The following is a 57,671-nucleotide window of genomic DNA, read 5'->3' on the forward strand; positions in this document are numbered from 1 at the left end:
GCACCATTTACAATCTGGGTTCCACTTGGAGAGAAATGACCAACCAGAATACCTGCAATGATGGCAACAATCACTTGAAAATACAGTGATTTATAGATGGGTTTTTTAGCCATAGCGTTACTTCTAAACATATTTCTAGAACTAGAAACATCCAATATTAGTCTATTCCTAAGAATACACAGCCCTTAAAATTCCTTTTATAATCACTACAAAAGGCTATAGGTATAACTTTATACCTTCTCATTAAACTAAATAATAATATCCGCGATTCCATCGCAGTTAGACTATTGAAAATGAATATTTTCAATATGATAGAAAAAACAACTCATAAGAAAAACTTAACAGTCATCCTTATTCGGTTGAATTCTACCGAATTTTTGAACAGTAAATCTACATATATTTTTAAATTTGATTAAATTGCACTCATTTTTTATTAGACATTAGTCGCATATCCAAACCATCATTTTCCTTCCTTTTACATCAAAATCTTTCTATTATCCATTTAAACATTCTCCCTCGAAACACGAAATTACACAGTGATCTAAGCAAATGACAACCAAAAGAAATTTATACAAAGATTTTGAGCATCCTTTTGCCCAATTTGTCCGTATTGTTGGTAAAGGAAAGAATGGTGCAAGATCACTCACTTATGATGAAGCCTATCAAGCATTCAAAATGATTTTGAACGATGAAGTCCTTGATGTGCAATTGGGGGCTTTTTTGATGCTGTTACGTGTGAAAGAAGAGTCTGTAGACGAATTGGCAGGTTTTGTACAAGCAACGCGTGACACATTAAATTTTAAAGCTCTTGATGTCGATCTGGATTGGTCTTCGTATGCAGGTAAACGTAAGCATTATCCTTGGTTCTTATTAGCTGCATTAACTTTGGCACATCATGGCTATAAAATTGTCATGCATGGTGCATCTGGGCACACCTTAAATCGCGTGTATACCGAACAAGTACTTGAATATTTAGGTTTTCCCATCTGTCAAAATCAAGATGAGGTTGAGCAGCAACTACAACAACATAATTTTGCCTATTTACCTTTAGAGGTTATTTCGCCCATCCTGAGTGAACTAATCGCATTACGCAATGTCATGGGATTACGCTCGCCAATTCATACCCTAGCGCGACTGATTAATCCGTTTAACGCGAAAGCCACTTTACAAGCCATTTTCCACCCCGCCTATCGTAGCTCTCATCAACAAGCTGCTTTTAAACTTGGTTATCAAAACAGTGCCGTTATTAAAGGTGAAGGTGGTGAATTCGAGCGCAACCCTGATGCCAAGACACTAATTTGTGGCATTAAAGATGGGGAATTGTATGAGTACGAGCTTCCTAAACTGACAGAAAATCGAAGTCCAGTTGAGGAAGAACTTGATTTAGCTGTATTTAAATCTGTCTGGCAAGGTCAACAACACCATGAATATGGTGAAACTGCGGTCATAGAAACCATGGGCATTGCCTTGTATACCATGGGAGTCTGTGAAAGTTACCCTAATGCGATGCTGAAGGCGAAAGAGCTTTGGTTAAATCGCTTCTAAGCATGCCATTCCAATGTAATGACAACAATATAACAATTAACAAAAAGGACTCTATCTGGAGTCCTTTTTCTATCTTAGCTATTTGCAAAACTTTTTGACTTAAACAAAACGAATTGGCTTAAATTCAGGTTCGTTTTTGTGATGATCATCATCGCACTCTTCACCTTCTTCTTTCGTGCCACGGTCAATATAACCGCTACGCTCAGTTTCTGGTAAATGCTTCATTTCCCACGCATACACAGCTTGCATACAAATTTCACGTTGCTCTTTGGTTAATGCAACACCATTTGGCCATTTACCAATTTCAATCGCAGTCTTTAAACGACCAACAATATCTGGATCAAGTACAGCCAGCATTTGTTCAATATTCATTTTTAATCCTGTTGTTGCAATGAATCAAAATCACGATTCCAACCTAGTTTTGTACGACAAGCCATATAAAAGTCATACCCAGGTGGGTGCAAGAGGTTTAATTTAAATGGATGTTTGCGGATATGCAAACTATCTCCCACATTGAGTGAAACACTATGTTGCCCGTCGGCGCTGACCATTGGCAATACACGATTTTCACGAATCAGAATTTTAATTTCACTATGACCACCCACAACAATTGGACGTGATGAGAGTGTATGCGGATGCATCGGGACTAAAGAAATTGCATCCATACTCGGATGCACAATAGGTCCACCACCCGATAACGCATAAGCAGTTGAACCCGTTGGTGTAGAAACAATCAATCCGTCACTGTGCTGACGATACACATATTGCCCATCGATGTTTAATTCAAAGTCAATCATGTGTACAGACTTACCCGAATGCAATACAACGTCATTTAGGGCAATTGCATCATGAATCGTTTCACCCTTAGAGCGAACTTCCATTTCCAACAAAAAACGGCGGTCTTGCTGGAACTCACCTTGTAAGACTTGATCAAGCTTATAGATGACTTCAGTTGGTTTAATATCGGTAAGAAACCCTAAGCGTCCACGGTTTACACCAATCACAGGCGTATTATACTTCACCAAAGAACGTGCAGCATGTAATAAGGAACCATCACCCCCAACCACAATAACCAAATCTACAACCTCACCCAATAATGCTCGGCTGACTGTCTGTGTATTTTTATAAGGGACAAGCTCGGCGGTTTCTGCATCAAAAACAGGATGTAAACCCAAGCTCATAAGATGATCGTGAATGAGGCTTAAAGTTTCAACAACAGAAGATTTGTCTGGTCGACCAATTAATCCAATATTCCGAAAAGACTTGTGTGAAAGTTGCACCTATGTGATCGCTCCGTTAGGATTCTGGCTTATGATACCATTAACCCGATTGAAATAAAAAACCTTATAAATAGCCTGATTAGCTCAAACATTTATATAGCTTTTCGCTTCTGTGACAGATTTATTATTGCAAATTGGAAAAAAGCTTCGCATGATTAGCAAAATTTATCAGGATCTTATCACTTTTTATGAAGTTTGAACGTGGCATAGGATTATTCGCACTTATTTTCTCCATATTGGTCATTGGTATTTTTCTAGCATTTAGTTTTTACCTGATTCGTCTAGATAATATTGTGAGAGAAAAGTTTGAAGGTAAGCGTTGGGATATTCCTGCGAAGGTTTTTGCTCGTCCGCTAGAAATTTACACCAATGCAGCCATTAGCCAGAAAGACTTCAATCAAGAATTGAAACTTTTAGGTTATAAAAATGCGGATAGTTATGCAAAATCGGGGAGCTATGTTAGCTCGGGTGATACTTTCTATGTGCACACCCGCGGCTTTGACTTCGGTGATAGTGTTGAACCTGAACAAGTTTTAAAAGTTAGTTTTGCGAATGATCAAATTAGTGAAGTCAGTGCAACCAAACCATCTTCAACAGGGATTGCGCGTTTAGAACCTCTATTGATTGGCGGTATTTATCCGCAGCACAATGAAGATCGGGTTCTGATTAAATTGTCCAATGTGCCAAAACCTTTAATTGAAGCCTTAATTGCAACTGAAGACCGTAACTTCTATAAGCATCATGGTATTTCTGTTCGAGGGACTGCGCGAGCTTTGGTCAGTAATGTGACTGGAGGAAAACGCCAAGGTGGTTCAACGCTTACCCAACAGTTGGTTAAAAACTTCTATTTAAGCCCAGAACGTACCTTAAAACGTAAAGTCAACGAAGCCTTAATGGCACTCTTGGTTGAGCTACATTACAACAAAGATGAAATTCTTGAAGCTTATTTAAATGAAGTGAACTTGGGGCAAAATGGCAACTATTCAATTAATGGTTATGGTTTGGCATCACAATTCTACTTCGGTTTACCGTTACGTGAACTCAATATCTCGCAACAAGCCTATTTGGTTGGTTTAGTACAAGGCCCTTCTTTGTTCAATCCTTGGCGTAACCCAGAAGGTGCTAAAAAGCGTCGCGATATCGTATTAAATAATATGTTGGTGATGGGATATTTATCACAAGAACAATATGAACGTGAAATTGCTCGCCCATTAAATGTTTTAGCAAAACCAACGTTAGGACCTGCCCGCTTCCCTGATTTTCTAGATATTGTGCGTCGTCAATTACGGACTGAATATCAAGAGTCTGATTTAACCAACCAAGGTTTAAAAATCTTCACCACGCTCGACCCAATTGCCCAAACCAATATCCAGAACGCGTTTAAAGAGTCTGTTGCCCGTTTAAGCAATAGCAATCCAAAACGACTAAAGGACTTGCAAGGTGCAGTATTAGTTTCTCATCCTGAGAATGGTGAACTGGTTGCTGCGCTAGGTTCAACCCAAGATTTTACTGGTTTTAACCGCGCACTCGATGCAAAACGCCAAGTCGGTTCATTACTTAAACCAGTGATTTATCTCAATGCAATTGAGTCTGGACGTTATAACTGGGCCAGCCCAATCGAAGACAGCTACATTAGCATTCCAAGTGAAGGTAAATCTTGGACACCCAAAAACTATAGTGGTGGTGAACATGGCGTGGTTCCAATGGTTCAAGCTTTGTCTAATTCGTATAACTTGTCTGCAGTTCGTCTCGGACAAGAATTTGGTGTAGCTAGCTTTAGTAATCATTTGAAAAAGTTTGGTGTAACTTCCAACATTCCAACCTACCCTTCTATCTTTTTGGGTGCGGTTGATATGTCTCCGATGGAGGTCATGAGTATTTATGGAAACTTTGCTACAGGCGGTTTCAAATACCCAATTAAATCGATTCGCTCGGTGGTCGATTCTAATGGTCGTGTTTTAGAGCGTTATAGCTTAACCGTGCAACAAACCATCGATCCTGCGGCGGCCTATATTGTGAACTATGGCCTACAACAGGTAATGAACTCTGGTACAGGTCGTTCTGCTTACAGCACATTGCCAAGTTCATTAAAACTTGCTGGTAAATCTGGCACCACCAATGATACCCGTGACTCATGGTTTGCAGGGTATTCAGGCAATTATCTCAGTGTGGTTTGGCTTGGTTTAGATGACAATAAAGTCACTGGACTGACAGGTTCTTCAGGTGCTTTACCTGTTTGGACCAATGTCATGAGTCAATTACGTCAAAAACCAGTCAATTTACGTCAAACCGACGATGTGCAATGGCAATGGATCGATAGTGGCTCAGGCAACTTATCGGCTCAGGGTTGTGAAGGTGCGTTGTATATACCGTTATTAAGGAGTGCTGTACCACGTCGTGCTACAGCATGCGGCTTTCCTCATTACCAAGTGGAACCAGTTTACACACCTGATACGGAAATGAACCAGAACCAACCAGCGCAACCCGATAGTATGGACAACTATATCCGCGAGAGTGAAAGTGACATGCAAAATGACTTGGATCAAAATTCAGGTCGTGTCATTTCGAGCGGAACGTATGCCAACTAAGGAATTGTAATTGTATATGCTGAGACCGATTCTCCTTTCTGCTGCTGTAATGGCTTTGGTTGGTTGTCAAAGCCTACCCAAGCCAGAAAGTGCTAAACCTGCTGTTACCACCGAAAAGCCCAAAGCTGCTCAACCAAAATCTTCTGGTGTGGTGATTACACCGTATGATCAGCCCGAGATTAAACGGCAAAAAGTGCAAGTCGTGGTGCCTGAACAAAAATCTCAGCAGAAATTTGAAGATGGACGCTCACTTCCAGCCTTTAAACAATTAATGCAACAAACACAGCAAGCTTATAAACAAGGACGCTGGAATGATGCTGAAACGACTGCCTTACGTGCACAACGTCTAGCACCGCAGTCAGCGGAAACTTTCTTGTTTCTGGCTTTAGTTGCAAATCAGAAAAATCAACCTGCCAATGCTGAAGCCTTAGCCCGTCGTGGCTTAAGCTATGCACAAACCCAAGCTATGAAAAAGCAACTTTGGGGAGCCATAGCCAAAGCAGGGCAAAAGCAAAATAACAGTAAAACCGTACAGCAAGCGCAACAGGCATTAAAGACACTTTAATGCCTGCTTGTTCTACACTTTATAAAGAATTTACTACGTTTTTTTAAAGATATCGGATTCCTGCAATACCATAAGCATGATGTGATTGCGCTTGTTGTAACAGCTCAACATGCATTCCTCCTAATGCAAATACAGGAATATCCACTTGTTGAGCGTATTCTTGAAAACGAACCCATCCTAATGGCTCAACATCAGGATGTGTCGCTGTAGCCAAAACAGGACTTAAAATGATCGCATCACAGCCAATATTTTGTGCATGTTTCATGGCCACAACATCATGACAAGCCGCGATGAAACGAAAGCCGACAGGTAATTCTCCACGCTTAACTGTCATCAACTGATGTTGTTTGAGATGAATTGCAGCTACTTTCTTCTGCATTGGCAACGTCAATTTTTGCCACGCTTGTACATTGACAATTAAATGACTTGCTTGTTGTTCAGATAATTGTTCTAAATCTTCCAAATCTGCTGCTGTATGTTCAACACGCCAATATAATAATTGCTGCGGTTTAAGTTGTTCCAAATCATTCAAATGCTCAGAAATTTTAATTTGATTTGGCCAATATAAGCGTTGCAAAATACTAAAATTGGCTTTCGGAAAATTCAGACTCAGTAATTCTGTACGGCTATACCATGTCCATGGTTGCTGGATTTCACTTAATAATGCTTCGGGTACTATGGCATGAAATAAATGTAAATTTACCACGACATCATCATATTCATGACAAATCACATCAAATGCGTGCCAGTCATTCAGCCCTACCCCAACTTCTTCAAAAACTTCACGGCGACAAGCGTCTAAAGGCGTTTCATTCGCTTCGACTTTCCCTCCAGGAAATTCATGCTTATTGCCTTGATGTTGTTCAGCACTGCGCCATCCAACCAAGACTTTATTTTGATGCAGTAATAAGGCAATAGCGACATGAATATTCGGCTTGGACATAACTAGTTCCATCACTTTAAATTAGTGTCAGTGTAAGTAAATTTTGTTTTTTTATAAATTGCTAAAATTTCCGTTGACAGATCTATTCGATAATGATTATCATTTAAACCACTCAAGAATACACCACGGAGCAAACAAAAATGAACGCACCTTTTAGCTTATTTACACGTCACACTGAAGCTGCACATGCACTACCAATGCTACATTCCAACAATCTTTTTGCCCTTGGACGTGAAATTCGCATCATGCATGCAGGTGAAGAATATCGTCTACGTTTAACTCGCAATAATCGTCTTATTCTCACGAAATAAAAACAAAATAAACTGATAATAATAAACGTGGGAACTAGCAGTATGTCAGCGCGTACTGCTTTTTTATTTACAGGCTAAATAGAACAATATCTCAAATTTCAGGTGTTTCAAATTTTCTAAAGTACAACTCTACTTTTAAACCACCATAAGAAGATACTGAAAAATCTATGCTCGCATGATGCAGTTGCACAATTTTTTTACAGATTGAAAGCCCTAACCCTGAACCTGTCGTTTTACTGCCTAAAGCCCTATAAAAACGCTCACCCAAACGTGAGATCGTGTTGCTGTCTACCTCTTCACCTTCATTTTCAATACATAGATACCCCTGTTGTTGCTCGGCTGTTACCTGTATATAAACACGTCCATGAGGTTGGCTATAACGTATGGCATTATCTAAAAGATTACGTAAACAAACCGTCATTAATTCAGGATTTACCTTAACCTGACAGGGTTCCAAATTGGATACGAGTTGGATTTGTTTCTGCTGCTTAAATATTTCCAAATTATTCCAGACGTCCACCACCAGTTGGCTTAAATTAAGCGATGATAATGGTAAATCTGCGGTTTCAGTCGGATCTAAACGCGCGAGAAGCAAGAGGTTTTCTAGCACTTGGGTACCACGGCTAACATCTTGCTGAATGAGTTGTAATTCTTGCGTAAATTGAGGCTGATCTTGATATTTTCGTTGGAGTACCTGCAAACGCAACTGAATTGCAGACAGTGGTGAACGTAATTCATGCGAAGCATCTGCGGTAAAGCGCTGTTCTGCTTGTAATGATTGATCTAGGCGTTGTAATAATTGATTTAATTGCAAAATAATGGGCTGAAGCTCATCAATGATGGGGGCATTCTGCGTAATTGGCGTTAAGTCCTGCGCGCTCTTGTCCGCTATTTTTTTAGATAACATTTGCATGACTTTGAACTGACGTGCAATCGCGAAATGTGAAAATAACCACTGTAACAACCACAAGACCATTAACAAAACAGCATATATAGCAAAACTACTCAAGATTTTTTCAAAACGAACTTGCATAGGTTGATAAATCACCACTTGCAGCCGAGTATCCTGATCAAAGGATTGATAACTTCGCCACAGCGCATGTTGAAACCAAACGTAATCAAAATGCTCATGCTGCATATCTAAAAAATTCACCATAGATGCCAATTCAAATGAATCGGATTGAAGCACGACCGTTTGCTGATGGATCAACTGATATTGTAGATCAAACTCATCACTTAACTGCGTGATATGTGCTCCTTCATTTTGATTGGGTTGAACAAGCAGCAAAGCATCAGCAATTTCATCCATAATTTCGTCTTGCATACTCATACTTTGATATATCGAAATGCCCACCAATAAAGCAAAGGCGACTGCGCCTGCTGCAACTGAACTCAGCACAGACGTCTTAACCAGTCTCTTTTGCAATGAAATATGCTTGGCAGCCATTTAAGTATCCTGATTCATTCGATAGCCTAGCCCTCGAACCGTTTTAATCAAATCAGCGCCTATTTTCTTCCGTAATTGATAAATAAATACTTCTATTGCATTACTTTCAATTTCTTCACCCCATGCATACAGTGACTCTTCAAGTTGTTCACGCGTCACAATATGTTCAGGCTTCTGCATTAATTTATATAAAATCTGAAATTCTTTCGCAGTGAGATGAATCACCTGTCCATTTTGCTGAACAACCTTAGCTTGCGGGTCGAGTTGTAAATTGGCAAAAGATAAATACTGACCTACCGATGATTGCTGCAAACGTAATTGAGCACGAACTCGTGCTGATAATTCTTCTAAGCTAAACGGTTTGACCAAATAATCATTGGCTCCTAAATCTAGCCCCTCAACACGGTCATGAATACTGTCTCTTGCTGTAATAAAAATAACAGGAATACCTTGCTGCCGTGTTCTTATGGTTTTAAGAATGTCATCTCCCGTAGCTTGTGGCAAACCACGGTCTAAAAGAATGCAGTCATATTGGTGTTGTTCTATGGCATGAATTGCATAATCGCCACGATCAACCCAATCTACACTATAACCGTCCATTTCTAACCAAGTTTTAATACTCTCGGCTTGAGAGTGATCGTCTTCAGCTAATAATATACGCATCGTGTACTCACATCACATGCTTATCATCAGCATGCCTTGATTGGATTTAAAATGCAAAAGCCACATGTTTTGCATGTGGCTTCAGTTCAATGGATGTCTGATTAAAAAGTTAAAGTATCAACATCAATTTCAACACGTTTGGTTGGAAGATAATCAATATCCACTTCACCTGTTAGTGTAACTGGTGTTTTTGCCGATACAGGTTGACCACGCCATAATTCATCATCGATATCGACCGTAATACTACCTGTATGGTCTTGGAACTGATATTTTTCATCACCCAAAGCTTTAACAACATAGCCTTTCAGTTTTACAGGTGTATCATCTTTTAAAGTTAGTGCCTGCTTAACGGTAATTTGTGTTGGAGCAATTGCCTGTTGATTCACTACTGCCGTATTGGCAAATGCAAAACCACTCGCTGTACTCACAAAAGCTGTAACTAACGCTATTTTAGAAATTACATTCATTACTTCACCCTCAAATATTCATATCTTGATTTGGTTAATGCAATTAAAACAAAATAACATGAGTTGAATCTTAAGATCCTCTCAATACCATATCTGATTTAAAAAGACGAGGTACAAAAAAAGCAAACAAAATCGATGGAATGTAAATTAAGATTAAAAATTTAAAAATATATCGTTTGTTTTCTTTATACGAATTAATCCATTCTTTTTCATCAATATTTAAGCTTTTACTTTTAAAACTATATACTAAACTTGTATCTTTTAATGGGTAACCATTATCCATAGATAGCTTTACAACTGCATTCTCTCCTTTTAAATGTCCTAAATCACACTCAACCAGAGAAATCAAATTGCAAATTAATACATATTTCTCTTGTCTACCCGTAAGATTTTTTTGCAGTTGCCCATATATCTCCACCCTGTCTGCCAGTCCCTGTTTTTAAATACCTACTAATCTCTACATTGTAGACCTCTGCATTTTCATACCCTTTATCAACATTATAAAAAAGAATAGCCAGTTTGTCAGGAAACCCCATAAACATGGGCATAAGGGTTAAAAACAAACCAACATAATATATTCTAATATTTTTATACTTTTCAATTTCTTCAATATTCTTATTTTTAGATTTCTTACTAATGTCAATAAAAAAAACAATTAAAAGCCACATTATAACAATAGACCATATGGATAAAAATCTTATTCCATAAAAACCATCATCACGTGCCACCAAAAAAATAACGACAACTGAGTATATAACGACTAGCAACAAAGCTAAATTTTTTAAATTTAATTTAATTTTTAATTTATCCATACACTTAAACATTGAATTAATCCGAATAATGAATAAGAAATTAATTTTAAAATATAAGGACTAGAGACATCGGCTAAGTAACTACATCAAGCCCGAAAATCTAGTCCTTATACCCTATGATAGAAATTTATTTTATGTAATTCATGCTTTGCTTTTAAATTTTGAAGCGACGTAATGAATCTTTTAAACAAGATAACTTACACCGAAGAATATTAAACATTCAAAGGAACCTATCATTTAGCGCAGCCCAAAACCTGCAAGGTTGCAGGCCGTTCAGTAAATATACTTCCTTATGTACTGATCAACTCAGCCAGCAAAACAAGCTGATCATTCACACTCATTATGAAAACATCAGCTTAAACAAGATTCAGGTGAACGATCAATTCCTAAACTGCCAATAAAATAAAGCGTGCAGATTCCCTAATTCAATGGCACAACACGCAACACTTCCTCTAGAGTAGTCATACCTGCAATCACTTTACGCGCGCCCGCAATGCGCAAAGGTTCAATGCCTTCTTTTTTGGCTTGTTGCCGTAACTCTGTCAAATTGGCATTGGCACCAATCAATTGCTTCGTGGTTAAGCTAAGTGGCATAAATTCGTAAATACCGACACGCCCTTTATATCCTGTATGACGACATGCTTCACAACCGACGGCGCTATAAACTTTTTCGGGCATTTCCATAATGTAATCAAACGTTAAATGTTCCCATTCATTTTCATTGATATGACTTTCTTTTTTACAATGTGGGCACAGTTTACGCACCAAACGCTGTGCCAACACGCCTAAAATAGTTGCCGCAGTTAAAAATGGCTGTATGCCTAAATCATGTAAACGGGTCAAACTTGATGGTGCGTCATTGGTATGTAGCGTTGAAAGCACTAAATGACCTGTTAATGCTGCCTGAATCGCCATATTGGCTGTGTCGTGGTCACGGATTTCCCCCACCATAATAATATCGGGATCTTGACGCATAAGTGCACGTACACCATCCGCAAAACCAAGATCAATTGCTGTGTTCACCTGCATTTGGTTAAAACTTGGTTCCAACATTTCAATCGGATCTTCAATAGTACAAACATTCACTTGGTCTGTCGCCAATTGCTTCAGGGAAGAATATAAAGTCGTGGTTTTACCAGAACCTGTTGGTCCTGTAACCAAAATAATGCCGTGACTATGTGAGGTTAAACTTTGCCAATCACTTAACAAACTACCTTCAAAACCCAACTGTTCAAAGCTACGTACCAAAACCTCTGGGTCAAAAATACGCATCACCAACTTTTCACCAAATGCTGTCGGCAAAGTGGATAAACGTAGCTCAGTTTCTTGCCCTTTTGGGGTACGGGTTTTTAAACGTCCATCTTGTGGTTTACGCTTTTCAGCAACATTCATGCGACCTAAAATCTTAATTCGCGAAATCACAGCCATAAGCGTATTGGCTGGCATGTTGTAAATCGTATGTAATACCCCATCAATACGAAACCGTACTTTGCCCGTATCTTTACGTGGTTCCATGTGAATATCACTGGCACTTTGTTCAAATGCAAACTGTAAAATCCAATCGACCAATTTCACAATATGCTGATCATTCGCATCAGGATTTTGCGTGTCGCCTAATTGTAATAAGGCTTCTACACCTTTATTTTCACGATCATAAGTCCCAGACTTCTGCGAGTTCGATACTGCGCGACTCACCTGATAATATTCAACCAAATAACGCTGTAACTGATCTGGACTGAGCAACACCCGTTGAATCTTTTTCGGCAACAGACTGCGCTCTAAATTTCCCACCCATTCCGTTTTATACGGTTGATCCGTTGCAATTAAAATTTCATCCGCTTTCACTTCTACAGCAAGAATTCTGTTACGCACAGCAAACTCTTGCGACATTACGTTGGTCAATGCTCCCACATCTGCTTTGAGTGGATCAATCACATATAAAGGAAGGCTAGATTTATCTGCTAGCCATTGCATTAAACGATTTAGAGATAAGGTCGCTTGAGGATGAAGCTGGTCTTTTAAATTAAAATTTGCAATCCACTGTAATGGATGCCATTTGAGTTGTTCACGTTGACGGTGCGTAGTTTGTACTAATAATTTTTCGCGCTCATCAATGCGTCCATCTTTAAATAGTTGCTCTAAACACCAAGTTGTATCAATTTCAAAATTAAAATTCATTATTCTAAGCCTCAATTTCTAGCGACACTATAACAGACTTTATTTCTTGAATGTTCATCGACTTAAAGGGTTAAAACTACTGATTAACCTACTAATATCTTCATATTGAAACTTTTAATCTAAGGAGATATTTCAAAGTTTTGTTTAAATTATGGTATAAAGAATAAAATATCCTCTATTGGGGAAAAAGCATAAGAAAAATCCATTATTCACATAAATATAGACTCACAATAATAAGGTTCGAATTTGCTCATGTCTGATCTCCTATTTAACCAGACCTTAGAACAAGCATCCTTTCAAGAGCTGTTAACTATGATGGCCGTAGCTTTGGGCTGCGGCTTGGTAATTGGATTAGAAAGAGAAAGAAGCAAACAACGTGAAAACCCAAACAGTTTTGCAGGTGTACGTTCTTTTGCCATATGTGCCTTGATGGGTGCATTATGTTTTGCCTTAGGTACCGTCATTGGTATTGTAGGTGCCATAATTGTTGGAGCAATAACCGTATTCTCCCTTCGTAACCAAATAGATGACCCAGGGGTCACAACTGAATTAGCCTTTGTGATGACCTATTTTATTGGTGCGCTTTGTATATGGCATGCGCCATTCGCAGCAGGATTATCGGTCATACTTACCATTATTTTGATGCTCAAACATCCAATTCATGGCTTTGCTAGTCAATGGATAACTGAACATGAGTTTCGAGATGGACTATTCTTACTTGCACTGATTCTTGTGGCATTGCCATTAACGCCTAACACGCCACTTTGGGGTACGGTATTAAACCCACACATTATTCTCAAATTGCTGGCTTTAATTCTTGCTGTTCAAGCACTTGCCCATATTTCGAAACGCTTACTCTCAGCAAAAAATGCACTGATTTTATCTGCATTAGCCTCTGGTTTTGTATCAAGTACCGCCACAATTGCCAGCCTCGGTATGGAGATTCGTGCAGGGCGTGCTGAAGCAGTACCGAATGCAGGTGCTGCCTTATTATCTTGTGTTGCCACGCTCTTACAACTGCTACTCATCGTCGCTGGAATTAATTTAAACTGGTTAAAACTCATTATTCTGCCAGCTCTTGCCGCCATAAGTATTTTAATTTTGTGGGCACTTTGGCTTATGCGTAAAACCAAACCCTCGACACCAACAGAACATCCTGATGGGCGCATGTTTAGCCTGAAAGAAGCTGCCATTATTGCAGCAACACTCACGATTATTCAGGCGGTAGTTTATGGTTTAAGCTTACTCTTAGGCGATGCGGGCTTAATTATAGGGACACTTTTAGCATCCTTATTTGAAATTCATGCCGCAATTGCTGCAATTGTTGTACAAGGTGATCCTGCCAATCACACGCTTGTCTATGCCCTTATTTTAGGAATGGCGGCCCATGCAATCGCCAAATCTATCAATGCAGGCCTTACAGGCGGAGGTAAATATGCCCTAGCCTTTGCACCTGCTCAAATTTTACATATGCTGGTTTTTATTTTGATCTTATGGTGGATGATACCTTAGACTATTTTGTGTATATTATTCACCATTTACTCTATTCCATTAAAAGCAGGATTTAGACTCACATTTGGTAAAATCCCTTATTTTATAAAAACAGCAATAATGAAGATACTACACATTAATTATTTTAAATGAGATTTAACTCGCATTTTAAATCGATTCATTTTTACATTATTGTATGATACAACCAATTATTAATTATGAATCATTTAAAATAATACCTGAACTTATTCCCCTTATTCGTTGTAAAAGGTTCGTGCAATGAACGACATTGGTTTTAAAAGCTTTCATGATGCAGGACAAGCTGTTCTCAATTTTTTATATCAACGTTTCGGTTTCGGTCTTTGGATGATTACCCGTGTAGAAGGTGAAGACTGGATTATCTTACAAACAGAAGATCATGGTTATGATATACATGCTGGGCAAGTCTTTAATTGGGCCGATTCATTTTGCTCTCAGATGGTCTTGGGCAATGGTCCTAAAATTGCCCCCCTATCCGATGATATTCCCGCGTATCGCCAAGCGCCGATTGCACAACAGCTCAAAATTAAAGCCTACATTGGTCAACCGCTGACCAAAGAAGATGGTAGCTTGTTTGGAACTTTATGCGCGATTGATCCAGAACCAAAATCTGAAAGCCTTAAAGAAGAGCAAAGTTTAATTGAGTTACTCGGAGATTTACTCAGTCAAATCTTACAAACCGAATTGAGAGAAATTGAACAGACCCGTAAAAATGAACGTTTACAGGCCGAAGCGCTACGTGATCCACTTACAGGTCTCTATAACCGTCGGGCTTGGGATCAGTTTCTCCTCGCTGAAGAAGAACGTTGCCAATTCTATGGACATCACGCCACAGTATTTATGCTAGATTTAAACGATCTCAAATTCATGAATGATGCACATGGACATGCTGCGGGCGATGAACTCATTCGTCAAACCGCTACAGTGTTAACAGAAAGTTGCCGTAATACCGATATTATTGCACGTATAGGTGGCGATGAATTTGCCATATTAACCGTAGAAAATGACTTCGAATCGTCTCAGGCTCACTTAGAACGAATCATGCAGAACCTAAACACAAAACAAATTAGCGCTGCAATTGGCTTCGCTCTGCGTGATCCAAGTGATGGAATTCTCGCTACATGTTTACAAGCCGACAAAAATATGTACCAAGATAAACTCAACCGCCACTAGATTAGTTAAATGAAATCTAAAGCAATGATCTCTAAGTTTTGACTCTGAATAACAAAACTTACATCGAGCTGAGCAAATTTCATTTTATAAATCCGATCACTGTCTTCCTGATATGCTGGTCGAGGGTCTAATGACAATACCTGATCTAATTCGTCAAATCGCGACTGAGTAATCAATTGCTGTGTCAGCAAGCGCTGCTTTTCTAATGTAGCAAATTCTGACCACTGTACATGCATTCGCCTTGGTTCTTGTTGTGCATAACCGCTTTTTGCCTCAAATACAGCATCGGAATAATGAATATAGGGTTTAATATCTAGAATAGGGGTTCCATCTAACAAATCACTTCCTGTAATGTAAACTCTGACAGACTTTCCCTCTTTCTTTACCGCTTGTAACTCTACAACCGATAATCCAATTGGTGCAGGTCGATACATACTGCGCGTAGCAAACACCCCTATTTTCTTATTCCCCCCTAGACGTGGTGGACGAACTTGTGCACGGAACTGGTCTTTTTTATGCTGATTCTTATTATCATGAAACTGCCAGACTAACCATAGATGACTAAACTCTTCAATCCCTTCAAACGCAGCCAAATCATTATAAGGTGCCTGCATCTCTATATAAGACTGAACTTGAACCAAATTGGGCTGTCGCGGAATTCCAAATTTCTCCTGATACGGTGAATGCATAATTCCAATAATTGGCAGTTGAATCTCAGACATAATCACTTTTTCTGATAAGTTCAATTAAATATATTCAGTTTATAGAGAATGATTTTAGATTAGAATAGCAAGCTGTTCTAATTTGATAATTTATTGAGACCTTTCATGGCTGCTTTTAACGTCGAAAAGATTACTCACGTACACCACTGGAATGACACACTCTTCAGTTTTAAGACAACGCGTGATACCGCATTACGTTTTAAAAATGGTCAATTTGTGATGATTGGTCTTGAAGTCAATGGTAAGCCACTTATGCGCGCTTATTCTATTGCAAGTGCAAATTATGAAGAAGAACTTGAGTTTTTCTCAATTAAAGTACCAGACGGTCCTTTAACTTCTATTTTACAACAAGTAAAAGTTGGCGATGAAATTTTAGTTTCTAAAAAACCAACAGGTACTTTGGTTCTTGATGACTTAAATCCAGGCAAGAATTTATATCTTCTTTCTTCAGGTACAGGTCTTGCACCATTCTTATCAACTATTCGTGACCCTGAAACGTATGAACGTTTTGAAAAAGTCATTGTGGTACACGGTACACGCTTCATTTCTGAATTGGCTTATCAAGACCTTATTCTAAATGAATTACCAAACAACGAGTTTTTCGAAGAACTTGGCATTAAAGACAAGTTAGTGTATTACCCTACTGTTACCCGTGAAGAATATCCGAACCAAGGTCGCGTTACGACAGTCATTGAAACTGGCGAAATTTTTGAAAAGATTGGTTTACCACGTTTCAACCCAGAAACTGACCGTGCAATGCTTTGCGGTAGCCCAGCATTCCTTGATGATGTCGCTGCACTTTTAGATCAACATGGTCTTAAAGAATCACCACGCATGGGTGTTTTAGGCGATTATGTCATTGAACGTGCATTTGTTGAGAAGTAATCTTCTTTTCAAGTTAAAACCGAGGAAATCCCTCGGTTTTTTTTATTTTTCAGTCATTTAATTTTTACAAAAAATGTATAATTTTTAACCCAAAGCGCAAAATTTCGTCATAAAATCCAATAAAACGACTAAAAAGTGTTGTCGAAATCAATAAAAACTCCTATAATTCGATTCAAGAACAGACAGGTCTGTCTAGTTCAGGATGTGACTTTGTTGAGCTGATGTAATTTATAATCAATCCAGAGGGTACTTTATAATAATTATAATAAATTATATAAGAAAGGAGATTCCAAGCTCCTCTAAAACATTAATATTTTAGACAGCTTCTGCTCGGGGCCGGCTAAAATATTAATATCAGGGAACTATCAGCGAGGCGTGAATACCATTACGGTATTCACGCTTTTTTATTTGAATGCCCGTTCAAGTGACTTAACTCATCTCACCAAATGGAAGTCTATTTAGACTTCCATGAGCTCAAGCTGAATCAGCTTATAAACGCGTTTCCAATACTCATCAATCTTGACTAAATTCTTATCCATTTGAGCTTGTATGGTCATACCATCCAAAATACTGGCCAATAGACCAGCCAGTTGAGACGACTGATTCACCCCTAATTTTGCTAATGCAAAACGGATACGCTCAGTTAACCATTCTTTATATTCCATAGCGGGTTGCATGGTCGAAGGATAAACCTTGGAAACTTCCTCAACTGCTTTTTGAAACATACATCCATTAAAGTCATCCATTTGAAACCAAGCGTGATACCAGTAAAAAATGGTTTTAATATGGTCTAAATATTCTTCAGCTCGACACTGAGCAATTGCTGCATCTAAAGATTCTTGTAAATTCATATTTCTACGGTGTAAGCACTCTTCAATCAGTTTCGCTTTAGAAGGAAAATATTTATAGAATGTCATTTTAGCGACACCCGATTCACTAATAATTCGATCAATCCCAATCGAGTTATAGCTATAAGAATTGAAAAGATGAAGCGCAGTACTAATAATGTCGTCTTTTTTGGACATGCTATTTACCTACCAAACTTATCTTTAAGCAGAAGTGGGTCAAAATGAAATTAAGAAAGAGCATCTTTTAAAACAAAGAAACGTATGGGTTATATTATATCATTATTTACATCAGATGAATAAAATCATACGTAAAGTTTCGTATGTACCTATTCTATAATAATAAATCATGAAAAGTGAAGTATCTCGTATAAATGTTTATAGCATATTTAACTTTTTTTTAATATGATTAAATTATCCAAAATCTGATATCTCAAACATGAGTACACTTGCTTTTACACAATCAGAAAATGCCCGATTGGAAGCTTTAAATTTTATTCGACATTCGGTTGAGCCTTCTCTATGGCATCAACATGTCGAGCAAGTGAACTTACTCAAACAGTACAGTCTTGAACATCCCTTATTTAAACAAAAAATTCTAGAACGCTTACACAATCAAGCTCTTTCACTAAAACAACTCAAGTTGATTCATATCAATTATTTCGCTGCAATTGTAAAAGTCTTTACCGATGCATTAAGTATGCTTATCTATCAAGCATGTCAATTAGAGCATCACCCCAATATTCATATACAACAGCGTGTACACGCCAAAGCGTATGCACGTTACTTGTTATCATTAAATCTGATTGATGAGTTAGGTTTTAACACCTACCAATTACAACTGAGTTCTCCAAGTAAATCACATTTGGTTTATTTCATGGATCTACTGCACGCTTTAGAAATTGATCCATTTGATGAACAAGAAATATGTAACGAAGCGTATGAACTCAATCAGTTTATTCAGTTACATTTAAACTCATATGAACACCTGCTGCTCATTTTAGCCTGTGCCGAATTACAAGTGATTAAATATAGCGAAGCGTTACGCATCAATTTAGAGAAATATGATTCGCTTTTCACGGAAGGCTATTATGATTGTCACGGTATTGTGGATGATAGCTATAGATTAGCCAATGATGACAATCACGAAGATGATATTTGGTCACTTCTCACTCAAAGCTATCAAGGCAGTCAAAAACCTGAATATCAAACTGTTGTACAAGAATATTTAGATCTTTGGGCAAAATTCTGGAACAAAATGAATTTACTCAGCACTTAATTGCAATGTTATTTCCACATCGACCTATATTTAGTCGATGGCTTTACTGCAAAAATGACTTTCCTTAGAATAAGTACAATTAAAATAAACTTTATAATAAATTCAATGAGTTTTCCAAATCTCAAATTTAAAGAATGTTTACATCCACGCCCAAAACCCAAAGGGATTGATGTGCAATGTAAGTTACAACATTTTGCAATCATTACTTATGCGCTCGATCCTGCACGCTTAAATGCCATCATCCCACCTCGGTTCAAACTCGATACCATTGAATATCAAGGTAAAGAGCAAGCTCTGATGTCGGTTGTGCCATTTATCAATATGGATTTCACTTCTGCAGTTTTTTCTTTTCCCAATTTTACAATGCAACAAACCGATTACCGTGTCTATGTGATTGATCAACACACTCAGGAACGCTGTGTTTGGTTTTTAGGAACAACTTTAGATTCATGGACGCTGATCATCCCACGCTATTTATGGCAACTCCCTTGGCATTCAGCTGAGTTCAATTTTGATTGTCGTCAGGATGAACAAGGAAATTACAACCACTATAAGATGCAAACCCAATCGGCATGGGCAAATGCTGAATTACAACTCACCCAATCTGAACATGATCTGTGGAATTATGCAGGCTTCCCAGATTTAGAAAGTCATTTAGTTTATCTCACCCATCCCCTCGCAGGTTTTTATCATCGTCGTGATGGTCAATTAGGGACTTATCGTGTTTGGCATGATCGTCTACTGTTAAAACCAGCTCAACTGCTTCATGCAAAATTTGACTTGCTTGATCGACTGAATTTAGTTTCGTTTGAAGATCAACTGAATCCGTATAGTTCTCTGATAGAATCGATTAATGAATTTACAATCTATCTTCCACCACAAGTCATTCGGTGAAATAAAATGAGAACTAATTTTTTATTTCACAAATTTACTGCGAACAAAAAACAAGACGAAAGCAAAACAACTCCCCATATAGAAAATAATAAAGAATAATTTTTTATAGTTCTCTTTTTCATACTTTCTTTTAAAATAATCTTCGTTATAAATATCACCACCATCAAGATAGAATGCATATTTTCTGGAATAAAAATCACTTACCACATATTTCACATACACCTCTCTCCCAACATCTTTATAAAATGGACAACCTAACTCTGTAATAGAGCATTCAATAATAATTTTTGAATTATTCTTTTTATCTTTCAACCTCAAAGTTCTATATGATGCAGGTTCAATCCAACTATCTCGACCTGTAAGTGTCCCTAGTGGACGAGTTTTATTTTTTGGAATATCTACTAAATAATACCCCTCTATATAATTGTTATTGTTAACATAAAGATTGGGGTTTTTATTAAAAAAAGACATCCATGAATAGATAAATGCCCCCACCATCACAAGAAATATCAGATAGAATTCAAATTTTTTACTCGAATAAAAAGCTGCAATTGAATAAAATATACATAGATTAAAAATTAATAAATATGTATTAAAACTATCAAAAAAAATAAAACAGAAAATAATTTGAAATAGCAAATAAATACAACCAGTTTTACTTTTAAAAACTTTTGGCATATTTCCTCTTTTTTAAAATTTTATTGATATCTCCAATTTTTCTTCTTTAAATAAAAAAAGAAATTCCATTTTTTTATTTTTCACTCAACAATACACACATTCTATCCCTGACCATTTAAAAATTTATGGTTTTATAAAAAGTAAATTTGAGAAATTATAGGTAAAAATCAATGAAATATAAATGAATCTTAATAGAAAATTTACAACATAATTCAACTTGTGATGAAATCCACAATCATCACAAGTTACTAGATCGACTATTCAATTCGACGTTACTTATTAACACTCTTCCAAACTACTCACAGTTTTACTGCTATTACGCTCTGCCAAAGCTTGTTTAATAACACGATAACCACCTGTTAAACCAAGAATTGACATAATTAAAGCCACAATTAAATCAGGAATTAAGCTGCCTGTACCGAACACCCCTATTGCAGCAAAAATTACAGCAACATTACCAATTGCATCATTGCGGCTACACAACCAAACCGATTGCATATTGGCATCGCCATCACGGAAGGCATAAAGAATCACGGCTGAAATCATGTTCGCAATTAAAGCCAAAATACCAATCATCCCCATCGTAATGGCTTCGGGTGGAATACCTTGAACATAGCTATACCCTGTTTTTGTGATGACGATTAGACCAAAACTCGCCATCGTCAAACCTTTCAGTAACGCAACAGTGGCACGCCAATATAAACTTGCACCCAACACCGCCAGTGAAATAGCGTAATTGACTGCATCACCAAAAAAATCGAGTGAATCTGCCCAGAGTGCTGAAGAGTGCGCATAAGCGCCACCAATCAGTTCAACAAAAAACATCGTCAGGTTAATAATCAGTGCAATCCATAAAGCTGTTCTAAATTTACTATGGGGTTTAACTGGTGCGGGTTCATGACTACAGCTACAAGCCATTTCCATACTCCTTGATCTATATTATGCTTATTTAAAACTATGGACTCGCTCTAAGGTCAAGCTATGCAGCATTATTTAATCCACCAACTCGCAAAAAAAACACAACTACCTGTTGATACAGTACGCTTTTATGAAAAAAAAAATCTGATTATTCCTAGCTACCGTGCCGAAAATAATTATAAATATTATGATGAAGCAACCTTAAAAAGGCTGCAATTTATCAAACAGTGTCGTGGCTTGGATATGTCTCTTGCCGAAATTCAACAATTGATTGATCTCATTAAACAACCACAACAAGGCTGCCAAGTTGTTGATCAAATGATCGAACAGCATATTTTACAAGTGGAAAAAAACATTGCCGAATTGATCTCATTTCAAAGCCAGTTACAGGAACTACGTCAATCCTGTTCCAGCAATACCACCATTGATCACTGTCAAATTTTGAAAAATCTAGGTTTATCAGAATAAAACCGACTAATTTACTGGGTTGAATCCTTTTTTGATATCCATACAATAAAGTCATATTATTTGTATGCCTTTATTCTGTCATGAGCATTCACCACGTTACTGAACTTCTCTCTCCTGCTGGTTCTTTAAAAAATATGCGCTACGCATTTGCTTATGGAGCCGATGCGGTCTATGCAGGACAACCGCGCTATAGCTTACGTGTTCGTAATAATGAGTTTGATCATGACAACCTCGCCATCGGGATTCAAGAAGCACATAATTTAGGTAAAAAATTTTATGTTGTGGTGAATATTCAACCGCACAACAGCAAGCTCAAAAACTTCATTCGTGATTTAGCACCCGTAATTGCCATGCAGCCTGATGCATTAATTATGTCGGACCCCGGCTTAATTATGATGGTACGCGAGCAATTTCCAGACATGCCTGTGCATCTTTCAGTACAAGCCAATGCTGTGAACTGGGCAACCGTCAAGTTCTGGAAAAATATGGGGCTCACTCGCGTGATTTTGTCGCGTGAACTGTCACTGGAAGAAATTGAAGAAATCAAAAATCATGTGCCAGACATGGAAATTGAAGTATTTGTGCATGGTGCATTGTGCATGGCCTATTCTGGACGTTGTCTCCTTTCAGGCTATATGAATAAACGTGATGCCAACCAAGGTGCTTGCACCAATGCTTGTCGTTGGGATTACAAACTTCACCAAGCCCAAGAAGACGAAACAGGTGATGTAATTCCTGTGCATCAAGTACAAGAAAAACAGTGTTGCAATAGTGATGTAGATGAACAACATGCAGTAGCACAAAATCAATGTACTGAACCTGTTTTACTACAACGTAATGAAGAAGATATGTTTGCCGCAGAAGAAGACGAACACGGCACATATTTCATGAACTCTAAAGACTTACGAGCAGTACAACATGTTGAGCGTTTGACCCAAATGGGTATTCACTCCCTCAAAATTGAAGGTCGTACCAAATCTTATTTCTACTGCGCACGCACCGCACAAATTTATCGTAAAGCCATTGATGATGCACTGGCAGGTAAACCCTTTGATCCATCACTCATGCTACAACTGGAAGGCTTAGCAAACCGTGGTTATACCGAGGGTTTTTTACGTCGCCATGTCCACAGTGAATACCAAAATTATGAAACAGGTTCTTCACGTTTTGACCATCAACAGTTCTGTGGTGAAGTATTAGAACGTCACGGGGACTATATTAAAATTGATGTGAAGAACCGCTTTGTGGTCGGTGACTCATTGGAACTCATGACCCCGCAAGGCAATATTCAGTTTGTACTGAGCGAAATTTTGGATAAAAAAGGCAATTCTATTCCAGATGCCAAAGGCTCAGGTCATATTGTTGATATTCCGATTCCTGCCGATATCGATATGCGATATGCCCTGCTGATTCGCAACCTCCCAAACTCTGAAATCGATATTTCAACTTCGTCATTGGCTTACGTGGCAGGTTAAGTCATGGCTTTGAGAATTACGGATGCTTGTATCAATTGTGATATGTGCTTACCAGAATGTCCGAATGAGGCGATTTTTGAAGGACAAAAAGTTTATGAGATTGATGTAGCACGCTGCACAGAATGTGTCGGTTTTTATGAATATCAAACCTGTATGGCGGTCTGCCCAATCGATTGTATTGAAGTTCATCCTGAATACATTGAAAGCAAAGCTACATTGGAGGAGAAATTTAAAGCGCTGAAGATTATTTAAAATAAAACGGTTTTAACCAAATATTGGGGGAAAACAATAAACAATAAAAAAAGGAACATCGGTGTTAGCGTCCTCAGTTCCTATAAAAAGTAAAAAGTTTAATAGCAAGCCAACATAACTCAGTGTATGTTGGCTCTTTTTTAATATTGGCCGGAACGGATCATGTAATCAAAAGCAGATAGAGACGCTTTTGCACCCTCACCCGTCGCAATAATAATTTGCTTGTATGGAACAGTAGTACAATCACCCGCAGCAAATACGCCTTTCACATTAGTTTCATTGCGTTCGTTAATCACAATTTCACCACGTGGAGTAAGTTCAACTGCGCTTTCTTTTAGGAAGTCCGTATTTGGCAATAAACCAATTTGTACGAAAATCCCAGATAACTCAACAGTGTGTTCAACATCGGTTGCACGGTCTTTATATTTCAAACCTGTCACTTGAGCACCATCACCAACTACTTCAGTAGATAATGCATTCATGATTACAGTGGCATTTGGCAAGCTATTTAACTTGTCTTGCAATACTTGGTCAGCACGCAGTTTAGTATCAAACTCAACCAAAGTCACGTGCTCAACAATACCTGCCAAGTCAATTGCCGCCTCTACACCAGAGTTACCGCCACCAATTACAGCCACACGTTTACCTTTGAACAATGGACCATCACAGTGTGGGCAATATGCAACACCACGGGTACGGTATTCCGCTTCGCCTGGCACATTCATTTCTCTCCAACGCGCACCAGTCGAAAGAATCACAGTTTTTGATTCCAGTTTTGCGCCATTTTCAAGTTCAACAGCCACCAATCCATTTGCTGTTTGATCTGCGCCAGTAATTTTATTCACACGTTGCAAATTCATAATGTCTACACCGTATTCACGAACGTGTGCTTCCATATCCTGTGCGAATTTCGGACCAACCGTTTTCTGTACAGTAGTAAAGTTTTCAATATCCATGGTATCCATCACCTGACCACCAAAGCGTTCAGCCACAATACCTGTTTTAATCCCTTTACGTGCCGCATAAATTGCCGCTGTACCACCCGCAGGTCCACCTCCGATTACCAAGACATCAAAAGCATCTTTAGCATTTAACTTGGCTGCTTCTTTCTCAGCAGAGTTAGTATCTAGTTTGGCAATGATTTCTTCCAATGTCATACGACCTTGACCGATATGCTGGTCATCTTGGAAAACCATTGGTACAGCCATAATTTTGCGTTGTTCAACTTCGTCTTGGAAGAATGCACCATCAATCATGGTTGCAGTTGAACCTGGATTATAGATGGCAATCAGGTTCAAAGCTTGCACGACATCTGGACAGTTGTGGCAGCTTAAAGATACAAACACATCAAAGTTAGATTGAATATTTAAACCTTTAACTTGATTTAACACCTCTTCAGAAACTTTTGGTGCGTAACCTGATACTTGTAACAATGCAAGAATGAGTGAGGTAAACTCGTGTCCCATTGGCAAGCCCGCGAAGTGTACACGAGGTTGCTCTCCTGCTTTGGCAATTGCAAAGCTTGGACGACGTGAATGTTCACCATCAAAGCGTGCTGTCACTTGGTCTGATAACAGCGCAATTTCAGTCACCAACTCTTTAATTTTTTCAGATTTTTCTGAAGCATCTAAAGACGCGATAATTTCAATTGGGCTTTCAAGACGTTCTAAAAGTGTTTTTAATTGCGCAGAAGTATTTTGATCTAACATTGCTAACGACTCCAGTGGAGAGATAATTAAGTTGATGAAGACATCATAGTAAAAAACATGAAATTGGTAAAACAGTTTGTATTTATAAATACAATCGAATTATTAGATAATAGTTCAAAATCTTACATAACATGAATGACTTACCCAGTATTTTTTAAATTTTGCTCAATTCTACGTGTTCTTGCAGAAAAGTACCGTGATAATAAGTAAAGCATTAAGCTTAAAATAGAACTTACAATAAATGATGAAATAATAATAACTTGCAAAATATTTTCCCACTTTTGAGCCTGTTCAATTTTTGGAGAAATAGATTTTGCTAAAGGCGTTATGGCCTTACCATAAAGCTGTTGCTGCATCGACCATAATTGTGAAGCACTAAAACCATATTGAATAAAATTAGGGTCGTTTTTCTCGGCATCGACCAAAGTCAACACATAAGGAATCGCAGCATTTTCATCGGCAGGCGAATGTAATAAGGCAATTTGCGCCAGTACGTAAGCTTTGACAGGCGGTGCTAATTGGGTGTGATCTAAATATTGAGCCAATTCACTTTCATGCAAACTGTTTTTATACTCTATTGCAGTTGCATAAGGATCCTCTGCTTCATCATTCCAGTCATATTGAACATAAGTTAGAGTTGACCAAATACATATAAATGCGATGATCCAGCCTACAAATTTCAAGACAAAAGATTGAAAACGAATCGCAAAGAAGCGAAGTTTCTTAAGAAAATGAATAACAAAAAAAGCACCAATAAAAGCACTGGTTATTTTTAAGAACAACCAACCAAACCAAGACAATAAATTAAAAAAGTAATTTGGTGCTTGCCCAAACTGCATCAAAGTACGATCTGCCGATACAGGAATATGCAGTTGTTTAACCTCAAGGCTAATGCCAAACCAACTGTAAAGTATCTCCTGCTGTAGAAAATAACTGATCAAAGCCACAAGTGCCAAACTGCTTGTGAATATACACCACGCCATCAGATGTGTTTGCCGACGCTTTAAAATCTGCACACCTTGCTGAATATTAGCGGTATTGACTGCATATTCATCTTCTAATTTGGACAAGTGACCTCCTACAACAGACTAAAAGGATTTAGCGTTGATTTGACTCTAATACCAACTGACTCAAATTACTTTGTAAATTACGTAACCGCTGTGCTGCCTCTTCTCGCTTCTGCATCCCTTCTTTTTGTACTTGAAGTACGTCATTCACCGTTTGGATTAAGGTATTTTGGACATGCTCAAGGGTGTCGATATCAATCACAGAACGCTGATTGGCACGCGCTGTATCGACTGAATTTTGATGGAGTAAATCAGCATTACGGCGCAGCAAGTCATTGGTCGCATCATCAATCGTGTTTGCCAGCTGCACACTATTCTTTTGCTCTTGCAAGGAAATAGCCAAACTAATTTGGTTTTTCCATGCGGGTAATGTAATGTTTTTGATGGCATAAAACTTATCCACCAACATTAAATTATTGGACTGGATAATTCGAATCATTGGTAAAGTCTGCATTGCAGATTGCTGTAATATCTGCAAATCACTGACTCGTTTCTCCAGATTATTCGATAGATGATTCAAATCATAAATTTTCTGGGTAATGGTCTGATCTTGTTCTTGTGAGGTGAGTTGAGCAATTTGCTGCTGAACTTCATGCTGCTTAATCTTGCCCGCAGCCACATAAACGCCTAATTGCTTATATTCATCTTGTACTGAGTCAAACATGTGTTCGAGTGTTTTAACTCGGTCTTTTAAACCAGATTGTGACGCTTCAATTTCTTTAACCAAAGCATCAATCTGCTCCTTGGTGGTATTAAAGTGCTGATCAAAACTTTGCTTCGCACCTTTGAATTTACTTAAAATACTGCCCAAAAAGCCTGAATTTTTAGACTGATTCAGAATACTGCTGCTATTTAATTGCTGTGCCACTTGTACAACTTGATTCAACTTTTGTCCCGTAGCATCTAAATCTTTGTTTTGCACCAAATTCAGCAATTCATCTGTATACGTCGATGTTTGAGTCGCAATGTGCTTACCGTATTCAGCAACACTCTGATGACTCATATCTTCCAATTCCTTGGTTGCAGTCATCACCTCAGCCAAATCTGAAGGCTGCAAACCTAGCTCTTTTAAATTAAGTTGCTGAAACTGTTGTTCCGCCATTTCTGGTGTCATGGCAACAGTTAAATGATTTTGCTCAGAATTGGTCATAATTCACCTAATTTTTTGAAGAGTTGCCCGAAGGTTTCTCTAATGATTTTCTTAAAGTTTTAATCAATTTTTCACGGCTATTATCTAGCTTTAATAGCTCGGAAGTCGAGTCTGTCTGTTGACATTGCTTGACATGATATTGCCAAGCGGGAATTAACACCTGTTGCGCTTCAGTAAAACGATCAAGTAATCCTAAAGACAGTTGCTGAGAAAGCTGTATTTGCTGCATGGCAATATCATTACTGGCCTGTACAGTTTGCAAGCTATAAGTTTTCTTGGATAAGCGATCTGAAAATTGATCTAAGGGATGCTGCGTACGTAGCATTTTAGGATACTCATGTACAAACTCTTGTGCCGCAACCACATAATTTGCCATTCTTAACCGTAAGCCCAGTAATTGCTGAAATCTTGATTGTGACTTCTGTATTTCTAAGCGTAATTTTTGACTTAAATGCTGGCAACGATCTAACAGTATATCGAGATTTTTATAGTAATCGATTTGTCCTGAACCATGTTCAATGTCTATACCAAGCCACTTTTGCAAAGCATTAAATCTTCGTTTTTTTAGGTATTTATTTGATTGAGATAAAGCTTGAATAAGCTCTTCAATACTTTGTCTAAACTGCTGGGTCAGCAATGGATCAATGCCCTGTAACAACACAGCCTGAGCTTGAACAAGCTGTTCAGCGTAATTCACCAGTAATGCCGGATTATCAAAAATCGGCACCAATTCATTCCGTTGAATAGTTAAAACGTCCTGTCGATTGACCTCTATTTCAGATAAAGGAATCAGTTCAGTAACTTGCATTGCAATTTAGATCATGACCAGTACATCTCTGTTTTAACATAGCCATTAAAATTATCAACTCTGTATTTTTTATATCAAGGTAAAGCAGCCAATTGTCAGGATCTAAAATAAACAATAAATAAATTACAATCAGTTAAAAAAAAAAGCCATTCTCCGAAAATAACAACAAGCTAAACTTATATATTTATCAAACTGGGTAACTTTTTATTCGCCAAGAGAATAATTCAATAACTCCACAATCTTTCTCCATAATTTTAGTTTAATCTTACGCAACATTACATTTGGAAACATAAAGTTATGGATGCGTTACAGCCTTCTTGGAAGTTTAGTGCACTTACTTTCGCTCTTTTGGGTGTCTCAATTACAGGCTGGGCTGCCGATAACGCACAAGTCGCTACAGCAGAACCTGTACAAGTTCTAAAGACATTAAAGCTCCAAGCAAACTCCTCAGCAAATAAGAATAACGATATTAGTGCCATTGCCAAAACCATTATCAATCGTGAAGAAATGCTGAAATATGGCGATCAATCTGTCAGTGATGCTTTAAGACGCGCAGCAGGTTTTCAAATGCCATCTGCTACTGGCCCGCGTGGTCCAGGCGGTGCATCAGGTATGCGCTTCCGTGGCGGCGGTGCGCCTATTTTCATGATCAACGGCGAACCTGTACAAGGCGGGCCTCGTGGGGGTATGTCCATTATTGACACCCTTACGCCAGACATGATTGAGCGTATTGAAATTACCAAGCAACCAAGCGTTACACAAGCCTCGGTCGCTGCCTCTGCCATGATTAATATTATTTTAAAAGAACCATTACAAAATTCGCGTCTTGGTGGAACAGCTCGAGTGAGCTATGGATTTAACCACTCTGGAGCCTCAGAAGAAGAGCGCAAGAATGTCACTTTACAGATGGATGGGCGTGATAGCCCTTGGTTATATAGCTTATCTGCTAATCAAAATTGGGATGACAGCACTTCAGTAACGGAAACGCAAACATCAACCCAAACTCGTGTACAAAAAAATATCACTGAACGTAAAGGATCAATGATCAGTCCACGTCTTGAGTATGAAATTGATGACGAAAAGAAAGTCGTGGCAGAGCTGTTTTACCGCAATTATGAACGAGATGGATCACGTTCGGACCAAGTTCAACAGGACAAAAATGACAGTATGCGCCTAAATACGCGCTTCGAACGTCAAGTGAATAAGAACTCGGACAAAGTCCGTCTGTCTTATGAAAAACAAAATGAAACTGAACTTACTCGCTCTTCACTTTCTTCGCTGTATATAGATCAGCAGGTTGAAGAACTAGGTTTAGCATATGACGGTGTCCGCCAATTTGATGAACATCGTCAAATTAAGTTTGGCTTAGATACACGTTCAAGCAGCTTAGAAAGCAATACAGCCGATACATTAGATGAACAGCGTTATGCTCTGTATAGCGAAGGCAGTTGGCGTTTTACCGATCAACAAACTTTGACCGTTGGTTTACGTCAAGAATGGATACACCGTACTGGCTTAGTCGATTATGACGACCAAAATCTTAGCCCAGTCGTTGCACATCGTTATGATTTTGATGATCATTGGTCACTTCAAACCAATATCAGTCAAGCATTTCGTAGTCCGAAAGCGGATGATTTATTACCCGCAGTATCTATTTCTACAGACAGTGATGCAGGCAGCTTAAATAACCCAGACCGTGGCGGCAATCCATTTTTACGCCCAGAAAAAATCACAGCATATGAGTCCACTTTAGGCTTTAATACCTCTGCGGGTGGTGTTAATGTAACGGGCTTCTATCGTCAAATTGATGACTATATTGAGTCGGTCATTGAACAAGAAAATGGACGATATGTTAAACGTCCACAGAACCAAGATCATGCAACCACCTATGGTGTCGAGCTCTCTGGACGTTACGCATTAAAACAAACTGCTCAAGGGCATTCATGGATGCTTAACGGTCAACTCTCGACTATTCGTGCCAAAGTCGAAGATGATATGACGCATCAAGATCGTTTAGTCAGTGATGTTGCACCTTATTCAGCCAGTATGGGGCTTTCTTATAACTATCAGCCATGGCAACTTTCGACCAGTGCCAATCTCAGCTATACCCCAGAGTTTACCCGCGCTTTAGAAAATCAACCTTATAATCGTACCAGTAACGAACGAGTCAATCTGGACCTCAGTGCAACTAAACGCTTTAAAAAGGGTTGGGCGACTACATTAAGCGCGCGTAACCTGCTCAGCACTGACTACAAAGAACGCCTGAATTATCAATCTGATGGTAGTCTGTATGAAGCACGGACAAGTCAAGCCATTCCTAGCATATTGTTCAGCGTAGAAAAGAAATTTTAAATAATTCATTATGTGGATCTAAAAACCATCAAGTATCTAAAACGACTTGATGGTTTTTTATTTTTAAACTTATTTCATTTATTTAAAACACAATTGCTTGTTTCTATTTTAATTCGACATAAAAAACATCCTCTCATTATTCAAGCCAATAACCCTAAATATGAAAGGATGTTTTCGAATTTATAAAGCTAAGCTAAAAATGCAGGCTTTTAGGCTACAACATTAAGCAACGTGCTTTTGAACCAAAATTGATCCTACAGAATAACCCGCACCAAATGAACATAGTACGCCATATTCACCATCGTTCACTTCGTGTGCAGAACGATGTAATGCAATAATCACACCCGCAGAAGAAGTATTGGCAAACTCATCTAGAATAATTGGAACTAAACTTGGATCTGCTTCAGCCACTTCTTTACCTACAACTAATTTCAGAATCAGTTCATTCATATTCTGATTGGCTTGATGTAACCAGAAACGTTTCACCTGCTCAGGTTTAATCAGATTCTTCTCTAGCTGATTTGAAATCATTTTTGCCACAAGTGGACATACTTCTTTAAACACTTTACGTCCATCTTGACGGAATTGCTTATCATCACGTGAAGTGAGTTCAGAGCCGTTCAAGAAGCCAAAGTTATTACGAATGTTATTCGAAAATTGCGTAAACAAATCTGCATCTAAAATTTCAAAGCCTGTTTTCGTCTCTGTATTTTCAATAATTGAAGCTGTTGCAACATCACCAAAAATAAAGTGACAATCACGTGAACGGAAATCGGTATGACCCGAAGTTAACTCAACATTCACTAACAATACACGACGTGCGCCAGACTTAATGGCATCGTAAGCTTGTTTCAAACCAAACGTCGCTGCTGAACACGCCACATTCATATCATAGGCATAACCTTGAATACCCAGTGCCGTCTGAATTTCAATGGCAACGGCTGGATAAGCACGTTGTAAATTTGAACATGCCAAAATCACCACATCGATGTCTTCTGCAGTGACACCTGCATTTTCCATCGCTTGCTTTGCAGCAATCACACCCCACTCTGCTTGAAGAGATAACACATCATCACTACGTTCTTCTAAACGTGGACGTAAACGGGTTGGATCAAGTACACCTGTTTTTTCAACCACATAACGACGTTTTACACCAGATGCCTTTTCAATAAACTCGGCACTAGAACCACGGCGTGCTTCTAACTCGCCTGCTGCAATTTGTTCAGCATGGTCTTGGTTATACTGTTCCACATAAGCATTTAGACTTTCGACTAGCTCTTCATTGGTAATGACGTGTTCTGGGTGGAACAAGCCTGTACCTGTAATACGGATGCCCATGTAAAACTCCTTCTCTGAATTCGCTCAATTTTAACCGATACTAAGACGTTCCCATAGCTTTTGTAGCCGTGTCGCAGAAATAGGCATCTTGGTTTTCATCGGTTGAGAAAACAGCGAAATACGCAACTCTTCGATCATGAAATACAATTCTTTCAAACGAACGTCATTTTTAAATTGAAATAATTTATCCATCCACGGATCAATCTGCCCAATGGCAGTAACATCTCGCTGTAGATTATTGGGCAAACGCTCCAAACGCAATAGCAAAGCGGCTAAATAACGTGGATACTCAGTCCACACATCTACAGGTTTGCTATAGACAAAATTCGCCAACTGCATTAAGTCTAGCTGATCTTCAATATCATCCATACTACGGCCAAAAATATCAGCATCTAGCATTAATAATTTCTGACGTATGCTCTGCCACTGAATAAAAATATCACTCATAGTTTTTAACGCGTGTTGACCCTGCGTTAAAAAGTTTTGCTTAACCGTTAAGAGTAATTGCTGAAATTCAGCTTGATTAATTGGCAGCTCATTAATGGACAATTGCAGCGTTGCATAGACCAGCATCTGTTCCAACTGTGCTTTGTCTCCCAATGGCGAATATGCTAACGCCATCGGCTTGGAAATTTGCTTTTTCAATTGACGAACCAAATCCCCCAATTGCAAATGTATCAGACGGATAATGCCTTCCCGATGCTGCTTAATCGCTTCAGTCTGATCATTGAAGGTCTGAATCACAATGCCTGAATCATCTTTAACATCTAACTTGGCAAAAACTTTAACAGGAACCAGTGCTTGATATTGTTTAACCACAACACCTGTAACTTTGTGTGAAGCTTCAAATACAAAATCTTCAGGGAAACTTTGGAACTGTCCTTTGGTTTGCTTGACAGGGCTATGGGTTTCGGTACGGCAACGCGCTTTTAATTCAGCTAAATTACGCCCTTTTTCAATCACGCGTCCTTTTTCATCAATCACTTTAATGAAAGGTAGCAAATATTGATCAATTTTTTCAAAAGAAAAATCTTTTTCGGTAATCTGTTCGCCACGAAGTTGAAATGCCAAGAAACTAAATAAATGCTCACGTAGATGTACCGCATCTATACGCTGCATGATTTTTTTCGCAGTATCTGGTATTGGAACCAGATTACGACGTTTATCTTTTGGCAAGGCTTTTAATAAAGCCTCAATTAAGTCCTGTCGCCAACCTGGAATTCCCCAAGACCAAATGTTTTCATCTACTTGTGGTAAAGCCTGCACAGGTATTTTAACCGTAGCCCCATCTTCATCATGGCTTGGGTCAAAACGATAACTCGCAGCTAAACGTAGCTCACCATTATGCAAATAATCTGGGAACTGTTGTGTCGTTGGACGATCATTCAGCCATAGCGCATCGTCTTCTACATACAAAAAACGTGGCTGTGTTGGCTCAATGGTGGCGCGCCAATCTTCAAAACTACGACGGCTGGCAATTTCAACAGGGACTTTCGCTGCATAGAACTGATAAATCGTTTCTTCATCTACGACCAAATCACGTCGACGCAATTTGTCTTCGACCCGCTCTACCTCTTCCAATTTTAATAAATTATGTTTTAAAAATGGCGGAAGTATGCCCAGATTACCCGTCGTCAAAGCATCTCTAAGAAAAATTTCATGGGCAGCGAGATGATCGACTTTTTCATAATTGATCATTCGTTTTGGCTCAATAATCAAACCAAACAATGAAATCTGCGCATAGGCATTCACGATACCTGCTTTTTTCGACCAATGCGGTTCAAAATAATGGTATTTCAGCAAATCACGTGCAGCCAAGAGAATCCACTCTGGTTCAATCCTTGCCAGCGTACGTAAATAAACCTGTGAGGTTTCCACCATTTCAAACGCCATAATCCACGGCGTATTGCTCTTGTGTAAAGTCGAAGCAGGAAATACGCGTGCTTTCTGTTGACGAACTGCCATAAAAACGTTGCGCTCATCAGTTTTATTGGCAATAAATGACAATAAACCCGTCAATAAAGCACGATGCAGGTTTTCATAACTGGCTTTTTTATCATTAAAAGATAGATTCAGACCTTTCGCCAAATCCAGTAATTGCTCATGAGTTTTTTTCCACTCACGTAGACGCAACCAACTCAAAAAATGCTGACGAGCAAAAGTACGGCGCTTGTTCTCACTCATTGACTCGACAGGATCATGAATCGCTTCCCACAACTTTAAATAAAACAGGAAGTCAGAGTCCGCTTCACGAAATAATGCATGCTTTTGATCTGCCTGCATTTGCTTATCCGCAGGGCGCTCACGTGGATCTTGTACCGCCAAAGCCGCCACAATAATCAACACTTCATTTAAAACGCCAAAATGTGCTCCGCCCAAAATCATACGGGCTAAACGAGGATCAATTGGCATTTTTGCCATTTGTTGACCAATTTTGGTGAGAGAGTCTCCCCCAGCGCCTTTTTTAGAAAGAGCGGCTTTTTCAAATCCTTCTTGATCAACCGAGGTTTTAGGCGCATTTTTTTCAGTCATTGCACCCAGTTCAACCAAGAGCTTACGACCGTCATTCACAAGCCTGTGATCTGGCGGTTCAATAAAATCAAAGGCTTCGAGTGAACCTAAACCCAGACTTTGCATTTGCAAAATCACCGAAGCCAAGTTGGTGCGTTTAATTTCGGGTTCAGTAAATTCAGGACGGCTTAAAAAGTCTTCTTCACTATATAAACGAATACAAACCCCAGGTGCGATACGCCCACAACGCCCTTTACGCTGATTGGCTGCCGCCTGTGAAATTGCTTCAATAGGTAAACGCTGCACACGAGAGCGGTAGTTATAACGTGAAATACGGGCAAAACCACTATCAATCACATAGCGAATATTCGGGACAGTCAAAGCGGTTTCGGCTACGTTGGTCGCAATAATAATACGTCGACCACCACCTGAAGAATTAAAAATCTTTTGTTGATCTGCCAACGCCAAACGCGCATAGAGCGGTAAAATTTCGGTATGGCGTGGGCCATGCTTCTGTAAAGTTTCTTGTAATTCTCGAATTTCCTGCTCTGTACTGGCAAAAATCAGAATATCAGCATGCTCAGGATGACCTTTTTCCTGCGCATCTTGAAAACATTCTTCTACCGCTTGTACTACAGCACGTGGCAGATTCTCTTCAAAATCATCAAATTCATCATCATCACTGCCGCCAATGCTCAACTCGGAAATTGGACGATAACGCACTTCGACTGGAAAGCTACGCCCTTCTACTTCAAAAATTGGCGCACCATGAAAATATTGGCTAAAGCGTTGCACATCTAAGGTTGCAGAGGTCACAATGACTTTCAAATCAGGGCGTTTCGGCAATAATTGCTTTAAGTACCCCATAATAAAGTCAATATTGAGAGAGCGCTCATGTGCCTCATCAATAATAATCGTATCGTATTTACTTAAATAACGGTCATGCGAAAGCTCCGCCAGTAAAATACCATCCGTCATTAAGCGTACAATTGAGTCTTGTGAGCCTTGTTCATTAAAACGAACTTTAAAACTAATCGATTCTCCGAGCTTCTCGCCCACTTCTTCAGCAATACGCTGTGAAACGCTGCGAGCGGCCAAACGACGTGGCTGGGTATGACCAATCATGCCGGTCAAACCACGTCCCGCCAGCATGGCAATTTGCGGTAACTGCGTGGTTTTACCTGAACCAGTTTCCCCCGCGACAATAATGACTTGATGCTGTTGAATCGCAGCCATCAATTGTTCAGCAGACTGTGTAACTGGTAAGTCTTGGTTCAGTTTAATTTGAGGCAGACGTGCAAAACGCGCACGTACTTTAAGATTAGACTGTTCAAACAGCTCTTGGTATTGCTGTGGATCACCATCTTTGCTACGGCGTAGTCGATTTAAACGATGACGGTCGCGGGCCATAACCCATTGATCGATATTTAAATGACTTTGCACAGATGATTTATCCCAATAAAAATTTGAATCGTCCATTTTACGCCTTAAGCGGTCATAGAGAAAGCCTCTTCAACGTGATCGCCAATCTGCCCAAGAAATATGGTTATATTTCACTCCATTTCATACCTTCATATCTAAGGTAAAAACCTGAATATAGAGGTGAAGCACTAGTTTATTGCGAGATTGCAGACTTGAATTTGTCAGAAAAATAAGCAACTACATCTATATAAAATATCTTTTTTCAATTTTAGCCTTGAAATTCGAGCCAGATGACTGCATGTTGAATAACGATTTAAATACGACAATTTGATTGTGACGTATTGTCATTTTTTCATCATCTGTTTCATTTGTAATACATGATGATGATATTGAGTGAAATGGTATTTAAATTACTCATTCGGTTTTTCCGATGCTTGTAATGTAAAAATACTGTTTCAGCAATAATTAAAATTTCGATATTCTACTTCCAAATTCAAAGACTAACCTCAATCATGGAGACAATGATGAGCTTAATTAATACCGAAGTTAAACCATTTAAAGCACAAGCTTACTTGAACGGTCAGTTCATTGAAGTTACAGAAGCTGATCTTAAAGGCAAATGGTCTGTAGTATTCTTCTATCCAGCAGACTTCACTTTTGTATGCCCAACTGAGCTTGGTGACCTTGCTGACAACTACGCTGAATTCAAAAAATTAGGCGTTGAAATCTATGCAGTTTCTACTGACACGCATTTCACACACAAAGCTTGGCACGATTCTTCTGCTGAAATTAAGAAAATTGAATACCCAATGGTTGGTGACCCAACTTGGACGCTTGCTAAAAACTTCGAAGTATTAATTGAATCTGCTGGTCTTGCTGACCGTGGTACTTTTGTAATCGACCCAGAAGGCAAAATCCAAATCGTTGAAATCAACGCTGGTGGTATTGGCCGTGACGCTCAAGAACTTCTTCGCAAAGTTAAAGCAGCTCAATACGTTCACGCTCACCCAGGTGAAGTATGCCCTGCTAAATGGAAAGAAGGCGACGCTACTTTAGCTCCGTCTATCGACTTAGTAGGTAAAATCTAATTTTTTAAAAATTAGATTGAATCAAAAAAACCACGCCTAAAGCGTGGTTTTTTTACAATTAAATTTCATGTAATTTTATTTAGAATGTATTTGAAGTCCCTGTATTTTCTGCTATACATTGAAGTAAGCCTTTTGTTTTATTTACGTTGAATTAAACAGAAAGGTCCATTGAGTTTATTCACAAATTCAAGGAGGTATGTATGGGAATAATGCTTGCCGTGACTTCTTGGAAATACAATGCGACTTCAAGATACTTAAAAATTTTTTATAATAATGGTTCTGGAGAACTCTACCACCCTGTGCCCCAATTTGTTTACGCCAACATGCTACGTTGTAGTGATAAAGCCGCTTTTGTACACAAATACCTAGAATACGACTTGCACTTCACACGCATTACCATCCAATAAATAACAAGAAAAAATCAGGGTAAGCCCTGATTTTTCATACGAAGTCTGCGTATCCGCTTAAACATTATAATCTTTTGCAGTAATGACCAATAAACCTGCACCTAAAGATAAGGTGGATAATAAATAGTTACCTTCTTCTTCTACCAAATGGGTAAATGCTTTCACTTCTTCTGCATGTGAAATGACATTATCAACGATTAAAACTCCGCCTTGTTTAGATAACAATCGTTTTAAATCAGACCAATAGTCCACATAGGCATCACGTTCTGCATCAAGTAGAATCAAATCATATTTTTCGGTACATTCTGCTAAATAATCTTTGGCATCTCCTACCCAGAACTGGATTAATGGGTCCAAACCAAATTCTTGCGCAAACTGCTGCGCCTGCTGACTGCGTACCGCATCAATTTCTAAGGTAGTGAGCTGTCCTTGTGTAACTTGTAAGGCATCTGCCAGCCACAAGGTCGAATAACCCGTAGATGTTCCTATTTCTAAGACTTTCTTCGATTTCTGAATTCGAATCTGCATCGCTAAAAAGTGAGCAGAATCAGGTTCAATATTGCGGTAACGCTGTAATCGATCTTTTTGAGTTTCATCATGCTTTTTAAAAGAAACATATAAATCATTTATTCTTGCTTTAAATTGTTGACTCATACTCATCGAGACATTCCATTTTTAAATTGGCTCTTTGTACACGACAAAAAAAGACAACTCATTGAAATAATGGCATAATACTTGTTTTCTGACGACGAATATGATGACACATTTCAATGAGTTACATCTCATCTTAAACAAATATCTAAAGTGGAACAAGTCACGTGTAAAATGTTTTACACTGATTATGCTGGCATTAATTGTAAAACAGACATGTAATCTTTCTTCTGCATCTAAAGCCTTACCCATCACGTGCTTACCACAATCATTTTATCGACGTATACAACGCTTCTTTGCAGATCAGTATTTCGATTATCGTCAAATTTCTCAGTTAATTTTCAATATATTTTCATTCGATAAAGTCCAATTAACTTTGGATAGAACCAACTGGAAATGGGGAAAACGAGATATCAATATCTTGATGTTAGCCATCGTCTATCGTGGAATAGCGATACCTATTGTTTGGACATTGCTCAATAAACGTGGAAATTCAGATACAAAAGAGCGTATTGCTTTGATTCAACGCTTTATCTCCATTTTTGGTAAAGATCGTATTGTGAATGTGTTCGCAGACAGAGAATTTATCGGTGAGAAATGGTTTACATGGTTAATTGAAAATGACATTAACTTCTGTATACGTGTTAAAAAAACTTTATTGTGACCAATCACTTAGCCAAGAATCATAAAATTAGTGATTTATTTCGTCATCTTCAAGTTGGTCAAACAGAATGTCGTAAACGACGTATTTGGGTTGGTCGAGTGAAACTGTATATTAGTGCGCTACGATTAGAAGATGGAGAACTTTTACTTGTTGTTTCTCCTATGTTTAATGCTTCTGCTATTGGTGATTATGCATTACGCTGGGAAATCGAAACCTTATTTAGTTGTCTCAAAGGACGTGGATTCAATCTTGAAAATACTCGTTTAACAGACCCTAGACGAGTCAAGAAATTGATAGCAGTGCTAGCGATCGGTTTCTGTTGGTGCTATTTAACAGGTGAATGGCAACATGATCGAAAAAAAGCGATAAAACTAAAGAAGCATGGACGACTTTCAGTAAGTTTATTTCGCTACGGTTTGGACTATGTTCAGATGGCTATTCTACGTTTGATTGGTTTTGGAAAAAAAGAAGAATTTAAGAAAGTGCTAGCAATTTTAAGAAAGAAAAAGCCTGATAGGACAAGGGCCCTATGAAATTTGTCGTGTACAGAGAAATTGGCTATATGTTAAATTTCATTTTTTATTTCATGTTCTATTCATATAGCAGTTTTTTGTATCAAATTAAAGCGAGGAACAGTTTTCCCATCTTCTAAAGTGACTTGCTCGGTAAACATGCTTAAAGGACGCACCCATAAAGAATAATCGCCATATAAGCATTGATAGACCACCAACTTTTCTTCTGTTTCACTATGTGTTGCGACAGAAAATACCTGATACAACTGACCTTTATAATGTTGATAAATACCACGTTCTAACATCGTTGGACTCTACAATAATCTATGATGTCTCATGCTAAATGATTCAACCCGATTTGGAAATTCAATCTATTGAGGATGTTGTATTTTTATTCTGATCTAATTCAAAACTATCCAGCAAAAGACTGGACCTGAGAAGACATAAAAAAACCACTTCCGAAGAAGTGGTTTTTTTTTCAATTATTTCTTGAATGGAAACGCATACTTCACGATACGCTTAATCACACTGCCATATTGCTTCACCAAACTGGCATTATTGTAATTTAAGCCGTATTTCTCGCACACTGCTTGTACTTTAGGCGCCATTTTACGGTAACGGCGTGCAGGTACATCAGGGTACAAGTGATGTTCAATTTGATGACTTAAATGTCCAGTCAAAATATGGAAGGCTTCTGAACCCGTTAAATTCGAAGAACCACGAATTTGACGCATATACCAGTGACCACGGCTTTCATTTTGCAAAACTGTTTTCGGGAACACTTCTACGTCTTTAGTGAAATGACCACAGAAAATCACACTGAAAGTCCAGATATTACGAATACCATTCGCTACAAGGTTACCTGTAAATACAGGTAATGCCGCAGGACCAGCAATCAATGGAAAGAATACATAATCCTTGAACAATTGCTTGCCAATTTTGCGTTGTAACGGTTTCCACTCTTCTTTCAGTTCTTGTTTAGATTTACGACCAAACCAAACTTTACCAATTTCAAGATTTTGAATGGCTACGCCCCACTGAAACAGTAAGCAGAATGGAATGCTATACAAAGGCTGTAATAAAAAACCTGGTTTCCAGCGTTGTTCTGGGAACAAACGTAATAAACCATAACCGATATCATCATCCATACCTTTAATATTGGTATAGGTGTGATGTTTATAGTTATGGGTTTGACGCCAGTTATCAGAGGTTCCGACAATATCCCACTCGTAGTTTTGCCCACTGAATTTAGGATCATTCATCCAGTCATATTGACCGTGCATGACGTTGTGCCCTAATTCCATGTTTTCCATGATTTTGGCAAAGCCTAATAAACCTGTCCCCAAAATCCAAGCTGGCGGAAACCAACCTGCAAATAAGCAAGCACGACCAGCAATTGAAGCGTACTGTACGGTTGAATAAACACGGCGGATATATTTGGCATCTTTTTCACCAATATCATCCAACACTTCTTGTTTAATCGCATCCAATTCGCGCGCCAATTCATCTAACTCAAATTGAGTAAGTTCACGATTTTTTGGGTTCTTAAAATATTGTGCTTTTACTGGCATATTCATAATATTGAACTCTCTTATAAATCAATCACAAGATCTGTTTTGGCAGAACTTACACACAGTTTTAATGGATTACTTGGCTCGCTATTTTGTTGGCCATTGAGCATGTCTTGCGTTGAGCCTTGTACTTTATTACATACACATTTATGGCAAACCCCCATACGGCAGCCATAGGTCGGTTTCACGTTGGCATGTTCTAGCCCAACTAAAATTGATTGACCGCGTGGAATTGCAACTACTTTGTTAGACTTACTTAGGGTTACATTCACAAAACCTGTGTCGTCATTTACCACAGGTGTCATGCTAAACGCTTCACTTTGGAACATTTGCGCTTGAGTAAAAAGTTGCTCCGCTTGCTGAACGAAACCTGATGGACCACAAGCATACACAATTGACTGATCAATATCGGTCAATACCTCGACCTGAGCCGCATTTAAACGTGCATCTGCATTTTCTTCTTGGGTATAAAATACTTGATAAGAAAATTGCGGATATTGCTTTGCCCACTGTTCAAAATAAGATTTGAACGCGAAATCTGCATAATGCTTCACCCAGTACATCACATGCACTTTACGCTCACGTAGTTGCTCTGACTGTGTTAAAGCAGTCAATAAACTGTACATTGGAGTAATACCGCTGCCTGCGGCCAACAAGATCATCGGTTGATTTTGTTTAGGCAACAACATATCACCATAAGGCTGACCAAATTCAAGCACATCACCAATTTGAGCTTGGTTGATTAACCAGTTACTGACTTTGCCTTGTTCTACTTTTTTAACGCTGAGCAACACATGTTGCGCATCAATCTGAGTCAAACTGTAGGTACGCTCATAACGCGTACCTTGAACATCTACCATAACAGGATGATGCTGACCTGCTTGACCCATTTTGAAATGACGATTGACTTCAATCGTCAAACTTACCATTTCTTCAGCAGTATTGTCCTTTTGAACAATCTTACCTAGAGCTTGATCAACCGACCAAAGTGGATTGACCTTTTGCAACCAAAAATTCAAAGAGTGTTGATCTACAACACTTTCGACTAAAAAATTAAGGGGAGAATTTGATTTTTTTAGCATGAACATCTTTAAGACCACGCAATTGACTTTTAATTATTATACACATGTATATATATTTGTATATATATTCGTCCTTTTTTATTCATTTCACATCACAGGCAGTAAAGGCTATAATGCAAAAAAGCATTTAATCTATTGAAAAATATGAACCAGCCTTCGATCAAAACAAAACACGACACTACGACTCATGACCTTAAAACGGTGCATGAACCAGTTGTAGTTCGTTCTGTCGGTCGTAAAGCTACCATTACGAAAGATGAATTATTCCAAGCAGCGCTCAAACTGATTGGACCGCAAAAAAGCATTGCCTCTTTAAGTCTACGTGAAGTTGCGCGTGAAGCAGGTATTGCACCAAATAGTTTCTATAGACATTTCAAAGATATAGATGAGCTTGCCATTGAGCTGATAGACCGTTCAGGTATTGTGTTACGCCAAATTTTGCATGAAGCACGTTTAAAAGCGATCAAGCAAAGCAGCATTATTCGTAGTTCGGTCGAAGTATTTATTGAACAGTTAAATACTGATGAAGGAAATTTAAGTCTATTACTACGCGAGGGTTATACAGGTTCTGCCTCATATAAACTCGCGGTAGATCGACAGCTTAACTATTTCCAGCAAGAACTGAAAGATGACCTGATTCGTTTAGAACGCCTCAATCACAGCAAAATGGCACACCCTGACTTAGCAGCGAAAGCAATTACGCAACTGGTATTTAATATGGGGGCCAAAGTGATTGATTTACCAAATGAAGAACGCAAAGCCATGGCAGAGCAAACAATGATTATGATTCGTATGATTTTGGAAGGTGCGCGTCATTTGGACGAATCACAAATTCGTTAAACAGATTGACAGTTACAATCCCCAATAAAAAAGCACCATCTGGTGCTTTTTTATTGCTGGGTTGAAAGTTAAACCTTAAGGCTTAACGACCACCAACACTTGAATAGCTTCTGGCGTTACAGATAAACCATCCAACAAGGCAATGCCTTCCTTCTGCAATTTTTGTAAGCGTGTAATTTCGTCTTCACGAATACTTGGATTAAATTGCTTTAAATAACTTAAACGGTCAATTTCATATTGCCATTTGCCACCATAGATTTCTTTGGCTTGCTGCTTCATTTCAGGCAAAGTAGTTTTGGCAATATTCAAGGCTTGTTGATAGCGCTCTTCAATCACATCACGACGTGCTTTCACCACCTGACGGCAACTATTACTGTCTAAATGATGTAAATACGGCTTCAGAATACTTGGCTCAATCTTCATCGATAGATCTTGCCCAGTTTCACTGAGTAATACGCGAATCAATTGCTGTGGCAAGCTTGACGGTAGGTTCAATGCTTTTGGTGCAATCACATCGACCTTGAACCAAACTTCTAACAAAATTGAGCCCTGTTTTAATGCATTCGACTTTAAAATCGCGACATTGGTACTACCAAAGGCCTGCGTATTGATCATTTCCATCACACTTTCAGTGAATGGATGCTCTAAAGTCAGATATTGCGCATCTTCACGGACTTGAGCTTGATCACGATAGAATGTCGCAGTCATGCCTTCTTCATCCAAGGTTAAGCCCTGAACTTGCATTTGATCTGTCGGTTTAATAATGACTGTACCATTACTTTGCTCATCAAAATCAATGTTGGTCGACGCCATAAAGCGCTTCATAAACATTGGCAAAGTGGTATTGTCATCATAATCTTCAAGCGCTTGTACAATTTCTTGCGCAACGATTGGTCGGCATGAGTTGTATTCGAGTAAGCGGTCACGACCTGCTTGTAATTCCGCCTCTAAAGCTTCACGTTGTACGCTGACTTCTTCAAGCAAATCTTCGAACTGTTGCCCCATATCGGTAAGCAAGCAATCTTTTAAATTGACAATGAAGTTTTCTTGCAAGGTTTGTGCGGTTGGCGAAATATTACTGAAAATATTCAATGCTTCGTTATACCAACGGAACATACGCTCTTGCGCTGTACCTTCTAAATACGGCACATGAATCTGAATACGGTTTTCTTGACCAATACGGTCTAAACGACCAATACGCTGTTCCAATACGTCTGGATTGGCAGGCAAGTCAAATAACACCAAGTCAGAAGCAAACTGGAAGTTACGCCCTTCTGAACCAATTTCAGAACAGAGTAAAATCTGTGCACCATAAGAATCTTCAGCAAAATATGCCGCAGCTTGGTCACGCTCAAGCAAGCTCATGCCTTCATGGAACATGGCTGTACGAATACCTGCATGTAAACGTAAAGCGTTTTCTAATGCTTCGACCACAGGACCACTACGCGCAATCAACAACACTTTTTTGTGTTTTAACTGGGTACGCAGCATTTCCATCAACCAACCCACACGTGGGTCAGATTCCATCCACGAACCATCAAGCTGTGCTTCTTCAGGCCACATTTGCTCACGTAGTTTGCCATCTTTCGACCAGTTTTCTGGTGCAGGTAATGGTGCAGGCTGACAATCACGACCTGGGAAGCCTTGAATCGCTTCACGGGTATTACGGAATAAAATACGCCCTGTACCATGGCGATCCAACAATTCATGAATTGCACGGAAACGTTGTTCTGGTTCATCGCTAATGCGATGCCCCAATAACTGTTCAATTGCAGTTAAATGGCTGTCTTCTAACGGTAAATCTGACATCAACACTTCTGCAATTTTTGCAGTATGTTGATACTTTTCTTCTTCATCCAAGAAACGATCTAATGAACTAAAACGTTGCGGATCGAGCAAGCGTAAACGCGCAAAGTGGCTTTCAACACCTAGTTGTTCTGGTGTTGCGGTCAACAATAACACGCCTGGTGTTTGCTCAGCCAACTCTTCGACCAGATCATAACGATCATTGCCACCTTCTTCCTCATTCCACATCAAGTGATGTGCTTCATCTACCACTAACAGATCAAAACCAGCTTCCAACGCCTGTTCGCGCAAGTCGTCATGGTCAATCATCAAGTCAACGCTGGCAATAATGCATTGCTCAGTCAAGAATGGATTGAGTTCAGGGTCGTGTTCTTTAATAGACGCGGTACGTGTTAAATCAAAAATAGAGAAGGCTAAATTGAAACGGCGGCGCATTTCAATCATCCACTGATACTGTAATGAATCAGGCACTAAAATCAGAATACGTTCAGAACGACCTGTTTTTAGTTGTTGGTGGATAATTAAACCCGCTTCAATGGTTTTCCCCAGACCAACTTCGTCTGCCAGTAAAACACGTGGTGCAAAACGCTTGCCTACTTCGTGTGCGATATAAAGTTGATGCGGAATTAAACCGACGCGCGCACCAACCAAACCACGTAATGGGCTGCTTTGCATATTGGCTTGCATCAGCATTGCTTCAATACGTAGGTCATACCATTCTTTATAGTCAATTTGGCTTGCCAGTAAACGATCTAAAGGCTTAGATAATTGAATTTGAGCGCCAATACGGGTTTCATTCAGGGTTTTACGTTCTTGCGTTCCATCTTCTAAGCTACGCACGACAGCGTAACGTACCACACCATGATGATGCTCCAATGACTCGACCAGCCATTGTGTTCCTTCCTGATCATGCACTTCATCATTCGTATTAAATACGATACGAGATAAAGGGGCATTGTTTCGGGCATATACTCGCGTTTCGTCGCTTTTTGGGAATAAGATGCTAATCGATCGTTCATCAACGTCAATTAATACCCCTAAGCCAAGCTCTGTTTCTGTGTCAGATAACCAACGTTGACCAATAGCAAACTGCTGCAATTTTTCCACCTTTATCTCAAATGTAGACCAAGAAATAATTGCCCAAAAGAGAATATTATTTGAACAAAATTTCATGGCTTTAAGCAATATATTTTGACATAAAGCTCACTAAAAAAGTGGGCTTATTCGAATCTGAAGCGTATTTTTTTCGCCTTAAAACGGTACTGGGCAATAGAATTCAACTAACTGCTCTGTTTTAGGATGTTGAAAGCTCAAACGCTCTGCATGTAGACATAAACGATCCAACAATAGCTGCTCGGGTGCGGCATACAGCGTATCCCCTACGATTGGATGGCCTAGGTACTGCATATGTACACGTAACTGATGCGAACGACCTGTAATAGGCGTCAGTTCAACACGAGTTACGGCTTGACCTTGAATTTCAAAATGTTCAGTCGCTTTCCAGTGTGTCAAGGCAGGCTTGTTGTAACTCGGATCTGCAATGTGTAAAGGTGGACGTGACGGATCGTACACCACAGGTACATCCACTGTTCCTTCACCTTGCAAATGCCCAGCGACTACAGCTTGATATATTTTTGACGTTTGGCGCTCTTGGAACTGACGCGAAATTCGGTTTTGTCCGAATTTAGAAAGTGCAAAGACCAAAATACCTGAGGTATCTCGATCTAGACGATGAATCAGCAAGGTTCTCGGCTCTTCTTGAAGTAACCGATTAATCACACAATCTTGCAAGTCAGCCGTTTTTCCTGGCACTGTAAGAATCCCCGCGGGTTTATGGATTACCATAAAATCTTCATCACGGTGGATCAGATGTTCATTCAGAAATTGACTCAAGAGATATTCCAAGCTGACTGTGCAAACAAGCGGGCAATAATAAGAAGCTCCCCTATAAATTACAATGCAAAAATCGACAAAAGTCAGCGTTTTTTACGATTTTGTTCAAAAAAGTTCTGATTTAACCCACAATAAGAATTATGTCTCAGGGACTAAATCATTTTTTTGAAATTTGGGCTGTGCTTGACATCTTCCTCTTGAACATGAGCCGCATCAGTATGTGATCATTTTGCTAGAAGTATTACCGCTATAGAATCAACAGTATAGACATTTAGATCGTTTATCAAACCAAACTTCATTCGAAAGTCTACCTACTCCCCCTATCTCAATAAACAATTCACACGATGTAAATTTATCCATCCCTAAAATATATCAATGCGGGCTGTGTCTTATCCAAGAGTTCTAACTCAATGTATTCGATCTAAATCCCAAATAGGCATGCCCAATCCTTTAACGATTGGAATCTAGCACTGAATCTTTAGTTCTCAGTTAAATCTTTACCTAACTGAAAATTAATGGCTTGGGAAGGTCTATGACTAAGAATCTTGTGTAAAGCTCAGTGTTCATTCCTCTTTAAAAAATTTAAGTCGGATAATTTTAGAAAATGGTGAGAAAGCTTAAAGCTGAATCTGTGCCAAAAACTGCTCAATGGTATACTGTGCGATTTCAGCATCTTGAAATGCTTTAGCACCTGAAATTCCTATCGCCCCAATGAGTTCCCCTTGATATAAAATGGGTTCTCCACCTTCAAGCATGCCTGTAATGCTCTCTACCGTTAAAAATCCGTCTTGTCCATTACGAATTAAATCTTCAAATAATTTGGTTGGACGTTTACTGATGGCTGAACATTGTGCTTTTTCGTGACACAATCGTGCAGTCATTGGGGATGCGCCATCCATACGCTTCATACTCAATAAACAGCCTGTTTCATCAACGACTGCAATACTTACAGCAAAGCCATGCTGTAAGGCATACCCATAGGCTGCATTTAAGATCAATTCGGCATCAGCCAATTCTAAACAATATTTGGTTTTCATGGATTTTCCTTGCAAAAAAAAGCCTGCAACATGATCACAGGCTTTTTGGAACTTTCACTACAACTTATGCTTTCATTTCAGCAAAGGTTTCTTTTGCGGCTTGAATCGTAAATGCAATATCTTCATCACTATGTGCACTTGAGATGAAGCCCGCTTCAAATGCCGATGGTGCCAAATTCACGCCACGATCTAACATACCATGGAAGAATTTACGGAATGCAACAACATCACATTTCAGCATTGAATCGAAACTGGTGATATCTTCTTGATCGGTAAAGTAAAGACCAAACATTGCGCCCGCTTGTTGCGTTTTGAAAGGAATACCAGCAGCATCAGCTTCTTGCTGTAATCCTGCCAAAAGCTTTTCTAATTGAGCTGTTAAGTTTTCATAGAAACCAGGTTGGCGTAAATGTTTGAACATTTCAATGCCCGCACGCATGGCGAGTGGATTACCCGACAATGTACCCGCTTGGTACACTTTACCTAAAGGTGCAATACATTCCATCACCTCGCGTTTACCACCAAAAGCACCTACTGGCAAACCTGCACCAATAATTTTGCCTAAAGTGGTTAAGTCAGGTGTCACGCCATAATGAGCTTGTGCTCCGCCTAGTCCAACACGGAAACCTGTCATTACTTCATCGATAATAAATACCGAACCATGTTCATCACACACTTCACGAATGGCTTGCAAGAAACCTTCCACAGGTTTTACCAAGTTCATGTTGCCCGCTACAGGTTCTACAATCACACCCGCAATTTCAGCACCAAATTTAGCAAAACATTCTTTTAAAGTTGCAATGTCGTTATACGGCAAAGTTAAGGTATGTTTGGCAAAATCGGCAGGTACACCCGCTGAAGTCGCTTCCCCTTCACCTGTTGTTAATAAGCCTGAACCTGCTTTTACCAATAATGAGTCAGAATGGCCATGGTAACAGCCTTCAAACTTCACAATTTTGTCGCGTCCTGTATAACCACGTGCCAAACGAATCGCAGTCATGGTTGCTTCAGTACCTGAGTTGGTCATGCGCACCATTTCAATCGATGGCATAATTTCACAAATCACATCTGCCAAAGTCGTTTCATGTACTGTAGGTGCTCCAAAACTCAAACCATCTACCGCAGCGTCTTGAACCGCTTTAATAATGGCTGGATGTGCATGACCAAGAATCATTGGCCCCCAAGAACCAACATAATCTACATAACGCTTACCATCCACATCAAACAAATAAGCCCCTTGCGCTTTTTCAATAAAGATGGGTGTACCGCCCACGCTATTAAATGCACGTACAGGTGAATTCACGCCACCCGGAATATGTTTACTGGCTTGTTTAAATAGTTGTTCTTGCTTTGGAGATAAACTCATGAATTTACTCAACCTAAATAGAAAATAATCGACTTACAACATTATGCAGTTTTAGCAAATAACTGTGCCCATGCATGAACACGGGGTGGGATGTCAGCTACGTTCAACGCTAATATATCACTAATTACCGCGCAAAGGTCTGCGCCCGCAGTAATCACAGGTGCTGAATTTTCAACGGTTAATCCACCAATTGCACAAATCGGCACCGTAAATTCCTGCTTCGCCTGAGCAATGACTTCAATTCCCACATTACCTGCTTCAGGCTTAGTCGCAGTTGCATAGACAGCACCAAATGCAACATATGTCGCGCCCTCTGAAATCGCCTTTTTAGCCAATTCCATAGAATTTAAACAAGTACGACCAATAATGACGCCTTGCGGTAGGCGCGCAACTGCATCAGCAATTTCACCATCATCTTGACCCAAATGCACACCCAATCCATATTGCTGTGCAAGGGCCAAATCATCATTAATTACAAATGGCACAGCATATTGATTGCAAAGCGCTTTAATTTGTTCAACTTCCGCAGGTTGATCGGTTTTGTTCACTTTCTTACGACGATACTGAAGAATTGCAATTTGACCTGTTGCTAAAGCTGCGTGTAATTTTTCTAGCAATAGATTTAAAGGATCATCATTGGTAATAAGGTATAAACCACGCATAAAAAAACCTGTACTTGACTAAATAGAGCATCCATTTAGCCTAGATTAAAATTGTATAAAAAAAGCCATCATAGCATTATGATGGCTTTTCAGCAGATGAGATTTGCCCAATTTTAATGCATTCATTGGGGGTACTTATAAATAATTACCTTCTCGTTCAGGTTGATACAGTACTCGCTCAATCTTGACTTTCATTAAATGCCCATCAGGTTGCGGCCATTCAATTTCTTGTCCTTCAGACAATCCCAAAATTGCTGCGCCCACGGGTGCCAACACATTGACCTGTCCTTTATCACCACGAAAGTCATGCGGATAAACCAAGGTAATTTCCGTTGATGAAGTATCTGGAGCAATCGTGACCAATACACGTGCATTCATGGTGACGACATTGGCAGGAACATCTTGCGGAGCAACAACATTGGCACGTGCCAATTCATCTTCTAAATGCTCCATGGTTGGCGTTAATTTTGATTGATGCTCTAACATAGTTTCTAAACGATTCAGATCTTGTTCAGAAATGATAATAGTTGGTTTGTCCATAAAACCGTCCTTCTCAAAAATTCATGTTCTAAATTTTGCTTTGGTATGTTCTTTATTTTCACATGCTGAATTATTTATAGCAGAAAATGAAGAATGGTGAAGATAAGCATTTTGTATAGATATAAAAAAGCCCCCCTTGAGGGAGGCTTCTCAAGCATATTGCTAATTATTTTGCATATACTGGGAACTTAGCACATACAGTTTCAACTTTCGCTTTCACTGTTGCAATAACAGTTTCGCTACCTTTTGAATCAAGAATGTCAGCAATCCAGCCCGCTAATTCGCGAACTTCTGTTTCACCAAAACCACGCGTCGTTACTGCTGGTGTACCAATACGGATACCTGAAGTAACAAATGGAGAACGTGGGTCATTAGGTACAGAGTTTTTGTTCACAGTAATGTGAGCAGCACCTAACCAAGCATCTGCATCTTTACCAGTAATATCTTGTTTGATTAAAGATAACAAGAACAAGTGGTTCTCAGTACCGCCAGAAACAACGTCATAACCACGCGCGATTAAAACTTCAGCCATTGCTTGAGCATTTTTAACCACTTGTTGTTGATATGCTTTATATTCAGGCGCCATCGCTTCTTTAAAGCAGATTGCTTTCGCTGCGATTGCGTGAACTAATGGACCACCTTGGTTGCCTGGGAATACAGCAGATTGAAGTTTTTTCTCAATTTCTTCATTTGCTTTTGCAAGGATTAACCCAGAACGTGGACCACGTAAAGTTTTATGAGTCGTTGTTGTTGTTACGTCTGCAATTTGTACTGGGCTTGGGTAAACACCCGCAGCAACTAAACCAGCAACGTGTGCCATGTCTACAAATAGGTAAGCACCAACTTTATCCGCGATGTCACGGAAACGCTGCCAATCTACGATTTGACTATAAGCAGAGAAACCAGCAACGATCATGCGTGGCTTGTGTTCAACAGCTAAACGCTCAACTTCTTCGTAATCGATCTCGCCAGTTTCTGGGTTTAGACCGTATTGAATTGCATTATAAGTTTTACCAGAGAAGCTTACTTTAGCACCGTGAGTCAAGTGACCACCGTGAGCCAAGCTCATACCTAAAACTGTGTCGCCTGGGTTAAGTAAAGCTAAATAAACTGCTGAGTTTGCTTGTGAGCCCGCATGTGGTTGAACGTTAGCGTAATCAGCACCAAATAATTCTTTAGCACGGTCAATTGCCAATTGTTCGATGATGTCGACATATTCACAACCGCCATAGTAGCGTTTGCCTGGGTAGCCTTCTGCATATTTGTTAGTGAGTTTTGATCCTTGAGCTTCCATTACTGCTGGTGAGCAATAGTTTTCTGATGCGATTAACTCAATATGAGCTTCCTGACGAGCGTCTTCGTTAGAAATTGCTTGAGCTAATTCTGGATCAAATTCAGCAATAGAGATATTGGCAAACATTAGCGAGGTCCTATGTATTTAGGGCTTTTAAGCCGTGCTAAGATTGCCGCGTATTGTAGCACGAAGTTTGCAAATATTGAGAACGATGTTTGCTCTGTTTTACATAAAAAAAGCTCATGTCGATAAAAAACATAAGCTTCTTTTGTTCAACTCAACTTATTGAATTGGCATTAATGTTTGTACATCTATCAAAATATTCGGAATATTTAGTACATAAGCTGTACCATGATCCCAAGTCGTATTGGTTTTATAGGTAATTGGAGAGTTTTTAGCAGCATCTCCACTCAGCAAAGTATCTGTAGCAACTTTTGGAACCGTAGTATCCATAGCACCTTGATAAATAATAATAGGCGTACTTATTTTAACCTGAAGAGGCTGTGAATCTGTATCTAAGAACTTTTTCACAGGAGATAAAGTCATAAAATTACTTTGTGTTCTAGGGTAGTTGGTAATGTCATCTGCATTATCTTCTGCATAGGTATTCATAGCTGTCCCAAACTCTTGCTCTAAAGAGGGATAACAATCCGTTTCAGCATTGTCGGCAATTTTATCGGTTGGGGACTTAAATACTTGGCTGTATTGCAAGCTTGGATTTGGATTACGTAAACCTGCAGTAATTAAAGCTGTAAATGTATCTAAAGAAGCCAAAGTCTCAATTTTTTGCTTTATATCGGTTTGTTGAGCGGCAAGACTCTCCCCTGCCAGCAAGATCAATTGAAGATTGGATGCAGGCGCAACCGCCACAGTTCCTTTATAGTCCAGTTGTGCTCTAGACTGATATTGTGCTGCACTCAAAGCAGCGTGCCCGCCTTGCGAGTGCCCAACGGTCATCCAGCGATTCGACACTTTATTACCTAAATAATTTCGCGCTGCCACAACGGCGTCAGTAATTGAAAATGCCTCACTTTTTATATTTAAGAAAGGATGTAATTCATTATTTGCTGGTTCACCCAAACCTTCGTAATCTGGAGCAACCACCACATAGCCCGCAGTTAATAAACCCTCAATCATCGCTTTAATATAGCTATTTAATTGACTGCGACTGGGTGCACAAATATCTGCAACGCCCGTCGTTCCATGCGCCCAAACTACAATTGGCCAACCCTTGGCAGGCGGTGCTGTTTTTGGTGTAAAGACCAAAGCCGTAGCTTGTACTTCTTTATTATTAATGCCGAGCATCTTATAAGTCATCACGACACTTTCACCTGCCGTCGCAGACATATCGGTTTGGGTATAAGCTGTGGGTGTAGAAACAATAGGATTTGTAATATTATTTTTGGGAATATTATCCCCTGAATGATAAGAATCATGATCATCATCATGACACGCACTTAATAGCATCGCTGTACTGGTCAAAACAGCGATCAGCATTCTTCTCTGCATCGTTTATATCCTTATTCAATTTTTATTGTTTTTTGCTTCATTTTCAGCAATGTTTTATTTTTACGCTTTTTTCTATTTCTGTTCAATTTTATTTTTAAATTGATTTTAATAAACATAATTCATCAGTTTTTTAAAACAAAAGATCAAATGGACTAATTAAACTTCTGGTTTATATTTGTTTCACTGCACATGAAAATGTTAAATTGAACCATTCAGCTACACCATAGGATTTTCATATGCAAGCCATTATTTTGGATACAGAAACACACACCTTAAATGGTCAACCCATCGAAATTGCATATGCACCTATTGAAGTTGAAAATGGCAAACTCACTTTAGACAAGTCCAAATTATTTGATCAACTGTACTGTGTAGATGAGCCAATTTCTTTTGCAGCAATGGCGGTGCATCATATTTTAGAATCTGACCTCATTGATCGTCCTCATTACAGTACTTTTATTCTCCCAACCGATACACAATATATTATTGGGCATAATGTCGATTACGATATTCGTGCAATTGAAAAGTGTGGTGTCGATACCAGTTCAATTAAGGCAATCTGTACATTAGCACTGGCACGCCGCGTTTGGCCAGATGCTGAAGCACACAATATTTCAGCATTAATTTATATGATCAGTAAAGGCAGTGAAAAAGCCCGAGAAATGATTAAAAAAGCACATCGTGCAGATATGGACATTATTTTAACTGCCAATATTTTAATGCACATTGTTCATCAGCTGAATATTAACAGTATTGAAGAACTTTATGCTGCTTCTGAAGATGCGAGAATTCCGCGAAGCATTAATTTTGGCAAGCATCGTGGTACCAATATTACAGACCTGCCTGCGGACTATATTCAATGGTTACTTCGCCAAGATGAGCTTGATCCTTACCTACGTAAAGCACTAGAAAATGCTAATTTAGTCACATTATAAATCAATGATTTGTAATTAAATTTTAACAATAGTGTAATTTTCACGCAGTATAGTCTGCTTAATTTATCTCATGGATTAAATTAAGACATGATTCACTATTCTAAAACACAACTAGGACATGACGCACTAAAACAACGTAGCTTGCCATTAAATGCACGTCAACGCCGCTTACTGGTTCTGATTGGAACTGAAGATTTTGACTCCATGAACGAAATCTTCAAACAGCGTCTTGCCCCACCTGAACTAATTGAACAACTGAGCGAGATGGGGCTCATTATGGCATCGAGTGCTCAAGTTTTGGCAGAGCCTGAAGTTCAATCTTTACGACCAACGGCTCAATCACAAAGTTCAGTAACGCAGCCGTCATCAAATTCAATTTTAATGCCAACAGCACAGCAACGTCCTCAAGCAGAAATATCTGAACCACAGCCTCAGGCGGCATTGTTCTCTCACGACCAAATTGTTCAATCTGCTGCACTAGAACCCGCTGAACCTGAATTTGAAGATTTAGTCGCGTTGGATTTTGACGATGTTAAGTTTTTAATGGCTCAGCTTCTACAAAAATATTGCGGACTCATGGCGAAGCAACTGGTGTTGCGCATTCAAAGCTCAGAAGATATTCGTTCTCTAAAGCTTTGCCAAATGCAGTGGATTACCCAATTACAAGAAACGCGTATTCCGCCTAAAGAGCTAAATCGAATTCTGCATCAGATTAATTTTTCACTGCAACGACTCAATCCTGCATAAATTTTAAGAGGAATTTTGTTTAAGCTCAGTGGAATGAACACTTAACATCATATTTTTTTATTTTAAAAGATTATATTTATTAAAATATTGGCGCACTTTTTCCATTTTAGATGTCTCTCTCAACGTTTAGTGTGCCAATCCTTCTACTTAAGCGTTATAGCTTCAGCACTTAATATCTGTGAAATAGAACAATTTGGAAGCAATCTATGATGCCACTCCATCTTATTTTTCGTCCAGAGGATCACCCTGCTCATCTTAAAAAAGTCGGTAATTGGGTGATTACCTTTCCAGCAAATCTTGAAAGTGATGAAACATCTCATCTAGTGATTCAGAGCGTTATACCGCAACAAATGAACCAGAAAATACAGTTACTAAGTCTAGAAATCTGCCAAAGTACGCTTGATCATCACTGGGAAATCTTAATAATGCGCTATTTTGATGGCGAACAAGCCATAGAGTTGCATCCAGATACAGAGAGCTTGATTGCTATAAAGATGCTGAAAGAGCTAATTCAAGAATTTAGAAAATATGATGTAGAACTACAGTTGAAATAAACTGAAAAAAGATGGTTATAGATAAGCCAGCAAAGAAATTGTGGTTTAAAATTGAATACTATACACAGCAAGAACTCGCATTTCTGCGAGTTCTTTTATGTTGGATGGCTAGTGCTGATTTTTTATTTGAACTTATCGTTGCAAATTCAATTAGCTGTCAATGATCCGTCCAACTACTTCGTAGCTCTTAGTGTTGCTAGCTACTGTATTTTTAATATAAGACGATGCAATTTCTTTGGCAAGTCACTGTGACATTAAGCCACAAGGAACATATCAAAAACACATTGAATAATTATTAAGCAAATGATCTAATATTTAACCTTTATCTATTCACCTTTACACATTGATCAAGCTCAAGGTAATTCTTTAGATTTTCACTTAATTAAATTTTTATAAATAACGCCATCTTTCATAATCACGAGAAAACTACTTTCTGGATGAGCAATCAACTGAATATCATCTAATGGATTTCCGTTAACTAGTAATAAGTCGGCTAAAGCCCCTTCCTCAATTACCCCAAGTTTGCCAGCATAAGGGTTTCGTTGCCCAGATAAGCCAAGCAGTTCTGCATTTGTTGATGTTGCCATGCGTAATACTTCTGGGGGACTATACCATTTAGTCATAGTTGTAAGAATGGCTCCTTGATTTTTAGTTGCTTTAGAGTCAAATAAAATGTCAGTTCCCCATGCTACTTTCAGCTTGTATTTTTTTGCCAATTTAAATGCTGTATCAGTTCCAGTCTGAACCTCTATTTGCTTCTCTCTAGCTTCACCTTGTTGCGGGTTTGCAAACTCGTTTTCTAAAAATGCCTGTCCACTAAGCCAAGCTTTCTTTTCTGCCATCATTTTTGCAGTAGGTTCATCCATTAACTGAGCATGTTCAATAACTTTTACACCACCACGCAAAGCAGCTTGTATCGCACGTGGGGTATATGCATGAACTGAAACATAAGTTCCCCAGTTTTCTGCAGCGTTCACAGCGGCTCTAAATTCTTCTTCGCTATACTGAGCAACATCAATTGGGTCATATTGTGAAGAGACACCGCCTCCAGCTGCCAATTTAATTTGACTGGCTCCTAACATTAATTGCTCTCTAACTCTTTTTGTCACCTCATTCGGTCCATCTGCAATAACTCCACCACCAATTTGTTCTCCACGACTTAATCCACTTCCTCCTGAGGATGGAATATCATAAGTCATTCTAAAATCACCATGTCCACCTGTTTGTGAAATCATGGCACCAGATGGCCAAATGCGCGGTCCTTCAACAATTCTCGCATCAATTGCTCGTTTCAAAGCGAAAGTAGGACCGCTCATATCTCGTACACTAGTGAACCCTCGCATTAACGTATTTCGTGCTTCTTGTGCTGCGCTGAAATTGAAATCGGCAACTTCAGATGTCAGAAGCTTCGATACTGGCATTGCAGCCATCATGGCATGCCAATGAGCATCAATTAAACCTGGCATTAACACCTTTTGAGTGCCATTAATAATTTGTGTATGCGCACTCGAAGGTATATTGCTCTTGGAGATCTGTTGAATTTTATTGCCTCGAATCAAGACATTCATTGGAGAAGTTACTTTCTGCGACTTTCCATCAAAAATTTGAACATTTTGAAAGAGTATTTCCGATTCATCATCTGACTTCGGGGAATCCGCTAGCACAGTTGAAGTAAACCCCAAAAAACTAATGACAATGGCGCACATTCTTCTTTTTGTTTCCATGATCAAACCTCTCATAACTGATGATTAAATAATATTTTTTATAGAGCATGTTTTACCAATCAACATTCACACGCCGATTAGGACCTAAGCAACGAATTAGATTTTCATTGCGCTGGCTAGCGTCACATTGTTGGTACAAATCAGTTTTATTGTTCGCTTTGATTTTAATCCGTTGTGGAGCAACACCATATTGAACCAATAACTGGGCTACAGTATTGGCACGTGCCCGAGAGAGCTTTTGATTATAATCATCAGAGCCTAATCTATCTGTATAACCAGACACCACAACTTGACTGGTCTGACTGGTTTGATTAATCTGGTTTGCTAGTGTACTGATGGAACTCTCCCCAGTCACTATTCCTGCTGCATCTGAGCGATCGAACTCAAAAAGAATATCAATTGCACTCTCAGTTGTGTCTACCGTTTGAGTCACTGGTAATTCGGGTTGAGGTTTCACAATCTGCTCGGGGTACTTTATGAGTTTTTCACAATCTTCGCCTTTCCAACTTAAACG

Annotated in this window: 53 protein-coding genes (2 of these 53 only partly in view); 20 read left to right on the forward strand and 33 right to left on the reverse strand. The window is 39.0% G+C overall.

Annotation, left to right across the window (positions count from 1 at the left end; genetic code table 11):
* Window positions 1-113: the 5' end (the start) of a dicarboxylate/amino acid:cation symporter gene (locus C3F34_RS00715; protein ID WP_016167474.1), read on the reverse strand. 1,234 nt of this gene lie to the left of the window's left edge; only the first 113 of its 1,347 coding nucleotides appear in the window; it begins with the start codon at window positions 111-113; its stop codon lies beyond the left edge, outside the window.
* A gap of 436 nt (window positions 114-549) precedes the next feature.
* Between C3F34_RS00715 and C3F34_RS00720 the strand changes: the two genes are divergently transcribed.
* The gene (locus C3F34_RS00720; RefSeq protein ID WP_044739437.1) at window positions 550-1,545 is read left to right on the forward strand and encodes a glycosyl transferase family protein; all 996 of its coding nucleotides are present in this window, start codon (window positions 550-552) and stop codon (window positions 1,543-1,545) included.
* Between the two features lie 99 nt (window positions 1,546-1,644).
* Here the strand turns inward: C3F34_RS00720 and C3F34_RS00725 are convergent, their stop codons facing one another.
* Both C3F34_RS00725 and C3F34_RS00730 read right to left on the reverse strand, forming a co-directional pair.
* Window positions 1,645-1,917 carry a YeaC family protein gene (locus C3F34_RS00725; protein ID WP_016167472.1) on the reverse strand — a complete coding sequence of 91 codons (273 nt, stop codon included), beginning with the start codon at window positions 1,915-1,917 and terminating at the stop codon, window positions 1,645-1,647.
* 2 nt (window positions 1,918-1,919) lie between these two features.
* Window positions 1,920-2,825, reverse strand: coding sequence for an NAD(+) kinase (locus C3F34_RS00730; RefSeq protein WP_016167471.1), 906 nt, complete (start codon window positions 2,823-2,825; stop codon window positions 1,920-1,922).
* Window positions 2,826-3,013: 188 nt separating this feature from the next.
* Between C3F34_RS00730 and mrcB the strand changes: the two genes are divergently transcribed.
* Window positions 3,014-5,413: a penicillin-binding protein 1B gene (gene mrcB, locus C3F34_RS00735; protein ID WP_104440846.1), complete on the forward strand. Its 2,400-nt coding sequence runs from the start codon at window positions 3,014-3,016 to the stop codon at window positions 5,411-5,413.
* Window positions 5,414-5,429: 16 nt separating this feature from the next.
* Entirely contained in the window at window positions 5,430-5,978 is a 549-nt protein-coding gene (locus tag C3F34_RS00740; protein ID WP_104440847.1) for a tetratricopeptide repeat protein, read from the forward strand.
* A gap of 43 nt (window positions 5,979-6,021) precedes the next feature.
* Here the strand turns inward: C3F34_RS00740 and C3F34_RS00745 are convergent, their stop codons facing one another.
* The gene (locus C3F34_RS00745) at window positions 6,022-6,921 is read right to left on the reverse strand and encodes a thiamine phosphate synthase (RefSeq protein WP_104440848.1); all 900 of its coding nucleotides are present in this window, start codon (window positions 6,919-6,921) and stop codon (window positions 6,022-6,024) included.
* Between the two features lie 140 nt (window positions 6,922-7,061).
* On the opposite strand from C3F34_RS00745, the gene hemP reads away from it, so the two are divergent.
* Window positions 7,062-7,232, forward strand: coding sequence for a hemin uptake protein HemP (gene hemP, locus C3F34_RS00750; protein WP_016167467.1), 171 nt, complete (start codon window positions 7,062-7,064; stop codon window positions 7,230-7,232).
* Between the two features lie 91 nt (window positions 7,233-7,323).
* Here hemP and C3F34_RS00755 read toward each other — a convergent pair whose 3' ends face one another.
* The 5 genes from C3F34_RS00755 to C3F34_RS00780 form a co-directional block, all read right to left on the reverse strand.
* Window positions 7,324-8,679 (reverse strand): sensor histidine kinase, encoded by a 1,356-nt coding sequence (locus C3F34_RS00755; protein WP_104440849.1) that lies wholly within the window; start codon window positions 8,677-8,679, stop codon window positions 7,324-7,326.
* Window positions 8,680-9,342, reverse strand: coding sequence for a response regulator transcription factor (locus tag C3F34_RS00760; RefSeq protein WP_104440850.1), 663 nt, complete (start codon window positions 9,340-9,342; stop codon window positions 8,680-8,682).
* A gap of 101 nt (window positions 9,343-9,443) precedes the next feature.
* Window positions 9,444-9,809 (reverse strand): NirD/YgiW/YdeI family stress tolerance protein, encoded by a 366-nt coding sequence (locus tag C3F34_RS00765; protein ID WP_104440851.1) that lies wholly within the window; start codon window positions 9,807-9,809, stop codon window positions 9,444-9,446.
* A gap of 377 nt (window positions 9,810-10,186) precedes the next feature.
* Entirely contained in the window at window positions 10,187-10,621 is a 435-nt protein-coding gene (locus C3F34_RS00775; protein WP_158654322.1) for a hypothetical protein, read from the reverse strand.
* 420 nt (window positions 10,622-11,041) lie between these two features.
* The gene (locus C3F34_RS00780; RefSeq protein WP_104440854.1) at window positions 11,042-12,799 is read right to left on the reverse strand and encodes a GspE/PulE family protein; all 1,758 of its coding nucleotides are present in this window, start codon (window positions 12,797-12,799) and stop codon (window positions 11,042-11,044) included.
* 252 nt (window positions 12,800-13,051) lie between these two features.
* On the opposite strand from C3F34_RS00780, the gene C3F34_RS00785 reads away from it, so the two are divergent.
* Window positions 13,052-14,311 carry an MgtC/SapB family protein gene (locus C3F34_RS00785; protein WP_104440855.1) on the forward strand — a complete coding sequence of 420 codons (1,260 nt, stop codon included), beginning with the start codon at window positions 13,052-13,054 and terminating at the stop codon, window positions 14,309-14,311.
* Between the two features lie 258 nt (window positions 14,312-14,569).
* Window positions 14,570-15,502, forward strand: coding sequence for a sensor domain-containing diguanylate cyclase (locus tag C3F34_RS00790; RefSeq protein ID WP_104440856.1), 933 nt, complete (start codon window positions 14,570-14,572; stop codon window positions 15,500-15,502).
* Between the two features lie 5 nt (window positions 15,503-15,507).
* Here C3F34_RS00790 and tsaA read toward each other — a convergent pair whose 3' ends face one another.
* Window positions 15,508-16,224 carry a tRNA (N6-threonylcarbamoyladenosine(37)-N6)-methyltransferase TrmO gene (tsaA, locus tag C3F34_RS00795; protein ID WP_104440857.1) on the reverse strand — a complete coding sequence of 239 codons (717 nt, stop codon included), beginning with the start codon at window positions 16,222-16,224 and terminating at the stop codon, window positions 15,508-15,510.
* A gap of 105 nt (window positions 16,225-16,329) precedes the next feature.
* On the opposite strand from tsaA, the gene C3F34_RS00800 reads away from it, so the two are divergent.
* Complete coding sequence (locus C3F34_RS00800) at window positions 16,330-17,109, forward strand: ferredoxin--NADP reductase (RefSeq protein WP_016167459.1); 780 nt, start codon at window positions 16,330-16,332, stop codon at window positions 17,107-17,109.
* A 458-nt stretch (window positions 17,110-17,567) separates the two neighbouring features.
* Here the strand turns inward: C3F34_RS00800 and C3F34_RS00805 are convergent, their stop codons facing one another.
* Complete coding sequence (locus C3F34_RS00805; protein WP_104440858.1) at window positions 17,568-18,134, reverse strand: TetR/AcrR family transcriptional regulator; 567 nt, start codon at window positions 18,132-18,134, stop codon at window positions 17,568-17,570.
* A 259-nt stretch (window positions 18,135-18,393) separates the two neighbouring features.
* On the opposite strand from C3F34_RS00805, the gene C3F34_RS00810 reads away from it, so the two are divergent.
* On the forward strand, window positions 18,394-19,233 hold the full coding sequence (locus C3F34_RS00810) for a hypothetical protein (protein ID WP_044739423.1): 840 nt from the start codon (window positions 18,394-18,396) through the stop codon (window positions 19,231-19,233).
* 105 nt (window positions 19,234-19,338) lie between these two features.
* Window positions 19,339-20,127, forward strand: coding sequence for a DUF2071 domain-containing protein (locus tag C3F34_RS00815; RefSeq protein WP_104440859.1), 789 nt, complete (start codon window positions 19,339-19,341; stop codon window positions 20,125-20,127).
* Window positions 20,128-20,148: 21 nt separating this feature from the next.
* On the opposite strand, the gene C3F34_RS00820 is transcribed toward C3F34_RS00815, so the two are convergent.
* Window positions 20,149-20,805 (reverse strand): hypothetical protein, encoded by a 657-nt coding sequence (locus C3F34_RS00820; RefSeq protein WP_104440860.1) that lies wholly within the window; start codon window positions 20,803-20,805, stop codon window positions 20,149-20,151.
* Window positions 20,806-21,084: 279 nt separating this feature from the next.
* Window positions 21,085-21,723, reverse strand: coding sequence for a cation transporter (locus tag C3F34_RS00825; protein ID WP_104440861.1), 639 nt, complete (start codon window positions 21,721-21,723; stop codon window positions 21,085-21,087).
* A gap of 63 nt (window positions 21,724-21,786) precedes the next feature.
* On the opposite strand from C3F34_RS00825, the gene C3F34_RS00830 reads away from it, so the two are divergent.
* From C3F34_RS00830 to C3F34_RS00840, 3 genes are all read left to right on the forward strand, one after another.
* A complete protein-coding gene (locus C3F34_RS00830) occupies window positions 21,787-22,191 on the forward strand; it encodes a MerR family transcriptional regulator (protein ID WP_104440862.1) in 405 nt (134 codons plus the stop codon).
* 80 nt (window positions 22,192-22,271) lie between these two features.
* Window positions 22,272-23,666, forward strand: a complete 1,395-nt coding sequence (gene yegQ / locus C3F34_RS00835) for a tRNA 5-hydroxyuridine modification protein YegQ (protein WP_104440863.1) — start codon at window positions 22,272-22,274, stop codon at window positions 23,664-23,666.
* 3 nt (window positions 23,667-23,669) lie between these two features.
* Complete coding sequence (locus C3F34_RS00840; RefSeq protein WP_104440864.1) at window positions 23,670-23,918, forward strand: YfhL family 4Fe-4S dicluster ferredoxin; 249 nt, start codon at window positions 23,670-23,672, stop codon at window positions 23,916-23,918.
* A gap of 140 nt (window positions 23,919-24,058) precedes the next feature.
* Here C3F34_RS00840 and ahpF read toward each other — a convergent pair whose 3' ends face one another.
* The 4 genes from ahpF to C3F34_RS00860 all read right to left on the reverse strand — a co-directional run bounded on the left by ahpF (window position 24,059) and on the right by C3F34_RS00860 (window position 28,652).
* On the reverse strand, window positions 24,059-25,627 hold the full coding sequence (gene ahpF / locus C3F34_RS00845) for an alkyl hydroperoxide reductase subunit F (protein ID WP_104440865.1): 1,569 nt from the start codon (window positions 25,625-25,627) through the stop codon (window positions 24,059-24,061).
* 140 nt (window positions 25,628-25,767) lie between these two features.
* Window positions 25,768-26,697: a hypothetical protein gene (locus C3F34_RS00850; RefSeq protein ID WP_104440866.1), complete on the reverse strand. Its 930-nt coding sequence runs from the start codon at window positions 26,695-26,697 to the stop codon at window positions 25,768-25,770.
* Between the two features lie 28 nt (window positions 26,698-26,725).
* Entirely contained in the window at window positions 26,726-27,844 is a 1,119-nt protein-coding gene (locus tag C3F34_RS00855) for a toxic anion resistance protein (protein ID WP_104440867.1), read from the reverse strand.
* 7 nt (window positions 27,845-27,851) lie between these two features.
* Entirely contained in the window at window positions 27,852-28,652 is an 801-nt protein-coding gene (locus C3F34_RS00860) for a tellurium resistance protein (RefSeq protein ID WP_104440868.1), read from the reverse strand.
* Between the two features lie 297 nt (window positions 28,653-28,949).
* Here C3F34_RS00860 and C3F34_RS00865 point away from each other — a divergent pair, with 297 nt between their 5' ends.
* A complete protein-coding gene (locus tag C3F34_RS00865) occupies window positions 28,950-31,004 on the forward strand; it encodes a TonB-dependent receptor plug domain-containing protein (protein ID WP_104440869.1) in 2,055 nt (684 codons plus the stop codon).
* 222 nt (window positions 31,005-31,226) lie between these two features.
* Here the strand turns inward: C3F34_RS00865 and C3F34_RS00870 are convergent, their stop codons facing one another.
* Together C3F34_RS00870 and hrpA are read right to left on the reverse strand one after the other, a co-directional pair.
* Complete coding sequence (locus tag C3F34_RS00870; RefSeq protein WP_104440870.1) at window positions 31,227-32,342, reverse strand: beta-ketoacyl-ACP synthase III; 1,116 nt, start codon at window positions 32,340-32,342, stop codon at window positions 31,227-31,229.
* Window positions 32,343-32,372: 30 nt separating this feature from the next.
* Window positions 32,373-36,296 carry an ATP-dependent RNA helicase HrpA gene (gene hrpA / locus C3F34_RS00875; RefSeq protein WP_104442272.1) on the reverse strand — a complete coding sequence of 1,308 codons (3,924 nt, stop codon included), beginning with the start codon at window positions 36,294-36,296 and terminating at the stop codon, window positions 32,373-32,375.
* 503 nt (window positions 36,297-36,799) lie between these two features.
* Between hrpA and ahpC the strand changes: the two genes are divergently transcribed.
* Together ahpC and C3F34_RS00885 are read left to right on the forward strand one after the other, a co-directional pair.
* The gene (ahpC, locus tag C3F34_RS00880; protein ID WP_016167444.1) at window positions 36,800-37,363 is read left to right on the forward strand and encodes an alkyl hydroperoxide reductase subunit C; all 564 of its coding nucleotides are present in this window, start codon (window positions 36,800-36,802) and stop codon (window positions 37,361-37,363) included.
* 200 nt (window positions 37,364-37,563) lie between these two features.
* Window positions 37,564-37,770, forward strand: coding sequence for a KTSC domain-containing protein (locus C3F34_RS00885; protein WP_016167443.1), 207 nt, complete (start codon window positions 37,564-37,566; stop codon window positions 37,768-37,770).
* A 57-nt stretch (window positions 37,771-37,827) separates the two neighbouring features.
* Here the strand turns inward: C3F34_RS00885 and C3F34_RS00890 are convergent, their stop codons facing one another.
* Complete coding sequence (locus C3F34_RS00890; RefSeq protein WP_104440871.1) at window positions 37,828-38,430, reverse strand: O-methyltransferase; 603 nt, start codon at window positions 38,428-38,430, stop codon at window positions 37,828-37,830.
* Between the two features lie 97 nt (window positions 38,431-38,527).
* On the opposite strand from C3F34_RS00890, the gene C3F34_RS00895 reads away from it, so the two are divergent.
* A protein-coding gene (locus C3F34_RS00895; protein WP_104442269.1) for an IS4 family transposase occupies window positions 38,528-39,618 on the forward strand; the annotation gives its coding sequence in 2 pieces (ribosomal slippage) (window positions 38,528-39,068 and window positions 39,068-39,618; 1,092 coding nt in all).
* A 62-nt stretch (window positions 39,619-39,680) separates the two neighbouring features.
* Here C3F34_RS00895 and C3F34_RS00900 read toward each other — a convergent pair.
* The 3 genes from C3F34_RS00900 to C3F34_RS00910 form a co-directional block, all read right to left on the reverse strand.
* Window positions 39,681-39,902 carry a DUF1653 domain-containing protein gene (locus C3F34_RS00900; RefSeq protein ID WP_016167441.1) on the reverse strand — a complete coding sequence of 74 codons (222 nt, stop codon included), beginning with the start codon at window positions 39,900-39,902 and terminating at the stop codon, window positions 39,681-39,683.
* A gap of 177 nt (window positions 39,903-40,079) precedes the next feature.
* Window positions 40,080-41,174: a fatty acid desaturase family protein gene (locus C3F34_RS00905; protein ID WP_016167440.1), complete on the reverse strand. Its 1,095-nt coding sequence runs from the start codon at window positions 41,172-41,174 to the stop codon at window positions 40,080-40,082.
* Between the two features lie 14 nt (window positions 41,175-41,188).
* Entirely contained in the window at window positions 41,189-42,256 is a 1,068-nt protein-coding gene (locus tag C3F34_RS00910) for a ferredoxin reductase (RefSeq protein ID WP_044739409.1), read from the reverse strand.
* Between the two features lie 138 nt (window positions 42,257-42,394).
* Between C3F34_RS00910 and fabR the strand changes: the two genes are divergently transcribed.
* The gene (fabR, locus tag C3F34_RS00915; RefSeq protein WP_016167438.1) at window positions 42,395-43,090 is read left to right on the forward strand and encodes an HTH-type transcriptional repressor FabR; all 696 of its coding nucleotides are present in this window, start codon (window positions 42,395-42,397) and stop codon (window positions 43,088-43,090) included.
* A 75-nt stretch (window positions 43,091-43,165) separates the two neighbouring features.
* On the opposite strand, the gene rapA is transcribed toward fabR, so the two are convergent.
* The 8 genes from rapA to C3F34_RS00955 form a co-directional block, all read right to left on the reverse strand.
* The gene (gene rapA / locus C3F34_RS00920) at window positions 43,166-46,003 is read right to left on the reverse strand and encodes an RNA polymerase-associated protein RapA (RefSeq protein WP_044739408.1); all 2,838 of its coding nucleotides are present in this window, start codon (window positions 46,001-46,003) and stop codon (window positions 43,166-43,168) included.
* Between the two features lie 144 nt (window positions 46,004-46,147).
* Window positions 46,148-46,789, reverse strand: coding sequence for an RluA family pseudouridine synthase (locus tag C3F34_RS00925; protein ID WP_044739407.1), 642 nt, complete (start codon window positions 46,787-46,789; stop codon window positions 46,148-46,150).
* A 617-nt stretch (window positions 46,790-47,406) separates the two neighbouring features.
* Window positions 47,407-47,826: a GlcG/HbpS family heme-binding protein gene (locus C3F34_RS00930; RefSeq protein ID WP_104440872.1), complete on the reverse strand. Its 420-nt coding sequence runs from the start codon at window positions 47,824-47,826 to the stop codon at window positions 47,407-47,409.
* A gap of 64 nt (window positions 47,827-47,890) precedes the next feature.
* A complete protein-coding gene (gene hemL, locus C3F34_RS00935; protein WP_104440873.1) occupies window positions 47,891-49,192 on the reverse strand; it encodes a glutamate-1-semialdehyde 2,1-aminomutase in 1,302 nt (433 codons plus the stop codon).
* Window positions 49,193-49,233: 41 nt separating this feature from the next.
* Window positions 49,234-49,854 (reverse strand): thiamine phosphate synthase, encoded by a 621-nt coding sequence (gene thiE / locus C3F34_RS00940; protein ID WP_104440874.1) that lies wholly within the window; start codon window positions 49,852-49,854, stop codon window positions 49,234-49,236.
* 135 nt (window positions 49,855-49,989) lie between these two features.
* The gene (gene rnk / locus C3F34_RS00945; protein ID WP_104440875.1) at window positions 49,990-50,394 is read right to left on the reverse strand and encodes a nucleoside diphosphate kinase regulator; all 405 of its coding nucleotides are present in this window, start codon (window positions 50,392-50,394) and stop codon (window positions 49,990-49,992) included.
* A gap of 166 nt (window positions 50,395-50,560) precedes the next feature.
* Window positions 50,561-51,814, reverse strand: coding sequence for a serine hydroxymethyltransferase (glyA, locus tag C3F34_RS00950; protein ID WP_104440876.1), 1,254 nt, complete (start codon window positions 51,812-51,814; stop codon window positions 50,561-50,563).
* Between the two features lie 156 nt (window positions 51,815-51,970).
* Window positions 51,971-53,197, reverse strand: coding sequence for an alpha/beta hydrolase (locus tag C3F34_RS00955; RefSeq protein WP_104440877.1), 1,227 nt, complete (start codon window positions 53,195-53,197; stop codon window positions 51,971-51,973).
* 236 nt (window positions 53,198-53,433) lie between these two features.
* Here C3F34_RS00955 and C3F34_RS00960 point away from each other — a divergent pair, with 236 nt between their 5' ends.
* The 3 genes from C3F34_RS00960 (at window position 53,434) to C3F34_RS00970 (ending at window position 55,433) form a co-directional block, all read left to right on the forward strand.
* Window positions 53,434-54,132 carry a DUF3820 family protein gene (locus C3F34_RS00960; RefSeq protein ID WP_016167429.1) on the forward strand — a complete coding sequence of 233 codons (699 nt, stop codon included), beginning with the start codon at window positions 53,434-53,436 and terminating at the stop codon, window positions 54,130-54,132.
* Between the two features lie 87 nt (window positions 54,133-54,219).
* Window positions 54,220-54,879: a hypothetical protein gene (locus tag C3F34_RS00965; RefSeq protein ID WP_044739400.1), complete on the forward strand. Its 660-nt coding sequence runs from the start codon at window positions 54,220-54,222 to the stop codon at window positions 54,877-54,879.
* Between the two features lie 206 nt (window positions 54,880-55,085).
* Window positions 55,086-55,433 (forward strand): hypothetical protein, encoded by a 348-nt coding sequence (locus C3F34_RS00970; RefSeq protein ID WP_104440878.1) that lies wholly within the window; start codon window positions 55,086-55,088, stop codon window positions 55,431-55,433.
* Window positions 55,434-55,807: 374 nt separating this feature from the next.
* Here C3F34_RS00970 and C3F34_RS00975 read toward each other — a convergent pair whose 3' ends face one another.
* Both C3F34_RS00975 and tpgA read right to left on the reverse strand, forming a co-directional pair.
* Window positions 55,808-57,157, reverse strand: a complete 1,350-nt coding sequence (locus C3F34_RS00975; protein ID WP_228155318.1) for a metal-dependent hydrolase family protein — start codon at window positions 57,155-57,157, stop codon at window positions 55,808-55,810.
* Window positions 57,158-57,209: 52 nt separating this feature from the next.
* A protein-coding gene (tpgA, locus tag C3F34_RS00980) for a trimeric autotransporter adhesin/peptidogylcan-associated protein TpgA (protein WP_104442273.1) crosses the window boundary here: on the reverse strand, window positions 57,210-57,671 show its 3' portion. It continues 309 nt past the right edge of the window; 462 of the gene's 771 nt are visible here — the last part of the coding sequence; the start codon falls outside the window, past its right edge — the gene reads right to left on this strand; the stop codon is at window positions 57,210-57,212.

Source organism: Acinetobacter sp. ACNIH2, from assembly GCF_002934965.1.
Classification (GTDB): domain Bacteria; phylum Pseudomonadota; class Gammaproteobacteria; order Pseudomonadales; family Moraxellaceae; genus Acinetobacter; species Acinetobacter tandoii.

Coding starts and splice junctions, on each gene's coding strand:
- C3F34_RS00720 (WP_044739437.1), top strand. CDS start 550: ATGACAACCAAAAGAAATTTATACAAAGATTTTGAGCATCCTTTTGCC.
- C3F34_RS00725 (WP_016167472.1), bottom strand. CDS start 1,917: ATGAATATTGAACAAATGCTGGCTGTACTTGATCCAGATATTGTTGGT.
- mrcB (WP_104440846.1), top strand. CDS start 3,014: ATGAAGTTTGAACGTGGCATAGGATTATTCGCACTTATTTTCTCCATA.
- C3F34_RS00740 (WP_104440847.1), top strand. CDS start 5,430: ATGCTGAGACCGATTCTCCTTTCTGCTGCTGTAATGGCTTTGGTTGGT.
- C3F34_RS00745 (WP_104440848.1), bottom strand. CDS start 6,921: ATGTCCAAGCCGAATATTCATGTCGCTATTGCCTTATTACTGCATCAA.
- hemP (WP_016167467.1), top strand. CDS start 7,062: ATGAACGCACCTTTTAGCTTATTTACACGTCACACTGAAGCTGCACAT.
- C3F34_RS00755 (WP_104440849.1), bottom strand. CDS start 8,679: ATGGCTGCCAAGCATATTTCATTGCAAAAGAGACTGGTTAAGACGTCT.
- C3F34_RS00760 (WP_104440850.1), bottom strand. CDS start 9,342: ATGCGTATATTATTAGCTGAAGACGATCACTCTCAAGCCGAGAGTATT.
- C3F34_RS00765 (WP_104440851.1), bottom strand. CDS start 9,809: ATGAATGTAATTTCTAAAATAGCGTTAGTTACAGCTTTTGTGAGTACA.
- C3F34_RS00775 (WP_158654322.1), bottom strand. CDS start 10,621: ATGGATAAATTAAAAATTAAATTAAATTTAAAAAATTTAGCTTTGTTG.
- C3F34_RS00780 (WP_104440854.1), bottom strand. CDS start 12,799: ATGAATTTTAATTTTGAAATTGATACAACTTGGTGTTTAGAGCAACTA.
- C3F34_RS00785 (WP_104440855.1), top strand. CDS start 13,052: ATGTCTGATCTCCTATTTAACCAGACCTTAGAACAAGCATCCTTTCAA.
- C3F34_RS00790 (WP_104440856.1), top strand. CDS start 14,570: ATGAACGACATTGGTTTTAAAAGCTTTCATGATGCAGGACAAGCTGTT.
- tsaA (WP_104440857.1), bottom strand. CDS start 16,224: ATGTCTGAGATTCAACTGCCAATTATTGGAATTATGCATTCACCGTAT.
- C3F34_RS00800 (WP_016167459.1), top strand. CDS start 16,330: ATGGCTGCTTTTAACGTCGAAAAGATTACTCACGTACACCACTGGAAT.
- C3F34_RS00805 (WP_104440858.1), bottom strand. CDS start 18,134: ATGTCCAAAAAAGACGACATTATTAGTACTGCGCTTCATCTTTTCAAT.
- C3F34_RS00810 (WP_044739423.1), top strand. CDS start 18,394: ATGAGTACACTTGCTTTTACACAATCAGAAAATGCCCGATTGGAAGCT.
- C3F34_RS00815 (WP_104440859.1), top strand. CDS start 19,339: ATGAGTTTTCCAAATCTCAAATTTAAAGAATGTTTACATCCACGCCCA.
- C3F34_RS00820 (WP_104440860.1), bottom strand. CDS start 20,805: ATGCCAAAAGTTTTTAAAAGTAAAACTGGTTGTATTTATTTGCTATTT.
- C3F34_RS00825 (WP_104440861.1), bottom strand. CDS start 21,723: ATGGCTTGTAGCTGTAGTCATGAACCCGCACCAGTTAAACCCCATAGT.
- C3F34_RS00830 (WP_104440862.1), top strand. CDS start 21,787: ATGCAGCATTATTTAATCCACCAACTCGCAAAAAAAACACAACTACCT.
- yegQ (WP_104440863.1), top strand. CDS start 22,272: ATGAGCATTCACCACGTTACTGAACTTCTCTCTCCTGCTGGTTCTTTA.
- C3F34_RS00840 (WP_104440864.1), top strand. CDS start 23,670: ATGGCTTTGAGAATTACGGATGCTTGTATCAATTGTGATATGTGCTTA.
- ahpF (WP_104440865.1), bottom strand. CDS start 25,627: ATGTTAGATCAAAATACTTCTGCGCAATTAAAAACACTTTTAGAACGT.
- C3F34_RS00855 (WP_104440867.1), bottom strand. CDS start 27,844: ATGACCAATTCTGAGCAAAATCATTTAACTGTTGCCATGACACCAGAA.
- C3F34_RS00860 (WP_104440868.1), bottom strand. CDS start 28,652: ATGCAAGTTACTGAACTGATTCCTTTATCTGAAATAGAGGTCAATCGA.
- C3F34_RS00865 (WP_104440869.1), top strand. CDS start 28,950: ATGGATGCGTTACAGCCTTCTTGGAAGTTTAGTGCACTTACTTTCGCT.
- C3F34_RS00870 (WP_104440870.1), bottom strand. CDS start 32,342: ATGGGCATCCGTATTACAGGTACAGGCTTGTTCCACCCAGAACACGTC.
- ahpC (WP_016167444.1), top strand. CDS start 36,800: ATGAGCTTAATTAATACCGAAGTTAAACCATTTAAAGCACAAGCTTAC.
- C3F34_RS00885 (WP_016167443.1), top strand. CDS start 37,564: ATGGGAATAATGCTTGCCGTGACTTCTTGGAAATACAATGCGACTTCA.
- C3F34_RS00890 (WP_104440871.1), bottom strand. CDS start 38,430: ATGAGTATGAGTCAACAATTTAAAGCAAGAATAAATGATTTATATGTT.
- C3F34_RS00900 (WP_016167441.1), bottom strand. CDS start 39,902: ATGTTAGAACGTGGTATTTATCAACATTATAAAGGTCAGTTGTATCAG.
- C3F34_RS00905 (WP_016167440.1), bottom strand. CDS start 41,174: ATGAATATGCCAGTAAAAGCACAATATTTTAAGAACCCAAAAAATCGT.
- C3F34_RS00910 (WP_044739409.1), bottom strand. CDS start 42,256: ATGTTCATGCTAAAAAAATCAAATTCTCCCCTTAATTTTTTAGTCGAA.
- fabR (WP_016167438.1), top strand. CDS start 42,395: ATGAACCAGCCTTCGATCAAAACAAAACACGACACTACGACTCATGAC.
- C3F34_RS00930 (WP_104440872.1), bottom strand. CDS start 47,826: ATGAAAACCAAATATTGTTTAGAATTGGCTGATGCCGAATTGATCTTA.
- hemL (WP_104440873.1), bottom strand. CDS start 49,192: ATGAGTTTATCTCCAAAGCAAGAACAACTATTTAAACAAGCCAGTAAA.
- thiE (WP_104440874.1), bottom strand. CDS start 49,854: ATGCGTGGTTTATACCTTATTACCAATGATGATCCTTTAAATCTATTG.
- rnk (WP_104440875.1), bottom strand. CDS start 50,394: ATGGACAAACCAACTATTATCATTTCTGAACAAGATCTGAATCGTTTA.
- glyA (WP_104440876.1), bottom strand. CDS start 51,814: ATGTTTGCCAATATCTCTATTGCTGAATTTGATCCAGAATTAGCTCAA.
- C3F34_RS00955 (WP_104440877.1), bottom strand. CDS start 53,197: ATGCAGAGAAGAATGCTGATCGCTGTTTTGACCAGTACAGCGATGCTA.
- C3F34_RS00960 (WP_016167429.1), top strand. CDS start 53,434: ATGCAAGCCATTATTTTGGATACAGAAACACACACCTTAAATGGTCAA.
- C3F34_RS00965 (WP_044739400.1), top strand. CDS start 54,220: ATGATTCACTATTCTAAAACACAACTAGGACATGACGCACTAAAACAA.
- C3F34_RS00970 (WP_104440878.1), top strand. CDS start 55,086: ATGATGCCACTCCATCTTATTTTTCGTCCAGAGGATCACCCTGCTCAT.
- C3F34_RS00975 (WP_228155318.1), bottom strand. CDS start 57,157: ATGGAAACAAAAAGAAGAATGTGCGCCATTGTCATTAGTTTTTTGGGG.